A 54,041-nucleotide genomic window follows, 5' to 3' on the forward strand; every position below is an offset into this window, starting at 1 on the left:
GGCGGCGGGCGTACCGTCCGGCGGCTGCCCGGGTTCGGTGAGCCGGACCGGTCGGGCGGCCGGCGTACCGTCCGGCGGCTGCCCGGGTTCGGGAACGTCGGGGATGTGGGACGTCGTGGTGGTCATGCGTGCCTGCCTCCAGCCTCCGCGCCAGATGCGTCACCTTCGTGGACCGGAGGCCGGGCAGTGCCCGGCCTCCGGAGGAACCGCGTACCGCCGGACACGCCGTCAGGAGAGGAACCGGCGCCGGGTCTCCGGGCCCGGGAAGCCGCCCGCCGCGCCGCCGCGCCGGCCCTGCGCCCGCAGGGCCGCCTCCTCACCGCCGCGGCCCACCTCGCCCCGGCGCGCCCCGGGCCAGCCGGTGCCGTACCGGCCGAAGCCCTTCGCCGCCCGCCGCCCGCCCCGCCGGGTGACACGGACGTTCTCCGCGCCGGGACGGAACGCCGCACGGTCCGGACGGCCCGGCACGACGGGCGACCGCGCCCCGCCCTCGGCGGAAGCGGAACCTCCGGTCCGGACGTCACCGCCCTCGCCGGACATCCGCGACCCGCGGACCGACGGCCCCGGCAGCCCGTCCGTGGAAGCACCCCGGCCACCCCGCACCGCGCGGAACGCCCGGGTCTCCCCGCGATCCCCCGCCTCCCGGAACACCCCGGTCGCCGCGCGCTCCCGCGCCGTCCGGCCGGGCCCCGGCGGCGCGGCGCGGAACGGCCCGGCACCACGGCGGACGCGCATGCGGCCGAGTTCCGTGCGGTGAGCGGCATCGGCCCGGGGGCTGAAACCGGCCACTGCGGGGAACGCCGGCCGCCCGGACAGCGGGCCGAGCGGCCGGAGTTCGCTCCCTCCGGTCTCCCGCGGGCGTGTTCCCGGAAGCCCGGCCGCCGCGGTCCGGGGCGGCTCCGCCCTCGTGGGTACCTCACCCGGACGGTCCCGCCCGCATCCGCCGGGCCCGTTGGGGGACACGCCGTGGGGGACCTTCCGTGCGGCCGGCTCGCGGGCCCGCCCGAGGAGGACCACGCGGGTGGCCGCGGGCGCCCGCCCGCCCTGTCCGCCCCGCTCACCTGCGGCGACGTCCGGCCGGGCGGTCCGCCGCGCCGCCGGACGGCCCGGGGAACGGCCGGACCGGGAATGCGGCGGCAGGCGCCGCCGGTGCGCGCGGCCGGGACGGTCACGGCCACGGCCACGGTCACCGGCCGGATCGAATCCCGCGGACACCGGAGACTCCATGCGATTCCCCTCACACTCCCGGCCGGTTCCTCCACGCCTGTGTACGACGGCCAGTCTCGCAACCGGCCACCGCACGCGCATGTTGACGGTCCGAACGATGTACGGGCCCGGGTGACCCGGCGGGCCGCGGGCACCCCGCGGACCGGACGGTCCGGGGCAGCCCCCGGGGTCCTGTAGAGTTACGCCGTCAGCGCGCGCCGCTAGCTCAGTTGGTTAGAGCAGCTGACTCTTAATCAGCGGGTCCGGGGTTCGAGTCCCTGGCGGCGCACCGACATGACGGGCTCCTCGTACACACGGGGGGCCCGTCGGTTTTGGCCGGTTCTCCCCTCGCGCCCGTTGAGCGGAACCCTCTCGCCCCACGTATGGAGCAGTGGGCCCGCCGCTCGCCCAGGAGCGTCACAATGGTCGCGTATGCCCGGTGAACACCGTGTTTCGCACCTTGCGATCATGATGAACACCGGGGACCCTGGTCTCTTCGACGAGCCGCGCAACCGCGGCTGTCGAGGGGGCAGGGAACCGGTTGCCGACGGAGCGGGGCGAGGGGACCCGTTCGGTGGGCGATGCCGAGGGGGGCATCGTGCAACCGGAAGAGCGCTGTGCCGTGTCTATAAGGTGTGGATGACGTGGCGACAGCGGTCAACCACTGACACGTACGTGAAGGTCGAGGGGGACCGGCACGGACGTAAGAAAGCGACGAAACACGCGCGGAGCGCGTGTGGGGGGATGACTCATGACGTCGACGCCGACGGGCGCCCGGAAGGACGACGACCCGTCCGAGACCACCCAGCTCAGGGTGCCTGCGCACAGGACAGGAAACACGGGCGCGTTCCGCCGGATCAAGAAGACGCTGCCGAGATACGACTACGAGCACTACAGCCGGCTCGCGGGTCCCCTCACCCAGCCCGATCCGAACAAGCCCTACAAGGTCCAGTACCGCTCGCTGATCGGCCAGGAGCCGCACCGCATCCGCATCGCGCTGATGCTCATCGCGGCCCCGGTGCTGTCGCTGGTGCTGCTGGTGTGGCTGCTCCAGCCCGCGCACTGGACCGAGCGGGACTACGTGGAGTTCGCGTGGCTGCCGGCCCTCGACATCGTCATGCTCGTCTCGATCGGCCTGATCGAGTTCTTCCGCTGCATGAACGTGCTGTCGAACGCGCACGCCACCCTGGTCGCCCGCGACCCGGTCCCGGTGGTGCCCGAGACCGGCACCCGCGTGGCCTTCCTCACCTCGTTCGTGCCCGGCAAGGAACCGATCGAGATGGTGACGAAGACCCTGGAGGCGGCCGTCAGGATCCGCCACCGGGGCACCATGCACGTCTGGCTGCTCGACGAGGGCGACGACCCCGAGGTGAAGGAGGTCTGCGCCCGGCTCGGCGTGCGCCACTTCTCCCGCAAGGGCGTCGCGAAGTGGAACCAGAAGAAGGGCGCCCACCGCGCCAAGACCAAGCACGGCAACTACAACGCCTGGCTGGACGCGCACGGCGACGACTACGAGTACTTCGCCTCGGTCGACACCGACCACGTCCCGCTGCCGAACTACCTGGAGCGGATGCTCGGCTTCTTCCGCGACCCGGACGTCGGCTTCGTCATCGGCCCGCAGGTCTACGGCAACTACGACAACTTCGTCACCAAGGCCGCCGAGTCCCAGCAGTTCCTCTTCCACGCGCTGATCCAGCGGGCGGGCAACCGCTACGGCTCGCCGATGTTCGTGGGCACCTCCAACGCGGTGCGCATCAAAGCGCTGAAGCAGATCGGCGGTCTGTACGACTCGATCACCGAGGACATGGCGACCGGCTTCGAGATGCACCGCCACAAGAACCCGGCGACGGGGAGGAAGTGGCGCTCGGTCTACACCCCGGACGTGCTCGCCGTCGGTGAGGGCCCCAACGCCTGGACCGACTTCTTCACCCAGCAGATGCGCTGGTCGCGCGGTACGTACGAGACGATCATCGGGCAGTACTGGAAGGGCTTCTACTCGCTCCCGCCGAGCAAGCTCTTCAACTACACGATGATGATCATCTTCTACCCGATGTCGGCCCTCAACTGGATCCTCGCCGCGATCAGCTGCGCGCTGTTCCTGGGCCTGGGCGCCTCGGGTGTGAACATCGACCCCACCATCTGGCTGATGCTCTACGGCAACGCCTCGGCGCTGCAGATCGGCCTCTACATCTGGAACCGCCGCCACAACGTCTCGCCGCACGAGCCGGAGGGCTCCGGCGGTGTGGCCGGCATGGTGATGTCCGCGCTGTCGGCACCGCTCTACGCGAAGGCGCTGATCGACTCCGTCCTGCGCAAGAAGAGCAAGTTCGTGGTCACCCCCAAGGGCGACTCGGCCAGCCCGGACACCTGGTTCGGAACCTTCCGGTACCACTGGTACTTCATTTTGATCTTCGCCGGCTCCATCGCCGCGGGCTTCGTCTACGGACACTCGCACCCGGCGATGGTCATCTGGGCGACCTTCGCCCTGCTCATCACCGCCGCGCCGATGTTCGCCTGGCGCCACGGCATGCGGCAGGACCGGAAGAAGCCCGGTGCCCACGCGGGCGGACGGCAGCCGGACGCCGCCGAGGCGCCCCGGACGCAGGAGCTGCCGCAGGCGCAGCAGCCGTACGCCCCGCACCAGCCGCACGCCCGGCCCAGCTGGGCCGGCTCCCACGGCGCACCGGGCGGATCAGGCGGCCCCGAAGGGCCGCAAGGACCCGGGGGCGCCGCCCCCGGAGACGACCAGACCATGCAAATCGCCCTGGGTGGACTTGGGGGACGTAAGGAATGACTGACCGTGCAGGCCGCCGTCGCGCCCGTCGTCTCGCGATAGGCACGGCGGTGGTACTGGCGCTGGCCGGGATGAACGGGCCGTGGCTGTACCGCGTCGGCACCGAGAAATACCACCAGTACAAGATCAACCAGCCCGAGTACAAGGCCGCGAACGGCAAGTGGGAGATCGTCGAGTTTCCCGAGGAGTACCGGCAGAACACGATCCACGCGGCGCTGCTGCGCACCGGCAAGGTGCTGCTCGTCGCGGGCTCGGGCAACAACCAGGACAACTTCGACGCGAAGCGGTACGACACCCGGATCTGGGACCCGGTCAAGGGGACCATCAAGAAGGTGCCGACGCCCGCCGACCTGTTCTGCACCGGCCACACCCAGCTGGCCAACGGCAACCTGCTCATCGCGGGCGGCACGAAGCGGTACGAGAAGCTCAAGGGTGACGTGAAGAAGGCGGGCGGCCTGATGGTCGTCCACAACGAGAACCCGGACAAGCCGATCACCCTGCCCGCGGGCACCAGGTTCACCGGCAAGGAGAACGGCAAGACCTTCGTCTCGAAGGACCCCGTCCTCGTCCCGCGCGCGACGAAGAACTTCGACGAGGAGACCGGCGCGTTCCTGGGCACCACCCCGGGCTACGGCCGTACCTACGTCGAGGCGGAGAAGAACGGCAACAAGTACGCCACCGGCACGCAGGACAACTACACCGTGAAGGGGCTCTCCGGCGAGGACGCGCAGAACACGTACGGCATCGCCGAGAAGCTCGCCCTGGACAAGAAGGACTTCCAGGGCATCGACGACGCCTTCGAGTTCGACCCGATCGCCGAGAAGTACATCAAGGTCGACCCGATGAAGGAGTCGCGCTGGTACCCGACGCTCACCACCCTGAGCGACGGCAGGATCCTCAGCGTCTCCGGCCTCGACGACATCGGCCAGCTGGTCCCGGGCAAGAACGAGGTCTACGACCCCGAGACCAGGAAGTGGACCTACACCGACGAGGTGCGCCAGTTCCCGACGTACCCGGCGCTGTTCCTGATGCAGAACGGCAAGGTCTTCTACTCGGGTTCGAACGCGGGCTACGGGCCGGACGACGTGGGCCGCGACCCGGGCGTCTGGGACGTGGAGACCAACAAGTTCGAGAAGGTCCCCGGGCTGAGCGACCCGAACATGCTGGAGACCTCCGGCACCGTGCTGCTGCCGCCCGCGCAGGACGAGAAGTACATGGTGATCGGCGGCGGCGGGGTCGGCGAGTCCCGGCTGGCCAGTGAGAAGACGAGGATCGTCGACCTGTTGGCCGACGAGCCGAAGTTCGTCGACGGTCCCTCCCTGGACAAGGGCACCCGTTACCCGCAGGCCTCGATCCTGCCCAACGACGACGTGCTGATCTCCGGCGGCTCGGAGGACTACCGCGGCCGCAGCGACTCGAACATCCTCGAGGCGCGGATCTACGACACGGAGAAGAACGAGATGAAGCGGGTCGCCGACCCGCTGGTGGGCCGCAACTACCACTCGGGGTCCATCCTGCTGCCCGACGGCCGCCTGATGTTCTTCGGCTCCGACTCGCTCTACGCCGACAAGGCCAACACCAAACCGGGCGAGTTCGAGCAGCGCGTCGAGATCTACACCCCGCCGTACCTGTACGGCGAGGAGGCCCAGCCCGAGCTGAAGGACGGTCCAGAGACCATCAAGCGGGGCGGGTCCGGGACGTTCACCTCGAAGGACGCCGCGTCGGTCAAGAGCGTCCGGCTGATCCGGCCGAGCGCCTCGACCCACGTGACCGACGTGGACCAGCGGTCCATCGAGCTGGACTTCACCACCGACGGCGACAAGATCACCGTGACGGTCCCGAAGAACCGGAACCTGGTCCACGCGGGCTGGTACATGCTCTTCGTCAACACCGGCGACGGCACACCCAGCAAGGCCCAGTGGGTGCGGGTCCCCTAGGGTCCGAGAGCCGCCCCGCACCCCCGAGGGGGTGCGGGGCCCTTCTCGTCGTTCAGGAGCCCTTGGCCAGTTCCAGGGCGTAGTCCGCCCACCACTGGCCGGCCTTCGGACCGCCCTTGCACTCGCCGTCCGACTCGCCGGGCCGCTTGACCCACAGGTAGGCGTCGACCAGCGGGTCCGCCGTGTCGACCGTCGGGGTCTCGCCCAGGGCGCGGCCGGGCGGGTTGCACCAGCGTTCCTTCGGGTCGCCCTCGGTGTAGGGGCCGTTGCCGTTGCGGCTGGTGTCGATGACGAACGGCTTGCCGCCCACCTTGGCGGAGAGCCGCTTGCCGTAGGCGATGGAGTCCTCGGTGGTGTAGAAGTTCGACACGTTCACCGAGAAGCCGTCGGCCCGGTCGATGCCGGCCCGCTTGAGCGGGTCGAAGATCTGGTCCGGGTTGCCCCAGCCGGCGTTGCCCGCGTCGAGGTACACCTTGGTGTTCTTCAGGTCCTTGAGCTTGTCGACGGCGCCGCCGAGCAGGTCGTAGCGCTCCTCGTGGTACTGCTGCGGGGTGCAGCCGTCCACCAGGTGCAGCACCGCGTCGGGCTCGAGTATCACCGTCGCCGGACGGTCCCCGATGCCGCGGGCCACGGCGTCGACGAAGTCCCGGTAGGCGTTGCCGTCGGCGGCTCCGCCCCGTGAGTACTGGTCGCAGTCGCGGTGCGGGATGTTGTAGAGGACCAGCAGCGCGGTGCGGTCGGCCTTCTCGGCGCCCTCGGTGTAACCGCGGGCCTGCTCCTCGGGGTTCTCCGGGCTGATCCACTCGCCGACGGGCTGCTCGGCGATCTTTCGGATCTGCTCGGCCTCCGACTTCTTGCCGTCGCCCTGGAGTTCGGCGACCTTGCGGACCGACAGGCCGTCAGGATTGACCCAGTAGGGGTCGGTCTCCTTCGGCTGCTGCGTGACGACCGCGCCGGCCGCCCCGCCTCGGTCGTCCCCGTCGCCGGAGGAACACCCTGTGACCAGCAGCGCCGCCCCCAGCACCGCTGCCGGCGCCCGCCTCCCGGCGAACGCCCCGACCCCCCTGCTGCCGTACATCCAACCCCCTTTGGCTGCACTTGTTCCACGGATTGCGAGCCCCAATCCTGACATACGCCCCGCAGCGCCCACGAGGCCGCGCTCGCCATGTCCGTGAGCTGTGACAACCGGGCGTCCAGGCAGGCAGCCCCCCGCCCCGACGACCGGCCCGCACCTGCGACGATCACGCAACGCGACCGGGAACCCGGCGTCGACCGGCCGTGGTGCTCACGGGCCGGCCGCGGAGGCGAGGACGACGACGGGGCTCGCGCAGCCGCCGGACGTCGGGCCGCCGGCGTTCCCCTCGCAGACGATCAGCCGCAGCCCGTCGCGTCGCGCTCCGGACGGCTGCCGGGCGTCGGTCCCGCTCCGCACTTCCCGGACGGTGAACGCGTCGACGCCGCCGTCCGCGCGGACCACCCGTACGTCCTGCCCGACGGTGATCCGGTCCCCGACACCGGCCGCGCCCGCCAGGAGGGCGAGGCCGTCCGTCCCCGGGGCCACCGCCCCCGGGGTCGCATCGGCCGCGTACCAGGTGACCGCGCCCGCCCGGCCGGCCGGCTCCGGGACGCCCCGTGGGTCCGGCTCTCCGGCGACCACGGGCGCCCGGAGGCCGAGGCCGGGGAGGTCCAGCCGTCGCGGCACCCCGGTGTCCGGCCGCCCCGCCGCCGCCATGTCTCCGGTGGCGGGCCCCGCCGTGCTCCCGGCGGGCACGCCGTCCGCTCCCCCGCCGCCCCACAGCCACATCCCGAGCAGCAGCGCCAGCCAGGCCGCTCCGGCGAACAGCCGCCCCGTACCGGAGGGGAGCCGGTCCCGGCACTCCTCGTCCGCACGGAGCGTGTCACGCACCGAACCCATCGTGAACCTCCAGACACCTGGAGGTTCCCCCGGCGGGCCCGGCCCCGCATTCCCGGGTGCGCACCGCCTGCTCCGAACGGGTGAACGCCGTCAGATCAGGTCGACGAGGTCCGCGATGGAGTCGACGACCTTCGACGGCCGGTACGGGAAGTTCTCCACGTGCTCCGGCCGGGTCAGGCCGGTGAGCACCAGGAACGTCTGCATCCCGGCCTCCATGCCGGCCAGGACGTCGGTGTCCATGCGGTCGCCGATCATCGCGCTGCTCTCGGAGTGGGCCCCTATGGTGTTCAGCCCGGTGCGCATCATCAGCGGGTTCGGCTTGCCCGCGAAGTACGGCTGCTTGCCGGTGGCCTTGGTGATGAGCGCGGCCACCGCGCCGGTCGCCGGGAGGGGGCCCTCGGCGGACGGGCCGGTCTCGTCGGGGTTGGTGCAGATGAAGCGGGCGCCGTCGTTGATGAGCCGGACCGCCTTCGTCATCGCCTCGAACGAGTACGTCCGCGTCTCCCCCAGCACCACGTAGTCGGGCTCGTGGTCGGTGAGGACGTAGCCGATGTCGTGCAGCGCGGTGGTGAGCCCGGCCTCGCCGATGACGTACGCCGACCCGCCCGGACGCTGGTCGTCCAGGAACTGGGCGGTGGCCAGCGCGGACGTCCAGATGTTCTCGATCGGGACGTCAAGACCCATGCGGCGCAGCCGGGCGTGCAGGTCACGCCCGGTGTAGATCGAGTTGTTGGTGAGGACCAGGAAGGGCCGGCCGGACTCGCGCAGCTTCTTGATGAACGCGTCGGCGCCCGGGATCGGTACACCCTCGTGGATCAGCACCCCGTCCATGTCGGTGAGCCACGATTCGATCGGCTTGCGGTCTGCCATCTGCGGGATCTCCTGACGTACGCGGTCCTGCCGTGCGCCCCAGCCTAAACAGACCGAGATCACGGGGGAATGGCCGCCGTGCGTCCCCGCCCCGACGCGCACACCACGAGCACCCTCCCGCTCCCGTCCGCCGCACCCGCCGGCGCCGGGCCGCGCGCCTGCCCCGTCCCCCGCCGGCGCCGGCCGCCCCACGGACCCGGGCCTGCCCCTACTCGGCCCGCAGGGCCGCCACCGTCCGCCCTCCGGCGGCCCGGCCGGCGGGCGACGACGCCCCCAGCACGGCGATGACCGGACCGCCCAGTCCCAGCGCGAGCACCAGCGGCCCGCCGTACACGGCGACGACGGACCCGGGCAGCCGCAGCCCCACGCTCTCCCCCATCGCGGGGACGACGACGCCGTGCAGGGCCACCCCGAGCGGCACCCCCAGCGCACCCGCGACCAGCCCGGTCACGACGACCGGGGTGAGGACCATCGCGACGGTCTGCCGGGGCGTCATGCCGAGCGCCTTGTGGACGCCCATCTCCCGCACCCGCTCCCGGGTGTCGAGGAGCACACCGCCCAGCACCCCGAGCGCGGCGACGGCGACGAGCAGCAGCGTCAGGGTCGCGGACAGCGCGTTGAGGGTGACGGCCATGTCGCCGCCGTTGCCGATCCCGCCGGTCCGTGCGGTGGCTCCCAGCGGGGCCAGTTCCTCGTTCAGCGCGTCGACGTAGCGGGAGACGTCGGTTCCGGGCGTGACGGCGATGTGGTGGCTCGTCTCGGTGGGGTCGGGCCGCGCGGCACCGAGGGTGGCGGCGTCCGTGAAGACCTGCATGCCGTCGTCGCGGGGGTCCAGGACCTCGCCGACGATCCGGACCGCGACCGGTTCGGCCAGTCCGTCCAGGGTGACGGTGTCGCCGACGCGGGTGCCGGTGGCCGTCAGGAAGGGGGTGGGGACCACGGCCTCGCCGGGCTCGTGCACCCACCGTCCGGAGACCATGGTGTAGCCGCCCCAGGAGGCGTCACCGGTGAAGGCGACGACGCCGACGGAGCCGGTCGAGCCGGACACGGTCGCCCGTACCCTCGTGGCGCTGTAGTGCTTCTCCGTCCCGGCGGCGGCGTCGATGGCGGCGGCGACCGCGGCGGGGTCGGCCCCAAGAGGCTTCTCGGACCGCTGCGGGGAGGCAGGATCACGAGGCGCCTTCTCGGCCCGCTGCGGGGAGGCAGGGGCGTGAGGGGCGAAGTCGGGTGGCGGCGGGGGCACCACGACATCGGCGACGTCGTGGGCCCTGGCCTTGGTGACCTCGCCCAGCGAGGCGCCCATCCCCACGGAGAACGTGACGGCGGCGGCGCCGAACAGGACGGCCGCGCCCATGGCGAGTGCGCGGGCGGGCCGCGCGAAGGGCCGGGCCAGCCCCAGGGCGACCGCCCGGGGCAGCGGCAGCCGTCCGGCCAGGCGGGCCGCCCGCCGTCCGCGCCCCGCCGCGGCGGTCCGCCCGACGGCGAGCGCGTCGACCGTACGCAGCCGGCCGGCCCGCCGGGCACCGGCCCACGCGGTCGCCGCCACCAGGCCGAGCATCCCGGTGACGACCGTCAGGTCGACCCACGGGTCGACGGCCAGGGACGAGGTGCCGTACACCTCCGCGGCCTCGGCCAGTACGGGAAGGGCGAGCAGGTGGCCGGCGAGGACACCGAGGGCGGTGCCGGCGCAGGCCGGGACGAGCGCCTGCACCACGTAGGCCCGCACGACCTGCGCGGGAGTGAAACCGACGGCTTTCAGGATGCCGATCCTGCGCGTCCCGGCACCCACGGCGGAGGCGACGACGCTGCTGACGACGATCACCGACATCACCAGTCCGAGCGTGCCGAAGGCGGCGAGGAACGGCACGTAGAGGGCGGTGTCGCGCTCGGCGCCCTCCCGGACGGTGAGCCACGACTGTTCGCCGGCGGCCGCTCCCGGCGGCAGGGACGCCGTCACGGCCTCGCTGCCCGCGGTGATCTGCGCCGGGGTGCGCGCCTCGGTGAAGCGGTAGAGCATCTGGTACCCGCCGCCACCGGGCGCGGTGAGGGCGGGCATCTGGGCCGGCACCACCCAGGCGTCGGCGGTCCGCGTGACCGAGCGGGCCACGCCGACCACCGTCAGTGCCGGACCGCCGGGCAGGCCGTCGAAGGTGATCGTCGTACCGATCACCGGGACGAGTGAGGAGTCGGCGGACAGCACGATCTCGCCCGGGCGCGCGGCCCACCGCCCGTCCAGCACGGCCACCTCGTCGACGTCCCGGCCGGCGTCGCCCCGGCCGGCCACGGTCACCGGCCAGCCGGGGTTGGGCCCGTCCGGGCGCGGGGTGACGGTCGCCGTGCGGAAGGACCCGGCCGCACCGCTCACCCCCGCGGTCTCCCTGGACCTCGACAGGTGACCGGCGTCGACGGCGTCCGCGTCGAACCGCACGGACAGGTGCGCGCCGTGCTGCCGGGTGAAGGCGTCGTCGAAGGGGGCGCCGGACACGGCGAGCAGGGAGGCGCCGAGGACGGAGGCGGCCACCGCCATCATCGTGGCGAGCCCGATCACCAGCGTCTGCACCCGGCGTCGCCCCACTCCCGAGCGCACCACCGTGCCGAGCGTGCTCATCGGACGGCCTCCGGGGCGGCGGCGTCCGGGGCAGCGGCGTCCGAGGGCGCGTCCTCGGTGATCCGGCCGTCGGCGATGCGGACCGTGCGGTGGGTGCAGGACCGGGCCAGAGCCATGTCGTGGGTGACCACGACGACGGTCTGGCCCTCGGCGTTGAGGTCGGCGAGCAGTCTGCCGACGTCCCCTCCGGCGGCCGTGTCCAGGGCCCCGGTCGGCTCGTCGGCCAGGAGCAGCGCGGGCCGGTTCATCAACGCCCGGGCCACCGCGACGCGTTGCCGTTCGCCGCCGGAGAGCCGTGCCGGATGGGCTCGGACGTGACGGGCGATGCCCAGCAGTTCCAGCAGGTGCGCCGCACGGCGGTCCGCCTCGCGGCGGGACACTCCCGCTAGGCGTGCGGGCAGGGCGACGTTGTCGCCGACGGTGAGGTCGTCGAGCAGGTTGAAGAACTGGAAGACCATGCCGATCCTCGACCGCCGGTAGAGCGCGGAGCGCGCTTCGCCCAGCCGGTCCACCCGCACCCCGTCCACGGTGACGGTCCCCGCGTCGGGCCGGTCCAGGCCGGCGATCAGGTTGAGCAGGGTGGACTTGCCGCTGCCCGAGGGGCCCACGATCGCGACGGCCTCACCGGGCCGCACGGTCAGCGACACCTCGTGCAGGGCGGGCGGGCCGTCGTCGTAGCGGCGGCTCACCCCGCTCAGTTCGATCACGGGCGTGGGCATCACGGGCTCCTCGGGCCGGGGGCGGTCGACCCCGGGAACGCTAGGGACGGGGCCCGGCCGCGCGCGTCGGCCGCCCGGACGCTTCGCGCTACCGCGCCGGGAGGAGCACCGGAATCGTCATCCCTGCGATGTAGGCGGATGGTGTAGGCGGGACGGCGGGAACGACCGCCGGGACGGATCCGGCGGCGCCGCGCGGCGTCGACAATGAACGGGTGACGGACGGACGTACGACGCCGGAGCGGTTGGGGGAAGCCGCCCGCCGGGCGGTCCGCGACTTCGGGCGGCCGAGTGGCCCCCCGCCGCGGCCCGGCCGGCGCGCGCGGCTGTTCGACGCGACGGTGGCGCTGGCCCTGGGCACCGCCACCGTCTACTACGGCATCGACAACGTCGACAACGTGGTGGTGCGGGTGGTCGCCCCCGGTGTGGAGGTCCTCGTACCGCGCCCGTCCGGGCCGGCCGGCCTGGCGCTCATGGTGACGCTCGCGTCGATCGCCTCGGCCGCCCTGGTGCTGCGCAGGCGCTACCCGCTCGCCGTGCTCTGCGTCGTGACGGCCGCGACCCTGGCGACCCCGCAGAGTGTGCTGCGGCTGACCTTCTACGCGTTCGTCATCGCCGTCTACAGCGCCGCCGTGTACAGCCCGTACCGGGTGGCGACCCTGGCGGCGCTGCCGGTGTCGGTCCTCCTGGTCGGCACCGCGGGGAACTCGTTGACACCGATCGTCCCCAACCAGTACATCGCCCTGTTGATCCTGGCCCCGATGGCCGTGGCCGCCGTCGGCCTGCGGACGTGGAAGCTCCGCAGCGACGAGGGCCGCGCCCGGCTCTCGGCGCTGGAACGCGAACAGGCCGAGGCGCTGCGCCGGGCCGTCGAGCACGAGCGGGCCAGGATCGCCCGCGAACTGCACGACGTGGTCACGCACAACGTCAGCGTGATGATCATCCAGGCGGGTGCGGCCCGCAAGATCATGGAGACCTCCCCCGCGCTGGCCGGTGAGGCGCTGCTCGCGGTCGAGGCGGGCGGACGGGCCGCCATGACCGAGCTGCGCCACGTCATGGGCCTGCTCACCATGGCCGACGAGGGGGAGGAGTCGGGCCGGGGCGCGGACGGTCTGTCCCCCGCGGCGGCGGACCTCGCCCCGCAGCCCGGCCTGGACCAGTTGGAAACGCTGGTGGGACGGGTCCGGGCCGCCGGGCTGCCCGTCGGCCTGACGGTGGCCGGACCGCCCCGCCCGCTCCCGCCGGGCCTCGAACTCGCCGCCTACCGCGTGGTGCAGGAGGCGCTGACCAACACGGTGAAGCACGCGTCCGGCGCCACCGCCGCCGTGACCGTCGAGTACGGCCCTGAGCAGCTGCGCGTGGAGGTCACCGACACCGGCGGGCGGCCGGGCGCCGGCCCGGGAAGCGGCAGGGGGCTGATCGGCCTGCGCGAACGCCTCGCCGTCTACGACGGAACCCTGACCGCCTGCCCGCGCCTGACCGGCGGCTACCGTGTGGAGGCCCTGATCCCCTTAGAGACACCGTGACCGAGCCGCTGCGGGTGCTCCTCGCCGACGACCAGACCCTGGTCCGTACCGGATTCCGGCTGATCCTCGGCGCCGACGGCATCGAGGTCGTCGCGGAGGCGACCAACGGGGCCGAGGCGGTCGACGCGGTCCGCCGCACGCGTCCCGACGTGGTCCTGATGGACGTGCGGATGCCCGAGATGGACGGCCTGGAGGCCACCCGCCGCATCCTCACCGACGCCACCGACCCGCCCCGCGTCGTCATCCTGACCACCTTCGACCTCGATCAGTACGTCTACGCGGCGCTGTCCGCCGGTGCCAGCGGCTTCCTCCTGAAGGACGTCACCCCCGAGCACCTGACCGCGGCCGTCCGCACGGTGCGCACCGGCGACGCCCTCCTCGCGCCCGCCATCACCCGCCGCCTCGTGCAGCGGTTCACCCGGCGCGGGAGCGACACCGGCTCCCTCCACCGCGACCTCGCCTCCCTGACCCCGCGCGAGGCGGAGGTCCTCGGCCTGCTGGCACGGGGGCTGAGCAACGCCGAACTGGCCGCCCGCCTCCACCTCGCCGAGACGACCGTCAAGACGCACGTCGCCCGCATCCTGTCCAAGCTCGGCCTCCGCGACCGCGTCCAGGCCGTCATCGTCGCCTACGAGACGGGCCTGATCAGCGTCGGCGACCACACCCCGACCTGACCCGCCCGCACGGGACGGGACGGGACCGCGGTACCCACCGGATCAGGGCTGGGCCGCGGCTGACGCATGTGACAACGTCGCCGTGGTGACCGGCAACGAGGCCGACGCCGGGAGCGCCACCCGCTGAGCCGACGGCCTGAACGCGAACAGGAGAACACATGTCCGAGATCCCCGGTATCGAAGTGGTCGTCCTCGACGTCCTCGGCACACTGGTCGACGAACCCGGCGGCTTACGGGCGGCGATCCGCGACGCGGTGTCCGCGTCCGACGACGCGTCCGTCGACGACCTGCTCGACGTGTGGCAGCGGCACGTCGAAACCGAGCAGCAACGCATCGGGCGGGGGCAGCGCGCGTACGCCAGTACCGAGGTCATCGACGCGGAGGCTGCCCGACGGGTGGCCGACCGGGCCGGACTCGCCGATCCGGCGGCCATCGCGCGGCTGGCCACGGCGGGTCAGCGGCTGCCTCCCTGGCACGACTCCGTCGCCGGTCTCGCGCGGCTCGCGGAGCGGTTCCCCGTGTTCGGGCTCTCCAACGCCGGCCGTACCGCTCTGCCGCGACTCAACGCACATGCCGGGCTGCGCTGGCACCAGGCCCTGTCCGCCGAGACGGTCCGGGCCTACAAACCGGCACCGGAGGTCTACCGGCTCGCCGTCGACACCGCCGGGTGCCCGCCGGAACGCGTGCTCATGGTGGCCGCCCACGCCTGGGACCTGCGCGGAGCGCGGGCGACGGGCATGCGGGCCGCCCACGTCCGGCGGCCGGTCGGGGATCCGCCGCTCGTCTCCGACGACTTCGACGGGCGGTTCGGCGGACTGGACGCACTGGTCACCGCGCTGACCGCGAAGTAGCCCGGTGCGGTCCGTTCCTCACTCCTCGTCGCGGTGGGTGAGGCGGCCGTCGGTGAGCCGCCAGTAGTGCTGGTGGTCGGTCAACCGCCAGGTCTCGTCGGCGGCGATCGCCCGCGTGAACCAAGCGTGGAGTTGCGGGAGGGCCCGGTCCCGGAGCACGGCGCGGGTGGGGCACGGCCGGTGGCGTCGACCGGGTGGACGTCGATGCGGAAGCCGACCATGTCGGGGTGGACGCCACGGCCGTAGTTGCGGGGGTTCGGGGCGACCCATGCCGCTCCCAGGACGAGGGTCCCGCTGTCGTGCCCCGTGAGGAACCGCAGGTCCGTGACGCGGCTCATGTGCGGGCCGAGACACTCGGTGATGTCGGTGGTGGTCAGGGGCCATGCACGGTGCCGGGGCAGTCTTCGTCTTCGTGCGGACATGGCAAGGAGGATGACAGGAGGTCACCGTCGGCTCGCGGGTCCGTGTCCGTTCGGCGGCCTGCCGCGGCAGCGTCCGTGCGCGGTGCGTGGCGGAGCCGCTGCGCGCCCCCGCCCGCGGGGTTCCTCACGCGTCCCCCCGCCCGAACACCGGCGCCAGCACCAGCTGCGCCGCCCCCTCCGCCACCCCGAACGTGCCCCCGCCCGCGAGCCGCACCGGCACCGCCGTGTCGCCCGTCCGCTGCGCGCGAGCGTCCAGCACGGCCCGCACGCCCCGCACGAACGCCTCCCCGTCCGCCTCCAGGGTGCGCCCGCCCAGCAGGACCCGGTCGATGTCCAGCAGCCCCACGAGGTTCGCCGCCCCGGCGCCCAGCACGCGCGCCGCCTCCCCCACCTCACCGCGCGCCACCGCGCCCAGGCAGAGCGCCTCCACGCACCCCCGGTCGCCGCAGCCGCACGGCGGCCCGTCGAGCTGCACCACCTGGTGCCCGAACTCCCCCGCCGCCGTGCGCGGCCCCCGGTGCACGCTCCCCCCGATGACGAGGCCCGCCCCCAGCCCCGTCCCGAGGTGCAGGTAGGCGAAGGAGCCGCCCTCGCCGGCCACCGCCAGGCCCAGCGCCGCCGCGTTGGTGTCCTTGTCGACGACCACCGGCACCCCCAGCCGTTCCGCCAGCGCGTCCCGCAGCGGGAAGCCGTCCCACTCGGGGAAGCCCGTCACCCGGTGCAGCACACCCCGCCGGTGGTCCAGCGGCCCGGGCAGCGCGACCCCGGCCCCCAGCAGCGACCGTCCCCCGGCTCCCTCCGCGCTCAGCGCCTCCACCACGCCGGCCACTCCGGCCAGGACGGCCTCCGCCCCCGCGCCCAGATCCAGCGGCGCCCTCCGCCGGGCCACCACCGCCCCGTCGAGGTCGACCAGCACCGCCCGCGTCTCGTCCCGGTCCAGGTGTACGCCCACCGCGTGTCCCGCCTCCGGCACCAGGCGCAGCACGGTGCGCGGCTTGCCGCCCGTGGACGCCCGGCGCCCCGCGTCCGCCACGAGGCCCTCCTCCCGCAGCCGGGCCGTGATCTTGCTGACGGCCTGCGGGGTGAGCCCCGTCCGCTCGGCGAGCTCCAGCCGGCTGATGCCGGCCGCTCCGGCGGTCCGCAGCAGGTCCAGCACGAGTGCGGTGTTGTGGCTGCGCAGGGCGAGCAGGTTCGCCCCCAGCTGCCCCCCGCCGCTGTCCTCGTTCGTCCTCTTCACCGCCCCATTCTCCCCACCGCTTGCACTTTGGCAACAGCGTTGCGAAAGTAGCGTCCATGACTGGCACTCCCCTCCGCGTCGGCCTCGTCGGCTACGGCCTCGCGGGCTCCGTGTTCCACGCCCCGCTGATCGCCGCGACCGAGGGCCTCGCGCTCGACACGGTCGTCACCTCGAACCCCGGGCGGCAGCAGCAGGCACGCGCCGCCTTCCCTGACGCACGCGTCGCCGCGACCCCGGACGAGCTGTTCGCCCGCGCCGCCGAACTGGACCTGATCGTCGTCGCGTCCCCGAACAGGACGCACGTCCCGCTCGCCCGGACCGCTCTGGAGGCGGGCCTGCCGGTCGTCGTCGACAAGCCGATCGCCGGCACGGCGGCCGAGGCGCGCGAGCTGGCGGCGCTCGCCGAGGAGCGCGGCCTGCTCCTCTCCGTCTTCCAGAACCGCCGCTGGGACAACGACTTCCTCACTCTGCGCCGGCTGATCGACGAGGGCGAACTCGGCGACGTGTACCGCTTCGAGTCCCGCTTCGAGCGCTGGCGCCCGCAGCTCAAGGGCGGCTGGCGGGAGTCCGGCGACCCCGCAGAGATCGGAGGTCTGCTCTACGACCTCGGCAGTCACGTCGTCGACCAGGCGCTGGTCCTCTTCGGCCCGGTGACCTCCGTGTACGCCGAGACGGACATCCGCCGCGACGGGGCGCTCACCGACGACGACACCTTCATCGCGCTCACGCACGCGAGCGGCGTCCGCTCCCACCTGTACGTCTCCGCGACGACGGCGCAGCTCGGCCCGCGCTTCCGCGTCCTCGGCTCGAAGTCCGGCTACGTCAAGCACGGTCTCGACCCGCAGGAGGCAGCCTTGCGCGACGGCCTGCGCCCCGGCACCGGCTGGGGCCTGGAGCCGGAGGAGCTGTGGGGCCGCATCGGCGCCGGCGAGTCCCCGGTGACCGGCGGCGGGCACCCCGTGCCGACCCTCCCGGGCGACTACCCCGCCTACTACGCGGCCGTGGCGGGGGCCCTGCGGTCCGGCGGCCCCAACCCGGTGACCGCGCTGGAGGCGGCGGCCGCCCTGGACGTACTGGAAGCGGCCCGCCGCTCCGCGAACGAGAAGGTGACGGTGACCCTGTGACGACCCCGGACGCGACCCCGACCGTGGAGGAGCTGGAGGCGCAGGAACGCCGCCTGGTCTTCGCGCACTTCACCCACGACGACGCCTGGGCCCTCGGTTCCCTGCTGGTGGAGATGGCACGCGGGCGCCGGGCCCCCGTCGCCATCGACATCCACCGCGCCGGCCAGCAGCTCTTCCACGCCGCTCTGCCGGGTTCCGCCCCCGACAACGACGCCTGGATCGCCCGCAAGCGCCGGGTCGTCGAGCGCTACGGCTCCGCCTCCTACCTGGTCGGCGCCCGCCACCGCGCCAAGGGCACGACCTTCGAGGCCTCCTCCCGCCTCGACCCCGACACGTACGCGGCCCACGGGGGTTCCTTCCCCATCACCGTCCAGGGCGCAGGCGTCATCGGCGCGGTGACGGTCTCCGGCCTCCCCCAACTGGAGGACCACAACCTGGTGGTGGAGGCCCTGGGCCACTTCCTGACCAACGCTCAGGCCACGTAGGGGCGCGGGGAACTGCGCGAAGGGGCGGCGGGGGCGAAACCCAAACCCCCGCCCACCCCCTACGCGTCCGCGAGCACCTGCCGCTGCCGCCCCAGCCCCCCGATCTCCAGCTCCACCACGTCCCCCGCCCGCAGATACGGCTTCGGCTCCGGCCGCCCCATCGCCACCCCCGCCGGCGTCCCGGTGTTGATGACGTCACCGGGATACAGCGTCATGAACCGGCTGACGTACCGCACGACCTCCCCCACCGGGAAGATCTGCTCGGCCGTCGTCCCGTCCTGCTTCAACTCCCCGTTCACCCACAGCCGCAGCGGCAGGTCCTGCGGGTCGGCCACCTCGTCCGCCGTCACCAGCCACGGCCCCAGCGGATTGAACGTCTCGCAGTTCTTCCCCTTGTCCCAGGTCCCGCCCCGCTCGATCTGGAACTCCCGCTCGGACACGTCGTGCGCGACGGCGTACCCGGCGACGTGCGCGAGCCCTTCCTCCGCCGACTCCAGGTACCGCGCCGTACGCCCGATGACGACGGCGAGTTCGACCTCCCAGTCGGTCTTGACCGACCCGCGCGGCACCAGCACCGTGTCCTCGGGCCCGACGACCGTGTCCGCCGCCTTGAAGAAGATCACCGGCTCGGAGGGCGGCTCGGCGCCCGTCTCGCGGGCGTGGTCGTGGTAGTTCAGCCCGATGCACACGATCTTCCCGATCCGTGCCACCGGCGGCCCGGTCCGCAGCCCCGCCCCGTCCAGTGCGGGCAGTTCACCGCTGTCGGCGGCGGCCCTGATCCGGCCGAGCGCCGCCTCGTCGGCGAGCAGCGCCCCGTCGATGTCGGCGACGAGGCCCGACAGGTCGCGCAGGGTGCCCTCGGCGTCGAGCAGCGCGGGCCGTTCGTCTCCCGCCGGCCCGACTCGCAGCAACTTCATGATCATGTCTCCCTCGATGGCGGGCCCGCCGATGGGCACGGCCCGGACGCGGTGGAGCGCAGCCATCGGAGGACTGGTCGATCCTCCGAGTCGGCGCTCCACTCCGCAAGACCCCGTTCACGTACTGGACCGCGGCGGACCGCCGGCCGCGCATCCGCCGCCCCCACGCTCACCGGTACAGCACGGACCGCTCCACCACGCTCCACGTCGTGCTCGTCACCATGTACAGGGCGGCCGCCAGCGGCATGACGGCGACGGTGACGAGGGTGAAGAAGGACATGAACGGCATGACCTTGGTGACGGCGGCCAGTCCCGGCACCTGCTGTGCGTCACCGGCACCGGAGGCCAGGGCGGTCTGCGCCTCCGTCATCCGCCGGGACAGCCGGTAGCCGAACCAGGCGACCACCGTGACGACCGCGAACAGCCCCACGTACACGAGCCCGGCCCCGCCGAACATCCCGCCGTCGCCGAGCGCGTCCGCCCACCGTCCGCCGAGCGGCGCGTCGAACAGCCGGTGGCCGAGGAGTTCGTTGGCCCGCCCGCCGATCGTCTCGCTGGAGAACAGGTGGTACAGCAGGAAGAACGCGGGCAGCTGGAACAGGCTCGGCAGGCATCCGGACAGCGGCGACACCTTCTCCTGGCTGTGCAGCTCCAGCACGGCCCGCTGGAGCTTCTCGGGGTTGCGCGCGTGCTTGCGGCGCAGTTCGGCGATGCGCGGCTGGAGCGCGGCCCGGGCCTTCTGACCGCGTGCGGCGGCCCGGGACAGGGGGTGGACGAGGAGGCGTACGAGCGCGGTGAACAGGACGATCGCGGCGGCCGCGGCGAAGGCGCCGAACAGCGGCTGGAGCAGGTCGGCCAGGTGCTCGACCAGGCTGGCGAAGACGGACATGGGTGAGCCCTCCGAGGGGTCTCGTCGTGCCGGGAACGGGGAAACGGCGGCATGACGACCCGCGGCAGGGCGCGGTGCAGGAAGTACCGGGGAGAAAGTGCCCTACGCGGCGGTCGCCAGGAGGGCCCCTCCGGGCGCCCGGGGCCGGGTGCGCCCCCGGGCGTCGGGGTCGCGCTGGGGCAGGAAGGCGGTACGCCGGTCACGGTCGCGCAGTGCCGTACGGACCCGGGTGGGCGGCACGGCGGGCGCGCAGCGCGCGGCGATGACGGAGCAGACGGTGAGGGCGGCGCCGGCCGCGGCGGTCGCGGCGAACGCGACGTCGACGACGGAGAGGCCACCGGCGGCGGGCAGCAGGACGAGGAAGAGCGGGAGCAGCGCAAGGAGCACGGTGAAGGCGGAACGCACGGTCACCCGATGCCGTCTCACGCGCCGTCCTCCTTCCCTCGTCCCGTCACAACGGGCTGTCCCGCGCCGTAGCGGTCCACCGGCTCGTACCGTCCCGCCGGTCGCACCGGGTCGAGCCCCGGTCCCCGCACCTGCCACAACGCCCGGGACGGCCTCCACGGTTCCACCTCACCGGAAATCGCCCTCACGCCCCCGGCACCCCGGCACCCCGGCCACCGGCCCCGGCCACCCGGAACGGCGCTCCACCCCCTGCGCCCTCACCTTCTGTCACCCGTCGGCAGTACGGTGTCCCCCATGCGCCCCGACACGCCTGCCGAAAACGTCGACCACACCGCTGAAGCCGCCCGCCTGGAGCGGACCGCCGACCTCTACCCCGAGGACGCCGAGGCCCTGCTGCTGCGGGCCGCCGCCCACCGTGAACTCTCCGGCGACCGCCCCGCCGCGACCACCCTCTACGACCGCCTCCTCGCGTCGGACGCGGCCCTGGACCAGCCGTTCCTGGTCCGCGCCCTGAAGGCCTCGAACCTCTGGGAGTACGGCCACGAGGCCGAGGCCCGCGCGATCATCACCGGCATCCGTGCGGCCGCCCCGCGCGACCCCGCCCCCTGGGTGATCGTCGCGGAGTCCCTGGAGGCGCACGACGAGCTGGAGCAGGCTCACGAGACGTACACGCAGGCGGTACTCCTCCTGCTGACCGGAGTGTCACAGCCCCCGCGGGCCGCCCATCCCCTCCTCTTCGGCCGCCACCGGGTGCGCAGGATGCTCGGCGCGGCGCACGACGACTGGGACGCCCTGGCGGACACCGTCCACACCCTCCCGGTCACCCTGGACGAGCTCCACGACCCCAAGCGCGTGTGGTCCCTGGGGTCGGAGAACCCGGCGGAGCTGGAGGCGGAGATCCTGCGCCTGCGCGCGGAGGTGGGCGCGTTCCGCGAGGCGATGTCCCGCCCGTTCCCGGTCGCGGTCCTGCACTGGCCGGCGGCGGAACTGACGGAGCTGACGGAGGCGTACCCGGCCCTGACCGAGGAGTACCCCTCCTACGAGGCCCACCTGGCGTCGATAGAGGCGGACCTGCGCGAACTCGCCGCCTCCGGCACCGGCAACCTCGGCATCGTGACGGGCACCGTCCCGTCGTACGAGGCCTTCGCGGCCTCCGAGCTCACCTCCCCCGACGACCCGGCCCTCCTCCCCCAGTACGCGACCACGCTGGCGGCCCGGGGCCGGGCGACGGCCTGGCCGCCGGAGCGGGCGGCGGCGTGCTGGTGCGGCTCGGGCCGGACCTACGGCGACTGCCACGGCGCCGCCTGAGCACCCGGCGGACGGTGCGCCCGCCCGCCGGCACCGGCGAACGGGCGCACCCCCTGCCCCTGACCCGGTCGGCTACGGCTGCTTGGCCAGGAAGGCGAGCAGGGCGTCGGTGACCTCCTGGGCGTGGGTCCACAGCAGGCCGTGCGGCGCACCGTCGACGACGACGTACTCGGCCCCCGGCAGCGCCTGGTGGAACGGCTCACCGGTGGCCTCGATCGGCAGGATCCGGTCGGCGGTGCCGTGCAGGATCAGCGCCGGCACGTCGATCTTGCCGAGGTCGCCGCGGAAGTCGGTGGTCCAGGTCGCCACGCAGGCCCGCGAGGCGTACCAGGAGGATCCGGCGGCGACGTTCCAGCTGTTGCGCAGGGCGTCCTCGCTGATGCGGGTGCCGAGGTTCTCGTCCAGGTTGTAGAAGTCCTGGAAGAAGGCGCTGAAGTAGGCGTAGCGGTCCTCGGTGACGGCCTGCTCGATGCCCTCGAAGACGCTCCCGTCGACACCGGTGGGGTTGTCGTCGGTCTTGAGCAGGAAGGGTTCCAGGGAGGCGAGGAACGCGGCCTTCGCGACCCGCCCGGACCCGTACGTGCCCAGGTACCGGCCGACTTCACCGGTCCCCATGGAGAACCCGACGAGGACGGCGTCCCGCAGGTCGAGCGTCTCCAGGACCGTGTTCAGGTCGGCGGCGAAGGTGTCGTAGTCGTAGCCGGTGGTCGGCTGACCGGACCGGCCGAACCCGCGCCGGTCGTAGGTGATGACCCGGTACCCGGACTCCAGCAGGGCCGCGGCCTGCTTCTCCCAGGAGTGCCCGTCGAGCGGGTACCCGTGGATCAGCACGACCGGCTGCCCACTGCCGTGGTCCTCGTAGTAGAGGTCGATGGGGGCCGAGTTCTCCTGGCCGACGGTGATGAACGGCATGGTGGTTGCTGCCTTCCGCAAGGGGTCGGTGTCGAGCACTGGATAGAACCTAACGCGCAATCAAGTTGCGCACAACTAGATTGTCCACAACAGAAATCGGGAGCCGGCACCTCCCCGTCCCAGGGAGCGCAGCCGGATCACCCCTGCCGCACCCCCCATCCCACCCGCCGCGACCGGCCCCCACCTCCGCCAACGGGCCGAGATCACCTCTCTATCGGTGGTTGGAGGAACCCCCCGGCATCCCCCTCCAAGAGGGCCTACACCCTCTCGACACCGCCATCACCTGCACCAATTACCTGCAGCCCTGCCCTCACCCCGCCCCCCTCAGGCAGAATCCCGACGCCGCGACAGCCGCTGACTCCGCGCGATGCAGAACAGCCCTGCCAGCAGGAGCGCGGTGCCACCGACATGGCGGGCCTCCCACATGACGCTCGGCAGAACGCGGGAGAGGAAGAGGCTCTGGAGAAGAACGGACCCGCCGACGAACAGCGCCCCGATGCCGTAGAGCTTCGGCCTGACGACATGACGGCGCGCCGAGGGCAGAACCCACCCCGTCCGCAGCGTGCCGACCCCCGACGCGATCATCAGCAACCCCACGAGCACGCCGACGCCCACCACCCACACCATGGGGCCACTCCCTCCCGCAGACGAGACCCGGAACGAGAGCGACGCCCGGCTCGAAGATCCCCCATGCTCGCCGCACCGGACACCGCCCGACCAGGGCAGGACCAGGCAATCTCCACCACCCCCCGACTGCCGTCAGCGCCCGCGCACCAGAGACTCGTCGGGGACCTCGGCAATGTAGGAGTCCACGTCGTGAGTTGCGCTGTGAGGCATATGAGGAGTACATGCCGAGCGGGTAGCGTCGCTCGCCTAAAGCATGACTTACTGTGCCCGACCAGCGCCCTTGCCCTCCCAGTACCTCCGGTGGTACTCGAGGTAATCCGGATGAATACGGTGACCATCCTCGACCGAGAGCCTGGGAAGAAGTCTCACCCCTGACACATCAGCCCGCACGATGACCGACCCGTCTTCATCCATCACCACCGCACCGATGTCGACCCGCACATGGCAGTTGGGACACAGGCACAAGATGTTGGGTTCGACGTCGGGCCCGTGGTGCGGCCTCCCCAAGGGCCGTATGTGCGCGCCCTCGCAGTAGGGGATGCCTTCCGGCCCCAGGAGCCGAAGGCCACACAGTTGACACCGCCCGCCATAGAGCTGCTTGATCCGCTGCACCGCAGCGGTGTCCCGGATCAGGCGGCGCACCCGCATGCTGCGCGAACGCGGGAACCTCTCTTCGTTCTGGGGCTCGTCGTTGAGTTCTTCGAGTACTCCCATGACGTGTCGCTCGACTGAGGTCTGCACCTGTTCCCGATCAGGCAGCCTTCGCAGATCAAACTGACAGATATCGATGCGGGTCCCATCGGGAGCGGGCTGCTTAGAAGGCGTCGTGCGCACGTCCGTGATCTCGTACAGGCCGTCGTACCTGTAGGAGTTGGAGGGCGAGTACCGAGGGTCTCCCTCATACCCACGGATTACGCGGATGGGGTGCTTGCGCTCGTAGCTCAGGAGGAGTGCGGCGTTATCACGGTAGCTCCAGGACTGGCTGCGAAGGAGTCTCCCGGTGGAGGGGTCCTTATCCCTCCCCTCCGACGCCCCCGTGTACTTGATCAGCTCCCAGTCGTCCTCATCGTCCACGTAGCCACCGTGCAGGACGATGGCGTCACCGACCCTGCTGCCGTCTTCGTCCACCAGCCAGGAGATGCCCCGCTGGTTCGTCTGGTGCAGCAGCGCGCGCTGGACGTCCAAGCGCCGATGGAAGACTGCGCCAACAGGCACGCCCTCTATATGTCCGATGGTACGTTCGAGTCCCATCTCTCTATGTTCGGACGACGTTGATCGTCTTCTTGTACCTTCTGCTCACTGCCGCCAAGTTGAGACCAGACAGCGAACCATTCCGGCCAAGGTCGCCCCGCACTGCCAGAGCTTGCTGTTACACATAAGCCAAGTTTTCCGGGGTGTTGCAGAGGAGCCCACATCTCTTAGCTGGGAGACCTGTTCCAACCGGCCGCGGGACTGAACGAACAACTGATCACGCTCCGTTTTGAAGAGCAGTTGAAGCAGCTCCCCAAACTTGGCTGACATTCGATCAGTGAGGCGGTGGGCCCTGAGTCCGTCCCGCACGTACTTTCCGGCCGTGTCTCGCGCACTGTGCACCAGGTCCTCCAGACCTCACCGCTGGGGAGCGCGTCCACGCAGTTCGACTACAGGACGACGCTCTCGCTGGTGTCGGTGCGTCGCTCGTAGTCAGGGACCAGGCGCCGGCTGCGCAAGAGCCAGGCGAAGGATTTCTCGACGACCCAACGGCGGGTCAGGAGCTTGAAACCCTGGACGCCGTCGCTGCGGCGCACAATGTCGAGGACGAGTCCGAGCCGCGGTCCAGTCGGTGAGGTGGCCGGTGCAACTACCGTAGACACAGACCCGCGCCAGCCGTCGGAAGTGCTTCTTTACTGCTGGCAGCACGATGCTGGCCGCGTCCCGGTCGGTCATGGAGGCCGGTGTGACAGCCACGGCCAGCAGAGTCCGAGGGTGTCGGTGAGCAGGTGGCGCTTGCGCCCGCTGCTCTTTTCCCCGCGTCGTATCCCCGTGAAGCAAGGGTGACCGCCGCGTCCGCCTTCACCGACAACGAGTCCATGACGGCTGCGCTCGGCCCCCGGCTCCCGCCTCGGCCCGGCGGAGGGCCTCGCGCAGCAGGATGCGAAGCACGAAGGCAGCAGGTCCATGGCCATCACCTGGACGTTGTAGCACCCGCTTCCGGCTGACGTGCTCACGTACGCCAAGGCGGTGGCCGCGGGCTAACCCTCAGCTAGAGATGCGGGCTGCGTCCAACTCTGCCTCGAAATAGGCCTGAGCATGATTGAGGACCTCGTCCGCATCATGTCCGTGCTCGTGAAGCCAGTGCAGCAGGTCAGAGATGACGTCAATGACCGTTGCTTCTGCCGCTAGGACGCCGACCCGGCTCCGTCGCGACGGATTGGAAAGCGTGCGTTGACCGTAAGAGTCGAGCACCCTGGCTGCTCGCTGCACTCGCTCCGCGCTTGAGCGCCGCTCTTGCACCACCGGCGTGGTGACGAGCTCGCACCACGTCACCTTGCGGTCTGCGCGGAGTTGGACGCCCCAGCGGTCGGTGAGAGCCTCGACGAGGGCCATTCCTCGCCCGCCCTCGGCGTCGGCCTCCGCCGCGACGAGGGTGGGCAGGGCTCGCGTGTCCGGGTCCTGGACCTCGATGCGCAGATGCGTGCCGGTCAGCGAGAGCGAGAGCGCGCCCGGGGTGCCGGGTCCGACGTGGGTGACGACGTTCGACACGATTTCACTGACACACAGTTGGGCGGTGTCGACGATCTCGTCCAGGCCCCAGTCGCCGAGACGTTGCTGCACCAGGTGTCTCAGGGTGCCTACTTCTTCGGGATGGGCAGTGAACTCCACGTCCCACGCCTTTCGCGCCATGTGCGCCGACTGACTCACGTGCCTCTCCCCATGGTGTCCGCCTGCTCCGGACCCCGTGCCGCGGAGCGTCACGACCGTTCACTCTGCGTCGCGACGGGAGTAAGCATGGAGCCGGCGCATCCCGTCGTGCAATGTGCACGGCGGGATTCCCACTTCCGTGTGATTGGCAAGCAGCACCCTTGGCACGAGACTGAACCTTCGTTACATGGCGGGTGGTTGAGGAGAGCGACATGGCCGGTTCACCGACGGCACGCCGTCGGCGTCTGTCGATCGAGCTGAAGAAGCTCCGGGAACAGAGCGCACTGACCTGCGCCCAAGTGGGACAGGCGCTCGACTGGAGCGGCTCCAAGGTCAACCGCATGGAGACGGGCAGTGGCCGGGTCCAACCGTCGGACATCGACGCGCTCTGCCGGTTCTACGTCACGAGCGACGAGCTGCGCGAGTTCCTGAAGTCACTCGCCCGACAAGCCAAGACGCGCGGTTGGTGGCAGGTGCACGGCGCGGGCGTGCCCGAGTGGTTCAACATCTACATCGGCCTGGAACAGGACGCCTCCACACTCCGCCAGTACCAGTGCGAGGTACTGCCGGGCCTCATGCAGACCACGTCGTACGCACGGGAGTTGCACACGACGGGTGCCCACATGTCGGCCGAGGACATCGACAGGGCCGTGCGTGTGCGGTTGGAGCGTCAGGCGATGCTGACACGGCCCGACGCTCCCGAAGCCTGGTTCGTCGTGAACGAGGCCGCCGTGCGCAATGTCATCGGCGATCGGGAGGTGATGCGCGAGCAACTCGAGCGGGTCCTCGACTCGGCCGCCTTGCCCGGTGTCACGTTGCAAGTACTGCCCTTCGACTCGGGCACCTACCCGGTCACGGGTTCCTTCACCATGCTCGGGTTCCCGGCACCGGAGGACCCGGACCTGGTGTACCGGGACGGCATCACGGATGCCGTCTACCTGGAGGGCGAGCACCATGTCAGGGAATACACGAGGGCGTTCGACGGGCTGCGCGCAGCGGCGCTCAGTCCTCAGCGCTCCGCCCAGCTCATCAAGTCCGTCGTGAAGGAGTACTCGCAGTGAGCACCACGGCACCGACCGGACGTCCTCCGGCTTGGTTCAGGTCGTCGTACAGCAACGGCGCCGGAGGCGAGTGCGTGGAGTGCGCGTTTGGCGACGACGGGATCCGGATCCGCGACTCCAAGGATGTGGAGGGTGCTGTGATCACGGTGGGCCAGGAGGCCTGGGCTCCCTTCGTGGGGACGCTCCACCTCGGGTGACCGGAGTGCGCATGTCGGAGACCAGGTGGATGGTGGTGGGGAAGGAGACGCCGACGCCGGTCGAGCGGATGGCGGAGTTCTGACGCCGGTCGTGGGCATCTGGCGGTTGCCGAGCAGGCGACGGCGAGAGCTACCCGCGTCAGCGGATGTCGTGCCCCGGGTGGGCTTGGTCGTAGGCGTGGCGGGCCTCGGCGATGGTGGTGCGGTGGGCGAGGGACCAGTCGGCGAGGGACTTGACCAGGTGGGTCAGGTCGGTGCCGGTGTCGGTGAGGCGGTAGTCGACCTGGGCGGGGACGGTCGGGTACACGGTGCGCAGGACGAGGCCGTCGCGTTCGAGTCTGCGGACGGTGAGGGTGAGCATCCGCTGGGAGATGCCGTCGATGGCGCGCTGGAGTTCCCGGAAGCGGCGTGGCCCGCCGGCCAGTTCGACGATCACGAGCACCGACCACTTGTCGCCGATGCGGTCGAGGACGTCGCGGATTCCGCAGTCGGGGTGGTCCTGGCGGCCGCACGGGTCGAGTTCGGCGGGGTCGGTGGTTACCGCGGTGTGCGTGGGTGACATCGGACTGCCTTCTTGTGGCCGGTGGGCGTGCGGTCGACGATCAAGCGTAGGTACTGACGGGAACCACGACGGAAGACTGCGACTGATCATGATTCTGGTGACCGGAGCGAACGGAAACCTCGGCTCGGCCGTTCTCGCGGCGCTGCGCGCCCGCGGTGCCGTCGCGGTGGGCGGCAGCCGCACGCCAGGTGAGGGGGTGCGGCGTCTGGACTTCGACGACCGCGCGGGCCTCGACCTGACCGGTGTGTCGACTCTGGTGCTCGTCTCGGCCGGTTATGCCGAGGACGACGTGGTCGTCGCCCGGCACGCGGCGGTCCTGGACGCCGCCGTCCGAGACGGCGTCGGCCACGTCGTCTACACGAGTCTGACCACGGCCGGCGACCACCTCGGGTTCGCTCTGGCCCACCGGGCGACCGAGCGTCTGGTGCGGGCGGGCGGGATGTCGTGGACGATCCTGCGCAACGGCCTGTACGCCGAACTGTTCGGCGGCCTGTTGATGTGGGCCGGTGACGGTGTGGAGTCCGCGTTCGGGGACGGTGCGCTGGCCGCGGTCCGCCGAGGGGACCTGGCCGAGGCCGCTGCGGTGGTGGCGTCGGATCCCGGGCCGCATGACGGGCGGGTGTACGACCTCGTCGGGCCTCCGGTCACGGCCGGTCAGGTGGCCGGCGAACTCGGTGTGCCGCATCGGCCCATCGGCCTGGGAGAGTACCGGCGCAGGCTCCTCGGGACGCCGGGGCTGCTGCCGTTCCAGCCGCCGATGCTCACCTCGATCGCCACGGGCGTCCGGCACGGATTCCTGGACGGCACCGGGCCCGACCTCGCCGGCCTCCTCGGCCGCGCGGCTCGCGATCCGCTGGTGACGGCCGCCGCGGTCGCGGCCGCCGCCCGGCCGTGACGCGAGCACCGGACCCCGGTCCCGCCGTCGATGTCAGTGGCCGCCGCTAACGTGTTCGCTGTTGGGCCGGACGGAGATCGTGAGGGACTCGCGGCCACGGGGGGCGGGCCGGACAGGCCCCGGCATCCAGCTCGGGCCTGGAGTCGGCTTTGCCGCGTCCCTGCCCCCCGCCTCCGCTCATCCCATGCTCTTCGCGCCGTCCAGGGACTCCCGGATGATGTCGGCGTGGCCGGCGTGCTGGGCGGTCTCGGCGACGATGTGCATCAGGACCCTGCGGGCCGACCAGCGGGCGCCGGGCTCGAACCAGGGGGCCTTCGGCAGGGGCCAGGCAGCGTCGAGGTCGGGCAGGGTGGCGACCAGGTCGTCGGTGCGGCGGGCCACCTCGGCGTAGTCGGCCAGGACGCCGGCCAGCGTCTCGCCCGGCAGCATGCGGAAGGCGTCGGCCCAGCGCGCCTGGTCGGCCTCGGTCTTGTCCGCGAAGTCGCCCATCGCCGAGGGGCCCTCCACGATGAAGTCCGCCCAGCCCCGCTCCACGGCGGTGACGTGCTTGATCAGGCCGCCCAGGCACAGCGCGCTCGCGGTGGTCCGCAGGCCGGCCTGCTCGTCGGTCAGGTCGCGGGTGGTGAAGCGCAGGAAGTGCCGGTGCTTCGCCAGTACCTCCAGGAGGTCGGCGCGCTCGCCGGTCACGGTGGGGGTCTCGGCCGATCCGGGGGTGGTCAGTTCGTCGACGTTCATGGTTATTGCCTTCCGGTAGTACTGCTCCGTCGGTGAACACCACGCTAGAAGGGAAAGAGGACGGATTCTGTCCTAGTGGGCGGCGGTCGAAGGAGAACTACTGCGCACGCCGGGGAGTGTTGGGGGCCCAGCGCCCCCGTGGCGGTGGCCGGGTGCGCCGTCACCCGCGAGCAAGGCGGATACAACCCTCGCGGCCGGTCGGGGGTCGTAGGAGGTGCGACGGGATGAGGGCCCTCGCATCCCCTCGTACCCCTCGCGCCGGCGGGTCACCGGGATGGCATACGATGCGCGCGCCTTTATAAAGATCACATAAGAGGATGTACGCGCCATGGCTATCGTCGGCCCGCCCCGTTCCCTTCGTGGGATATCCGCTGTTGTCGCCCTGCTCGCGATCGGCGCGGTGGGATGCTCCGACCTCACGGAGAGCGCCAAGGACGGCGCGAAGAAGGTGGCCCGCCAGCGCTCGGTGTACTCGCTGGACATCGGCGACTGCTACAACCCGAACGGCAAGGCCGAGGGGACGGCGTACACCGTCGAGGTCGTGCCGTGCGACGAGGCGCACAAGGGCCAGGTCGTCGGCGAGTTCGCGATCGACGAGGGCAAGGAGTACCCCGGCGAGGACGGGATCTCGGCGATCGCGGACACCCGCTGCATGGTCGAGGCGCAGAAGTACGCCCCGGACACCTGGGCGCTCCCCAAGGGCGTCGCCCTCTTCTACTACACCCCCACGGCGGAGAGCTGGGCGACCGGGGACCGTGCGGTGAGCTGCACGTACACGGCGGAGACCAGCACCGTCAGCGGCTCGCTGGAGTCCGCGAAGTCCCTCAAGCCCGAGCAGGCCACGTACCTCAAGGGTTCGAACGCCCTGTACGAGGCCCTGTGGGCGAACCAGCCCGAGAAGGAGACCGTCGAGGAGGACCTGGCCGGCTACAAGGCGCAGGCCAAGGCCGTCGCGGCCGCCCTCGACGCGCACGTGAAGGGCCTGGGCGGCATCGACGGCGCCGAGGTCGGCAAGCTCCGCTCGACGCTGGCGAAGGCGGCCGGGGACTGGAAGAAGGCCGCTGAGGCGGCCGACGCCGACGCGTTCTACACCGCCTACGACCCGGCGTTCACCGGCATCGACCCGAACGCGTCGGTCGCCGCTCGCAAGGAACTGGGTCTCGCCACGACCGTCCCGGCCGACGAGGCCGAGGTCTGGGCGGGCTGACGCTCCCTCGGGTCAGGTGCCGGACCGCCGGCCGCCGTGCCGGGCGGTGGTCCGGCATCCGCCCGCCGGGCTACGGGGCCGCGGTGATGCGCCGGACCGCCTCCCGGGTCAGGTCCCGGCCGGGTGGCGCGTCGTCCAGGGCGCGGTGCAGGGTCAGGCCCTCGATGAGCGCGTCGAGTTGACGGGCGGTGGGGGGCGGGAAGTGGTGTTCCAGGAGGTCGCGGCTGCGCCGCATCCAGCGCCTGCAGAGGGCGCGGTAGGGGTCGTGGCGGGCCGCCAGGGTGTAGAGCTCCTGGGTGAGGATCAGGTCGCGGCGGGCGTTCTCCGACAGGGTGTGGATGAGGTCGGTGACGGCCTCGCGGGCTTCGTCTGGGGTGGTGGCGGCGGAGAGGTGCCGCTCGAAGAGGGTCACCACGTGGTCCGAATAGCGGGTGAACGCCTCCAGCAGTACGTCGTCGATGCCGGCGAAGTGGTACGTCATCGAGCCCAGGGGGACCTGGGCGCGGGCGGCGATCTTGCGGTGGGAGACGCCGGCGACGCCTTCCTCGGCGATCAGGTCGAGGGTGGCGGCGAGGATGCGGTCGCGGCGCCGGGGATCGGTGTGTCCGGTGGCCATGGGTGCGGTCGCCGCGCCGTCAGAGGGTGCGGACCGGGCGGGCGGGGTTGCCCACGGCCACGACACCGGCGGGAATGTCCCTGGTGACGACCGCGCCGGCGCCGATGACGGAGTCGTCGCCGATGCTCACGCCGGGGCAGACGATGACTCCGCCGCCGAGCCAGACGTTGTCCCCGAGGGTGATGGGCCGGGCCGCCTCCAGTTTGGCGCGGCGGGGCTCCGGCTCCACGGGGTGGGTGGGGGTGAGGAGTTGGACGTTCGGGCCGATCTGGCAGTCCTCGCCGATGGTGATCCGTGCGACGTCCAGCGCGGTGAGGTTGTAGTTGACGAAGGTACGGGCGCCGATGCTGATGTTGCTGCCGTAGTCGACGTGGAGCGGCGGGCGGACGTCGATGTCCTCACCGGCGGAGGCGAGCAGCTCGACGAGGATCGCCCGGGCATCGGCGGGGTCCTCCAGGTACGCGGCCTGGTAGCGGGCCGTGAGCCGCATGGCCTGCCGCAGCCGGCGGGCGATCTCGGGGTCGTCGGCGATGTAGAGGTCGCCTGCGAGCATCCGTTCGAGGTGGGTGCGGGGGTCGTCCGCGAAGTGGTCCGTCGCCATGTGTACGAGCGTACGCTCCCGGGCGGCGGTCCCGCAGGTGTCAGTGCAGCTCGCCCCGCTCGATGCAGAACTCGTTGCCCTCGGGGTCGGCCAGGGTGACCCAGCCCGTGCCGTCGGGACGGGTGTGGTCGGCGATTTGCCGGGCGCCGAGTTCGAGGGCGCGGGCGACCTCCTGGGCGCGGGTACGGCCCGTCGGCCACAGGTCGAGGTGGAGGCGGTTCTTGGCGGCCTTGCCCTCGCCGACCCGGACGAACAGCAGGGCGGGGCCTCCCTGGGGGTCCGCGATCAGGGCCTCCGGGTCGCCCGGCTTGTCGTCGTCGGCCGGCGGCCTGCCGAGCAGCGCGCTCCAGAACAGGGCGAGGTCGTACGGGTCGCCGGTGCAGTCGATGGTGATGTGGCGGATGGTGGGGTTCAATGGTCCTCCGTGCGGGCCGGGTTGGAGGCGTGCGGGCTCACAGGATCGCGCACGGAGTGGTGGGCGGTCGAACGATTTGCGGTCCGCGGGGGAGGTCTTGTGACCCGGCCGTTGCCGGAACTGTGGCTTCCGCCACAGTCGGGCGTGGATGGGGCTGGTGAACTGTGCGGATTCGATCTCCGTGCCCGGGAGGCCCGTCGTGTGGTTTCTGGCTCCGCTGTTCCTGCTGGTTCTGGTCGGGGCCTTCTTCCGACTGGTGGGGTACGGCGTCGGGGCCGTGGCCGACGGGCTGTCGGGGCTGAAGGAGCGTCATGCCGCGCTCCGGGGGCTCGCGGCGCTGTCCGCCGCCGGCGCGGCGGCCCTCTACGCCTGTGGGCTGCTGGCCGTCTTCGGCGCGGTGGTGGAGGCGGAGGACGGGGGGACGGACTCGTCTCCGGTCCGGTCCTGCCGTACGGCGGGGTGGGAGGAGCGGGCCGCCGCCGGGGTGGAGATCACCGACTACCGGGTGGGCTTCGTACCGCTCGGATTCGTGTGCGAGACGAGCGACGGCGGGAGCTACGACAACGGTGACGTGCCCGGATACGTCAACCCGGGCCTGGCGGGCTTCGCCCTCGCCGCCGTGGCGTCGGCCGTCTCGGCGGGCTGGATCTCGGAGCGGCGGGCGCGGGCCGCGGCGGGCGGGGGCGAAGCGGCGGACACGGACACCGGCGCCGAGGCCGAAGCAGCGGACACGGACACCGGCGCCGAGGCCGAGGCAGCGGACACGGACACGGACACCGGCGCCGAGGCCGAGGCAGCGGACACGAGTACCGGGGATGGGGCCCGGCGGGAGCCCCGAGGTCGGGCGCCGGAGCCGGGGCCCTGAAGGCGGTGGTCAGCCCACCGGGGTGAGTTCCGCCCGGCCGAAGAGGAGGGCGTAACCCGGGGGCAGTTGGGCCAGGACGGGCGGGAGTCCCGAAGCGGGCCATGAGGCCGGGGCCCGAGGCCGGGCCCGAGGGCGGTGGTCAGCCCACCGGGGTGAGTTCCGCCCGGCCGAAGAGGAGGGCGTAGCCCGGGGGCAGTTGGGCCAGGACGCGGGTCACCAGGGCGTCGCCGACGAGGGCGGGCAGGACGCTCAGGACGGAGCTGACGTCCCAGCGGGCCGTGGCCGGGGACGCGCCCTCGACGCGGCGCGCCACCGAGTCGACGAATTCCGCCGCCGTCAGTGCGCGGGTCGCCGGGACCTGCGCCGCGATCACGCGCGCCGCCTCCTCGGGCAGGGCGCGGGCCAGGTCGACGCGTTCGTCGCCGACCACGTGGCCGCCGAGGGCGGACAGGACGACGCGGGTGACGCTCTCGGCCTCCGCCCTCGTCGGGTACTGGCCGGACTCCCGGACCGCGTCGACCAGTTCACGCCAGCCGTCGTAACGGCCCCGGCCGGCGGGGTCCGTGACGGGCCGCGGCGGCGGGAGCGTCGAGTCCGGTCCGGTGACGGCGGGGCGGTCCGGGGTCAGGGTGGTCATGTGCGGGCTCCTCTCCTTCTGCGGGGCCTGGTCGCCCACCCGGGGACGGACGGGCACGGGGGTGCGTCCCGCGGGTGACCGGCGACGCTCTTGCCGCCGGGTCGCCCGCGGGACGCCTCGGGTGCTGTGTCAGCCGCTGATCTGCTTGCGGCTGTCGCCGCCGGTGATGTGGATGCGGCGCGGCTTGGCCTGCTCGGCCACCGGGATGCGCAGGGTCAGGACGCCGGCCTCGTAGGAGGCGTCGATGCGCTCGGTGTCCAGGGTCTCGCCGAGGAAGAGCTGGCGGGTGAAGGTGCCAGTGGGGCGCTCGGCGACCACCGGTTCCGCGCCCTCGGGGGCCGGCGAGCGGCGCTCCGCCCGGACGTTGAGGACGTTGCGCTCGACGTCGAGCTCGATCGACTCGGGATCGATGCCGGGGAGGTCGAAGTGGACGACGAAGTCGTCCCCTGCCCGGTAGGCGTCCATCGGCATCGCCGACGGGCGGGCGGCGGACGCCGGACCGAAGACCTGCTGCGCGAAACGGTCGAGTTCGCGGAAGGGGTCGGTACGCATGAGCATCACAGGGCGCTCCTTTCAGCGGTGTCATCTGCGCGATGCCCTTACGGGGTCACTTATGTATATAGCTCACGGGGAGGAAAGTTGACAACACCTGACTCACCCTGGGTGGGGTGGGCGTGTTCCGGGCCTGGTCGCGGGGGGTTCCGGCCCCCGCGTTAGCCTCGGAGTCCGGCAGACGCCGGCGCCGATCGGCGTCGGCGCAGTGGCAGGAGGCGGACGGCATGGCGAAGGTTCCCGGTGCGGTGATGGCGGCCGGAGGGCTCGTCGGCGGGTACGGCGCGGCCCGGTGGACGCGGAAGCGGGAGCTGGGCGGGGTGGTTCTCGCCGTCGCCGGGGTCGCTGCCGCGCGGGAGTGGCGGGAGCGGGCCGGCGGGGTGACCGCGGGCGTGCTGTCGGCCGCGTACGTCGCCGCGTTCGCGGGGTCGCACCCGCTGGCGAAGAAGGTCGGCGCGTGGCCGGCGGTGTTCGGGGTGGCGGGCGCCGTGGCGCTCACGTCATGGGCGGTGGCCGACCGGCGGGGGTGAGGGCGGAGCGGGCCGGGGCCCTGAGAGCCCCAGCCCGCTCTGACGTCCCGTCGGAGCCGGGACGTCAGAGCCGGGACGCAACGGCCGTGCCGCGGCACGGCATGACGCCCGGCGACCACACTCGGACGCCCCTGACGACGCGACGTGCTTGCGCGGGTCCGGCAGCGCCTTCCCGCGGGCCCCTCACTTCTCCGCCGGCTCCTTCCGCACCTCGGCCGCCGACAGCGGGGTCGCGATGTGCTCCAGGGAACGGCGTTCCGCGTTCACGGCGAGGAACGCGGCCACGACGCCCGCCGCGCACATCAGACCCGCGCCGATCTGGAAGGCGAGGACCGCGTCGGGCACCTTGCCGGAGCCGGTGAGCTCGGCGAAGATCAGCGGGCCGCTGATGCCGCCCGCGGCGGTGCCGATGGCGTAGAAGAAGGCGATGGACATGGCCCGGGTCTCCATCGGGAAGATCTCCGAGACCGTGAGGTAGGCGCTGGACGCGCCGGCCGACGCGAAGAACAGGACCGCGCACCAGCAGGCCGTCATCGTGGTCGCGCTCAGCGAACCCTGGTCGAACAGCCAGGCCGTGGCGAACAGCAGCACACCCGAGACCAGATACGTCCCGGAGATCATGATCCGCCGCCCCACCGTGTCGAACAGGCGGCCGAGCAGCAGCGGGCCGAGGAAGTTGCCGATCGCGATGACGGCGAAGTAGTAGCCGGTGTTCCCGGACGGGACGTCGAAGAACTGGGTGAGGATCGCGCCGTAGCCGAAGGTGATGGCGTTGTAGAGGAACGCCTGTCCGATGAAGAGGGAGAAGCCGAGGACCGACCGCTTGCGGTACTTGGCGAAGACCGTGTGGGCGATCTCGGTGAACGTGGTCCGCTCGCGCTGGCGGATGACCATCTCGCCCTCGGCGGGAGGCAGCGGCTCGCCCCTCTCCGCCTCGATCATCTTCTCGGCGTCGCGGACGATCGCTTCGGCCTCGTCCTCCCGGCCGTGGATCAGCAGCCACCGCGGACTCTCCGGGACGTGCCGCCGCACCAGGAGGATCACCAGGGCGAGGACGGCGCCCAGGGCGAAGGTCAGCCGCCAGCCGACGTCCGCCGGGAAGACCGACGTGTTCAGCGCGACGATCGACAGCAGCGCGCCGCCGACGGCGCCCAGCCAGTAGCTCCCGTTGATGATCAGGTCGACGCGTCCCCGGTACTTCGCCGGGATCAGCTCGTCGATGGCGGAGTTGATGGCCGCGTACTCACCGCCGATGCCGAAGCCGGTGAGGAAGCGGAAGAGGAAGAACCACCAGGTGTCGAAGGAGATCGCGGTCAGCGCGGTGGCGCCGAGATAGACGGCGAGGGTGATCAGGAAGAGCTTCTTGCGGCCGTAGATGTCGGTCAGCCGCCCCCAGAACAGGGCGCCCGCACAGGCGCCGGTCACATAGAGGGCGGCGGCGATGCCGGTGATCTGACCGGAGCTGATGTCCAGACCGCTGCCGGGTTCCGCCAGCCTGCCGGCGATGTTGCCGACGATCGTGACTTCCATCCCGTCGAGGATCCAGACGGTGCCCAGACCGATGACGATGGACCAGTGCCAGCGCGACCACGGCAGCCGGTCCAGACGGGCTGAGATGTCCGTGGTGATCGTGCGACCCGACGCGGACTGCGCTGCGGCCATGGACGTCCTCCTCCGGGAAAGTGAACGTCCCTCGTGTGCCCCCTCACCGGCGGTGTTACGCCCCCCGGCCCTCCTGCCGGTCCTACGCTCCCAGCGCCCGTGACACCGTGTAGATCACCAGGCCGGCCAGCGAACCGACCACCGTGCCGTTGATCCGGATGAACTGCAGGTCGCGGCCGATGTTGGCCTCGATCTTCTTCGTGGTGTGCTCGGCGTCCCATCCCGCCACCGTGTCCGTGATCAGCGAGGTGATCTCCTTGCGGTAGGTGGTCACCACGTACACCGCCGCGCTCTCCAGCCAGCCGTCGACCTTGCCCTGGATCTTCGGGTCGAGCGCCAGGCGGGCGCCCAGGGAGAGCAGCGAGGCCCGCACCCGCAGCCGCAGTTCGCTGCGCTCGTCCTCCGCCGCCGACACGATCATGGCGCGGACGGCGGTCCAGGCGGAGGCGATCAGGTCCTGCACCTCGCCGCGGCCGAGGATCTCGCTCTTGAGTCGCTCGACCCGGGCCCGGGTGTCGGTGTCGGCCTGCAGGTCGGAGGCGAAGTCGGTGAGGAAACGGTCGAGGGCGCCGCGCGCGGGGTGCGAGGGCATGTCGCGCATCTCGGTGACGAAGCGCAGCAGCTCCTTGTAGACCCGCTCACCGACCTTGCGGTCGACGAATCTGGGTGTCCAGCCGGGGGCTCCGCCGTGGACGGCGTCCATCACCGTGTCGCTGTGCAGCACCAGCCAGTCGTGTCCGCGGGTGACGATCACGTCGACGGCCCGCTTGTGCCCGCCGTCGGCGACGATCCGCTCCAGCATCTTGCCCATGCCGGGCGCGATCTCCTGGGCGTCGGCGCGGCGGGTGATGGCCTCGCCGACCACCGCCTGGACGTCGGAGTCGCGCAGCACGGTCAGCGCGCCGCGCAGGGCCGCCGACAGCTCGGCCGTCACCCGGTCGGCGTGCTCGGGCACGGCCAGCCAGGTCCCGAGCCGGCTGCCGATGCCGACCGCGCGCAGCCGCCCGCGCACCACGTCCTCGGAGAGGAAGTTCTCCCCGACGAACTCCCCGAGGGACACGCCGAGCTGGTCCTTCTTCCTGGGGATGATCGCCGTGTGCGGGATCGGCAGGCCGAGGGGGTGGCGGAAGAGGGCGGTGACGGCGAACCAGTCGGCGAGCGCGCCGACCATGCCGGCCTCGGCCGCGGCGGCGACATAGCCCGCCCAGGGGCCGGCGCCCTGGTGGGAGGCCCACTTGGCCAGCACGTAGACCACGGCGACGAACACCAGCAGGCCGGTGGCGGTGAGCTTCATCCGGCGCACTCCGCGCCGCTTCTCCTCGTCCGCGGGGCTGAACGTGTTCATCGCGCGGTTGGTGAAGGCGGCGGGGCGGGCATGCTGGGCTTGGCCTCCGCCTTCGTCCTGGCCTCCGGCTTCGGCTCGGCCTTCGGCGTCCCGCTGCGCGGGGCCCGCCGGCTGCGATGCGTCCGGCGTGCGCGTCGATCCAGTCCGTTCCATCCGCTCCACCCGTTCAGTGATCCCTCACACAGTGTCCCTTCCTGACCGACTCCTGGAACGGAACAGGAGTTCCCGGCGTCTGTCCGGAGGGGGTTTGTCCAGGGGGATCACCTAAGGGTCCCTCGCCTCAGCCTGCCCAGCCCGTGACACATCATGGGTTCATCAGATCGGAGCATTCGGCTCCCGTCTCCCGAGGAGAACCGCACAGCATGACCCGGGGTCGTGACGGGGGCACGGGGGCCCCTCCCGCCAGGCAGCGCGCCCTGCTCGCCGCCGTCGTCGCCGCGATCGTGGCGGTCTCCGCCACCATCTACGTCGGTGTCGCCGCCGACGACGGCACCAAGCACCGTGACACCGTCGCCGGCGGTGGCGGTGGCGGTGGCGGTGGCGCCCTGAACAACCCCGCCGCCCCCGTCTCCACCGGCACCTGGGTCTCCTCCTGGGCGGCCGCCCCGGTCGGCGGCGAACCCGGCACCGAACTGACCGGCCTCGCCGGCCGCTCCGTGCGCAACGTCGTGCACACCAGCGCCGGCGGCAGCGGCGCCCGCGTCACCCTCTCCAACCTCTACGGACAGTCACCGCTCACCGTCACCCACGCCTCCGTCGCCGTCTCCGCCGACCCCGACACGGCGGCGGCCCTCGCCTCCACCATGCGGCCGCTCACCTTCGCCGGACACCCTTCGGTCGTCATCCCGCCCGGCGGTGAGGCGACGAGCGACGCGGTCCGCATCGCCGTGCCGCACGACGGGGACGTGCTCATCACGACGTACTCCCCCGTCGAGTCCGGACCCGTGACCTACCACCGGCACGCCCGCCAGATCTCCTACGTCGCCGCGGGCGAGCACACCCGGGACACCACCGGCGCGGCCTACACCGGGCGCAGCAAGGTCTGGCGGTACGCGACCGCGCTGGACGTGCTGAGCAACGAGGCGGACGGGACCGTCGTCGTCCTCGGGGACTCACTGACCGACGGGGTCACCTCCACGACCGGGGCGAACACACGCTGGCCGGACGTGCTGTCCGACCGGCTGCGCGCCGCGGTCGCCGCCGGGCGGGACGTGCCGCGCCACAGCGTCGTCAACGCGGGCATCAGCGGGAACCGGGTGCTCGCCGACGGGCTGGGCAGGCCGGCCGAGAACCCCAGCGGGCTGCGCCGGTTCGAACGGGACGTGCTGGGGCGGGCGAACGTCCGCGCCGTGGTGGTCGTGCTCGGGATCAACGACATCCTGCGGACGCCGGGAGCCGCCGATCCGGAGCCGATCGTGGCGGGCCTGGAGACGCTGGTGCGGCGGGCCCACGCACGGGGGGTGAGGGTGGTCGGGGCGACGCTGATGCCGTTCCGGGGGCACCGGGGGTACACGGAGGCGCGGGAGGCCGTGCGGCAGCGGATCAACGCGGAGATCCGGTCGGGGGGTGTGTTCGACGCGGTCGTGGACTTCGACGGGGCGGTGCGGGATCCGTACGATCCGGGGCGGCTGCGGGGGGTCTACGACTCCGGTGATCATCTGCACCCCAGTGACCGGGGGTTCGTGCGGATGGCGAAGGAGTTCGATCTGGATGTGCTGGAGGGTGGGGTGCCGGCGGAGCTGTGAGCAGCCCGGCCACCCGGGGGGGGAGGTTGTTTCGCCCCCGCCGCCCCTTCCCGTCCCGTCCCGGGGGCGCTGCCCCCGGACCCCCGCTCCTCAAACGCCGGAGGGGCTGAAGGGAGCGGAGGGGCTGAAAGGAGCGGAGGGGCTGAAGGGAGCGGAGGGGCTGAAAGGAGCGGAGGGGCTGAAGGGAGCGGAGGGGCTGAACTGCTCAGTGGTCCTCGTGGTGGTGCGGGTGGCGCTTCCTGATCAGGTCGTTGTACCGGTCCATGTGGTCCTGCACGGAGGACTCCACCTCCCGGCGGCGTTCCTGCTTGCGCTCCAGTCTCTCCCGGCGGCGCTCCTCGCGCAGACGCTGCTTCTCCGAGCGGAGGAGCTTGCGCTGGACGCCCACGCCGCCCCAGAAGGCCAGGCCCGTGACGATCACCCTCGGCGCGCCCGGCTCGCCCGGTACGCCCTCCTCACGGTGGTCGAAGCCGCCCATGATGCCGACACCGCGCACCACGACCTCGACACCGGGCGGCACGATGACGTCCACCCCGCCCATGATCGCCACCGCGTTGATCACGATCTCGCGGTCCTCGAAGTACGCCTCCCGCAGATCGATCTCCCCGCCGCCCCAGAAGGCGAAGCAGTTGAAGCGCCGCGGGGCCGTCCAGCGGCCCTTGCGCTGGAAGCCCGACATCACGGCCACCGCCCACGACGACGACGTCCCCGCGTCACTCGCGCCGACGATCCGCCCGCCCCAGCCGCCGCCCGGCTCCGCGTCCTTCGTCAGGGACACCGCGGGCACCGGCGTCGTGCCGTGGCCCGGCAGATCACGGGTGATCGGCGCCAGTTCCCCGTAGGTGCGCGCCTGGTACGTCGCGTCCAGCCGCTCCCCGAACTCCTCCATGTCGAGACGGCCCTCCGCGAGGGCGTCCCGCAGGATGTCGGCGACCCGTTCACGGTCGGCGTCGGAGGCGCGGAGGTCCGGTGCGGCTGCGTCGTCGGTCATACACAGCAGCCTACGAGTTGTCTCCGTCACACGGCTACGAGGACCGCGAGGACGGTCACGGAACGGCCCGGTCCGTCCGGTCGGCGTACATCTTCGCGATCACCGCCTCGATGTCGGGCTCCCGCACCGACAGGTCCACCACCGGATACTCCGCCACGATCCGCGCCACCAGTCCCGCCGCCGGCTCCGACGCCGGGAACGCCAGCCACTGACGCGGCCCTTCCACCCGCACCACCCGCGCGGGCGCCGGCGCCTCGACCGGCGGCAGTTCCCGCTCCATGTCCACCACCAGCGTCCGCTCGCTCTCCCCCGCCTCGTGCAGCCCGGCGAGCGCACCGTCGTACACCATCCGGCCGTGGTCGATGACCATCACCCGCGAACACAACTGCTCGATGTCCTGCAGATCGTGCGTGGTCAGCAGCACCGTCGTGGCCCGCTCGGCGTTCAACCGCCGCAGGAAGTCCCGCACCTTCGTCTTGGAGACCACGTCCAGACCGATGGTCGGCTCGTCCAGGTACAGCACCTCCGGATCGTGCAGCAGCGCCGCCGCGATGTCGCCGCGCATCCGCTGACCGAGCGAAAGCTGCCGCACCGGCACCTCCAACAACTCGGCCAGGTCCAGGAGTTCCACCAGCCGGTCCAGGTTCTCCCGGTAACGGGCGTCCGGGATCCGGTACATGCGGTGCATCAGCTTGTACGAATCGATCAACGGCAGGTCCCACCACAGCGTCGTACGCTGCCCGAACACCACCCCCATGCGGTGAGCGAGCCGCGTCCGCTCCCGCGACGGATCGATCCCCGCCACCCGCAGCCGCCCCCCGCTGGGCGTCAGGATCCCCGTCAGCATCTTGATCGTCGTCGACTTGCCCGCACCGTTCGGCCCGATGTAGCCGACCATCTCCCCCCGCGCCACCGTGAACGACAACGCGTCCACGGCCCGCACCTGCCGGCGCTCCCGCTTCCACAACCCGGCCTTCCTGCGCACCTCGAAAACCTTCTCGACCCGCTCCAGTTCGATGAACGCCTCCACCACGACCCGCCCTAACTCCCCGTGCTCCGATACGACCTCAGACCCAGCCGCCACACCGCCGCCGCCGGCAGGGCGCACACCACCGCCACCAGCGGCCCCGCGAACGCCGCCCCGTCCGGCAGCCCCAGCGGATACGGACGCCCCAGCAGATACGCGGCGGGAACCCAGTTGACGAAGGCCAGCGGCAGCACGAACGTCACCCCCCGCACCAGGTCCCGGCCGAACACCGTCGGCGGATACTGCAGCAACGTCGTCCCCCCGTACGTGAACGCGTTCTGCACCTCGGCCGCGTCCTGCGCCAGGAACTGGAAGGCACCGCCCGCCACGAACAACGACGAGAAGATCACCGCACCGCACACCACCGTCACCGGCACCAGCAGCACCCTCCCCACCGTCCAGTCGACGTCGACCGCCACCAGCGCCCAGCCCAGCACCACCACACCCTGCAGGGCCCGGCCCACCCGGCGCAGCGCGAAACGGTCCGCGGCGACCTGCGCCAGCACCGGCACCGGCCGCACCAGCAGCGTGTCGAACGAACCGTCCCGCACCCGGCCCCCCAGCGACGCCACCGACCCGAACGCCAGCTGGGCGATCCCGAACGCCGTCACCGACAACCCGTACAACAGCGCCACCTCCGCCAGCGTCCACCCGCCGAGCGCGTCGACCTGCGAGAACATCAGCAGGATCGTCACGAAGTCCAGCCCCGTCAGCAGCAGATTGCCGGCCACCGTCAGGACGAACGAGGCACGGTAGGCCATCGTCGACCGGATCCACATCCCCGCGATCAGCCCGTACGCCCGCACCCCCTCCACCGCACGGGACACCCCCCGCACCCCCGCCTCAGCCACCCTGCACCACCACCCGCCGCGTCGCCGCCGACTGCACCAGCCGGCCCACCGCCAGCAACGCCACCGCCCACGCCGCCTGGAAGACGTACGCGCCCACCGGAGCCGACTCCCCCATCAGCACATCCGCCGGCACCTGCAGCTGCGCCGCCCACGGCAGCACCCGCACCACATCACCCAGCGCACCCGGAAACGCGTTCAACGGCAGCGTCATACCCGAGCAGAACACCCCCGTCACCATCAGCGCCTGCGCCACCCCCTGCCCGTCCAGCAGCCAGAACGCACTCATCGCGAACAGATAGCGGATCGCGAAACTCACCACCAGCGCCAGCACCAGCGCCACCAGGAACGCCCCCCACACCGCGACCTCCCCCGGCAACGCCGTGGGGAAGAACAGCGCCCCGAAGACGAACGGCACCACCCCCCTGCCCAGGAGCTGGAACACCGCCCGCCCCACGTCGTTCGCCAGCCACCACCACTGGAGATCGACCGGCCGGTACAGATCCACCGCGATCTCACCCGTACGGATGCGTTCCATCAGTTCGACCTCGAACCCGCCGCCCTGGAACGCCAGCATCGCGAACAGCGCCTGCCCCAGCCACACATACGTGACCGCCTGCGCCTGGTCGTACCCGCCCAGACCCGGCCGGGCCTCCCACAGCGCCAGGTACGTGTACACCAGGATCAGCCCGAACACCGTGTTCGTGAACACCCCCGCCGCGGTCGCCACCCGATACGTCGCGTACCGCCGGAAACCCCCCACCGCCACAGCCACGTACACCCGCCACGAACCCACCCCGCCCCTCCTCCCGCGCCCCGCGCCCCGCACCGAAGCGCAGGAGCCTAGTGCGCGCCCCGGCCCCCCGGCCACGCCATTTCCCGCACACCCGCAGGTGTGACAACACGCCAGAGGGCCATGCGTGTGAGAAGCCGCAAGTGTGCACGACGCGCGCCGCGGCCACAGGACGCGCCACCGGATGCGACAGTCTTGAATAAGGGGGACGCATCAGGCGTACAGGAACGAACGAGGCGAAACAGGAGTCCGTGCACGACATGAGCGACGAGCCGCAGCCGCGACAGCCCGAAAAGGGCTGGGCACCGAAAGAGCCCCAGGCGGCCGACGCCCCCGAAGGCACGAAGGGAAACAGACCCCCACGCACCGGATGGCGCCGCTACGTCCCCACCTGGCGCACGGTCCTCGCCGCCACACTCGTCACCGCCGTCCTCGTCATCGGCGGCTTCTTCCTCGGCTACCACCTCGTACAGATCCCCGCCGCCAACGCCCTCGCCACCCAGCAGGCCAACGTCTACCTCTACGCCGACGGCTCCGTCATCGCCCGCGACGGCGACGTCAACCGGGAGAACGTCACCCTCGGCCAGATCTCCGAGGACGCCCAGCACGCCATCCTCGCCGCCGAGGACCGCGACTTCTACAGCGAGTCCGCCGTCGACCCCCAGGCCATGATCCGCGCCGCCTGGAACACCGCCACCGGCAAGGGCAAACAGTCCGGCTCCACCATCACCCAGCAGTACGTGAAGAACTACTACCTGCGGCAGGAACAGACCGTCACCCGCAAGGTCAAGGAGTTCTTCATCGCCATCAAACTCGACCGCAACCAGACCAAGGACGACATCCTCGAGGGCTACCTCAACACCAGCTTCTTCGGCCGCGGCGCCTACGGCATCCAGGCCGCCGCCCACGCCTACTACGACATGGACGCCTCCGAACTCGACGCCGGCCGCGCCGCCTACCTCGCCTCCCTCCTCAACGCCCCCAGCCAGTACGACGTCATCACCCACCCCGAGAACCGGCAGGCCGTCGAGAACCGCTGGAACTACGTCCTGGACGGCATGGTCGACGAAGGCTGGCTCACCGAGACCGAACGCGCCGGCATGAAGTTCCCCACCCCCAAGGAGACCACCCACTCCACCGGCATGTCCGGCCAGCGCGGCTACATCGTCGACGTCGTCGAGAAGTACCTCACCGACAACGACATCGTCGACGAGGACACCCTCGACACCGGCGGCTACCGCATCACCACCACCCTCCACAAGGACAAGCAGGACGCCTTCGTCGACGCCGTCAACGACAAACTCATGAACCGCCTCGACCAGGAGAACCGCAAGGTCGACACCTACGTCCGCGCCGGCGGAGCCTCCGTCGAACCCAAGACCGGCAAGGTCGTCGCCCTGTACAACGGCATCGACTACGTCAAGCAGTACACCCCCAACGCCACCCGGCGGGACTTCCAGACCGGCTCCTCCTTCAAACCGTTCGTCCTCACCGCCGCCGTCGAGAACAAGTCCCGCACCCAGGACGGCCGCCGCATCACCCCCACCACCGTCTACGACGGCACCAGCGAACGCCCCGTCCAGGGCTGGCCCGGCGACCGCTACGCCCCCGAGAACGAGGACCACCGCGACTACGGCGACATCACCGTCCGCGAAGCCACCGACAAATCCGTCAACGCCGTCTACGCCCAGATGGCCGTCGACGTCGGCCCCGACAAGGTCCGCGACACCGCCATCGCCCTCGGACTGTCCGAGGACACCCCCAGCCTCGACGACGCCGGACCCTCCATCGCCCTCGGCGTCGCCACCGCCAGCGTCCTCGACATGGCCGAGGCCTACGCCACCCTCGCCAACCACGGCAAGAACAGCGGCTACACCCTCCTCGAAAAGGTCACCCGCGGCGGCAAGACCGTCGACCTGCCCGAACGCCGCACCCGCCAGGCCGTCAGCCGCCAGGCCGCCGACACCACCACCGCCGTCCTGCGCGGAGTCGTCCAGAACGGCACCGCCACCGCCGCCCAGACCGCCGGCCGCCCCGCCGCCGGCAAGACCGGCACCGCCGAGGAGGACACCGCCGCCTGGTTCGCCGGCTACACCCCCGACCTCGCCACCGTCGTCGCCGTCATGGGCCAGGACCCCGTCACCGCCGGCCACAAATCCCTCTACGGCGCCATGGGCCTGCCCCGCATCAACGGAGGCGGCGCACCCGCCGAGATCTGGGGCCAGTACACCCGCGACGCCCTCGAAGGCCGGCCCGTCCAGGCCTTCAACCTCCGCATGCAGCCCGGCGCCTTCGAGAGCCAGCCGCCCCCCTCCGACTCCAGCGACGGCCCCACCTCCTCCGACCGCCCCACCGACCGCGACAGCGGCACACCCGACGACGAGGACACCGCCGGCACCCCGGACGACACCGGTACGCCCACCCGGGAGACACCCGGCGACGGCCGGAGCGACAGCGGCACCACCGGCGGCGACGGCGCAACCACCGACGGCGGCACGGACACCGGCAGCGACACCGGCCCCAGCGACAGCAACGGCGACGACCAGCGCACCGGGCCCGCCGGCCTCACCGGCGCACTCACCCAGCACACCCGCCGGGACGAATGACCCCGACGCCTCCCGGCCAGTGCCCGGAGGCCAGCGCCCGAAGGTCAGCGCCCCCGAGGTCAGTGCCCGGACGTCGCCTTCAACCCCACCACGGCGACCACCAGCAGACTGATGAAGAAGACCCGGGCAGCGGTCACCGGCTCCCCCAGCACCACCATCCCCATCACCGCGGCCCCCGCCGCACCGATCCCCACCCACACGCCGTACGCCGTACCGATCGGCAGCGTACGCGCCGCATACGACAGCAACACCATGCTCGCGACGATCCCCGCACCGGTCAGCACACTCGGCACCAGCCGGGTGAACCCCTCCGTGTACTTCAGACCGATCGCCCAGCCGACCTCCAGCAGACCGGCCACCACCAGCAGAACCCACGCCACGACCCACACCTCCGGAACACGAACCACAACGGAAGTGCGTCGTCTTTGCCTTCACCCCGGTACGGCGCGTCTCGTCGGGGCCCACACGGGTCCACCCACCGTAGCCCAGAACGTGGCGTAGGGGCCGGTGACCGTGGTCACCAGCCCCTACGCCCCGCAGAACTACAGGTACAGGCCCGTCGAATCCTCGGAACCCTCGAAACGGTCCGCGGCCACCGCGTGCAGATCACGCTCCCGCATCAGCACGTACGCCGTCCCGCGCACCTCGACCTCCGCCCGGTCCTCCGGATCGAACAGCACCCGGTCACCCGGCTCCACCGTCCGCACGTTCTGCCCCACCGCGACCACCTCGGCCCAGGCCAGCCGACGCCCCACCGCCGCCGTCGCGGGAATCAGAATGCCGCCCCCCGAACGCCGCTCACCCTCACTCGTGTCCTGCCGCACCAGCACGCGATCGTGCAGCATCCGAATGGGCAGCTTGTCGTCCTGGGAACCCTGCTCGTGTCTCTTGGCGCTCACGTCCTGAAACCTACCTGCCTCAGCCGCCGACCTGCCCGGGAGGGGTCACCGCCGCCGACGCCGGGCAGGCGCACCCCGCCGACGCGACCCCACGGCCAACAGCCCCACGACCCCCACCAGCAGCACCGCCACCGGCACGACCCGCTCCAGCCGCGGCGAACCCTCCGCGTCCACGAACTGGCCCTTCACCTCACTCACCACACCATTGACCCGCACATACGCCCGGCCCAGCGTGTGGTCCACGTTGGACACGACCCTCGCCTTCGCGTCCCCCATGATCGTCTTCGGGTGCACCCGCACCCCGATCTCGTCCAGGGTCTCGGCCAGCACCGCACGACGGCGCTCGATGTCCGCCTCGATCTGCGCCGGGGTTCTGGTGTCCGCCGTGTCCGCCACCGTGTCGCCTCCGAAATCCACTGATACCTGTGCCGGACAGTCTGTCAGCTCCACGCCGCCCCGCACTGTCAGGACCCCCGGTTACCCTCGATCCCGGCACCCGATCCACCCAGCGCGCACGTACGAGGAGACCCAGACCTATGAGCGAACGCCTCCAGCCCGGGGACGAAGCCCCCGCCTTCACCCTGCCCGACGCCGACGGCAACGAGGTGTCCCTGGCCGACCACAAGGGCCGCAAGGTCATCGTCTACTTCTACCCGTCCGCCCTCACCCCCGGCTGCACCAAGCAGGCCTGCGACTTCACCGACAACCTCGAGCTGCTCGCCGGCGCCGGCTACGACGTCATCGGCATCTCCCCCGACAAGCCGGAGAAGCTCGCGAAGTTCCGCGAGAAGGAGTCCCTCAAGGTCACCCTCCTCTCCGACCCCGACAAGCAGGCCCTCGACGCCTACGCCGTCTACGGCGAGAAGAAGAACTACGGCAAGACCTACATGGGCGTCATCCGCTCCACGATCGTCGTCGACGAACAGGGCAAGGTCGAACACGCCTTCTACAACGTCCGCGCGGCCGGCCACGTAGCCAAGATCATCAAGGACCTCGGCATCTGACCCGCCCTCCCCCTGCAGCGGCCCGCACCACGCCCTCACCGGTACGGGCCGCTCCGCTTTCCGCACGTAACCGTCCGATATCCGGTTCGTTACTCCGTACGACGCCACGAACGGGTGGGCGGGAGACGGAGGGGATCCGATGGTGACCAGCGCTTACACCAAGGAGCGACTGGAAGAGGCGGCCCGGGGGGCACGGACACTGACGGAGGCGTTGGTGCGGATGGGGGTGGATCCGAGGAGTTCGACACGGTCCTACATCAGGGAGCGGATGAAGAAGCTTGGTGTCGACACCTCTCACTTCGAGCGCGACGGCACTAAGTGGACGAGGGCATCCCTCCAAGCCGCTGTGTCGGCTTCGTCGAACATGTACGAGGTGCTGCGCCATCTCGGGCTCGACCTGGTCGGCGGGCACCACACGCACATCAGCCGCAGGATCAAGGCTCACGGCATCGACACGTCACACTTCCAGGCGCCCGGCCGACGCGGCAGGCCACAAGAGCTGCTCAGCGCGCAGGAAGACCCCGCCACCGCCCGGCGTGTTGCCAGCGGCCGCCTCAAACGAGCCATGCTCAAGCACGGAGTGCTGGAGCGCTGCGCCCAGTGCCACACCGAAGCGGTGTGGCAGGGACAACCGCTCCCGCTGGAGGTCGATCACATCGATGGCGACTGGCGCAACAATCGGACCAGAAACCTGCGCCTCCTCTGCCCCAACTGCCATTTCACAACCGACAGTTACCGGGGTCGCCGTAAGGGGCGCCTCTCGTGACCAGCGGCATGCGGTACACCCGCGAGCGACTGGCCGACGCAGCCGAGAAGTGCTGCGACATCAAGGAGGTCATCACCTTCCTCGGCACTCAGCCCTATCCACAGCTCGATCACTACCTCGTCAGACGCTTCGCCCATTTCGGGATCGATATTTCCCATTTCGACCTCCGGAGGCGGCTGCCACGGCCCACGAGCGATGTGCTGCGCACAGCGGTCGCGGAGTCCGCATCGGTGGCGGGACTGCTTCGCCGCTTGGGCCGGCCCGACAACGGCGGACAGCGCGCCATGGTGCGACGATGGGTCGCCGAGGAAGGTCTATCGGTGGCCCACTTCCTGGGCCAGGCTCACCAGCGCGGAAAGGCGAGCCCGAACCCGGCCAAGTCCGCCGACGACATCCTCGTCCGACACGGCGGCCATCGACGCACGAGGACTCACCAGCTACGTCGAGCGCTCCAGGAGATCGGCGTACCAGAACGGTGCGCCAAGTGCGGGACCGCCCCGAACTGGCTCGGCAGGCCCATGACGTTGGAAGTCGACCACATTAACGGAGACTGGAGCGACGACCGGCGCGAGAATCTGCGATTGCTGTGTCCCAACTGCCACGCGATTACGAGCACGTGGTGCAGGGGAGGCCCTCGGGAGCGCGCGGCCCCCGGTACCATGACAGACGCTGGCGGCGGTGGCGCAGTGGCGACGCAGCAGACTTAGGATCTGTGGCCCTTGATCGGGCTTGAGGGTTCGAATCCCTTCCGCCGCACCTTGACCGCCTGCGTATCGAAGGATGGTGCGCAGGCGGTCTTCTGTGAGAGCTCAGCCCAGCAGCTCACGCACCACCGGTACCAGGGCGCGGAAGGCCTTGCCCCGGTGGCTGATGGCGTTTTTTTCGTCGGCGGTGAGTTCCGCGCAGGTGCGGGTTTCGCCGTGCGGCTGGAGGATCGGGTCGTAGCCGAAGCCGCCGGTGCCGGCGGGGGTGTGGCGGAGGGTGCCGGTCAGGTGGCCCTCGACCACGCGCTCGGTGCCGTCGGGGAGGGCGAGGGCTGCCGCGCAGGCGAAGTGGGCGCCGCGGTGTTCGTCGGCGATGTCGGAGAGCTGGGCGAGGAGCAGGTCGAGGTTGGCCCGGTCGTCGCCGTGGGTGCCGGACCAGCGGGCGGAGAAGATGCCGGGGGCGCCGTTCAGGACGTCGACGCAGAGGCCGGAGTCGTCGGCGACGGCGGGCAGGCCGGTGGCGCGGGCGAGGGCGTGGGCCTTGAGGAGGGCGTTCTCGGCGAAGGTGACGCCGGTTTCCTTGACGTCGGGGATGTCGGGGTAGGCGTCGGCGCCGACGAGGTCGTGGGGCAGGCCCGCGTCGGCGAGGATCGCGTGGAGTTCGGTGATCTTTCCGGCGTTGCGGGTGGCGAGGATCAGGCGGGTCATGGGCCCAGTATGTCTGGGCCCATGGGCGGCTCGTCCGTTACGGGGTGCAGACCTTGGTGAGTTCGCCGGCGGCGTCGGTGATGGGGCTGATGTCGGGGGTGGCGTCGCCGTTCTCGACGGAGGTGCGGACGTTGTCGACGGCCTTGTCGAGGTTGTCGACGGCTTTGGAGACGTCGGCGTTGTCGGTCTTCTCGCCGATGTCGGTGAGGTTCTTGTCGATGGAGTCGAGGGACTCTTCGAGCTGGGTGACGTCGTTGCCGGCGTTCTCGACGGCCTGCTGCATGTCGGTGACGCTGTCGGCGATGGCGTCGGCGGTCTGGACGCAGTCCAGTGCCTTGTCGACGGCGGCGCAGCCGGTGGTGAGTCCGGCGGTCAGCGCGACGGCCGCCAGGGTGGCGGCGACGGCTGTGGTGCGGCGTCGGCGGCTCGCGGCCATGGATCGGTCCCTCCCTCGTCGGGCCGGTGCGGCCCGTGTGCGTCGGCGGGGCGGTCGGCTGGTGGGGCCGGGTGCCCGTATGGGATCAGACGCGGGGGTGGCCGGCGCGGTTGCTCCGCGTCGGCCACGTCCTTGGTGCGTCTTTTACTTGTGCGGGTCGGTGTCGAGGGCGGTGCGCTGGGCGGTGGCGAGTTCGGTGCAGCCGGTGACGGCGAGGTCGAGGAGGGCGCTCAGTTCGTCGCGTGCGAAGGGTTCGGCTTCGGCGGTGCCCTGGACTTCGACGAAGCGGCCGTCGCCGGTGCAGACGACGTTCATGTCGGTGTCGGCCTTGACGTCTTCTTCGTAGCGGAGGTCGAGGAGGGGGGTGCCGGCGACGATGCCGACGGAGACGGCGCTGACGGTGCCGGTGAGGGGTTTGCGGCCGGGTTTGATGAGTTTCTTGCTCTGGGCCCAGGTGATGGCGTCGGCGAGGGCGACGTAGGAGCCGGTGATGGCGGCGGTGCGGGTGCCGCCGTCGGCTTGGAGGACGTCGCAGTCGAGGACGATGGTGTTCTCGCCGAGGGCTTTGTAGTCGATGACGGCGCGCAGGGAGCGGCCGATGAGGCGGCTGATCTCGTGGGTGCGTCCGCCGATGCGGCCGCGGACGGATTCGCGGTCGCCGCGGGTGTTGGTGGCGCGGGGGAGCATCGAGTATTCGGCGGTGACCCAGCCTTCGCCGCTGCCTTTGCGCCAGCGGGGGACGCCTTCGGTGACGGAGGCGGTGCAGAGGACTTTGGTGTCGCCGAAGGAGATGAGGACGGAGCCTTCGGCGTGCTTGCTCCAGCCGCGTTCGATGGTGACCGGGCGGAGTTGGTCGGGGGTGCGGCCGTCGATTCGAGACATGGCGGTGAGCCTAGCCGTAGGCGGCGGAAGGGCCCCTTCCGCGGTGGGTGGGGGCCCTTGGGGTGCGCCTTCGCCGTGGTTCAGGTGCGGTGGTTCACATCATGTCTTCGATTTCGGCGGCGAGGGGGTCGGCGTCGGTGCCGATGACGACCTGGATGGCGGTGCCCATCTTGACGACGCCGTGGGCGCCGGCGGCCTTGAGGGCGGCTTCGTCGACCTTGGCGGGGTCCACGACTTCGGTGCGGAGGCGGGTGATGCAGCCTTCGATCTCGTCGATGTTGTCGATGCCGCCGAGTCCGGCGACGATCTTCTCAGCCTTGGTGGCCATGTTCGTTCTCCCTGATGCGAACCGCTTTGTCGCAGTAACCCACAGTTGGCCCAGCTTTGCGAGCGGCTTGGTCGTGGGTGCCGAAGGATGGCGTCACGACGTGGGGTCCGCCCTGCACGACTGGTCTACACCACCGGGTGGACTGCCGCCAAACCCGTCGTGTCCGTGGTGACCGCGTTCCAGAGAAGGGGGCCGGATGAGCGCCGCCGACAGTGGTGCCGGTGCCGGGCCCGCGGCCGGTGGGGCGCGGGAGCGGTGGAGCGGGTTGTTCCAGGGTCTGCAGAAGATGGGGCGGAGTCTGCAGTTGCCGATCGCGGTGCTGCCGGCGGCGGGCATCCTGAACCGGCTGGGGCAGCCGGATGTGTTCGGGGACGACGGCCTGGGGTGGACGGACGTCTCGAAGGTGATGGTGGGGGCGGGTGGTGCGCTGCTGGACGGTTCGCTGGGGCTGCCGCTGTTGTTCTGTGTGGGTGTGGCGATCGGGATGGCGCGGAAGGCGGACGGGTCGACGGCGTTGGCGGCGGTGGCGGGGTTCCTCGTCTACTTCAATGTGCTGCGGCAGTTCCCGGAGGACTGTCCGGGGGGTTCTCAGGCGGTGCCGCGGGTCGGGTGTCGGGTGGCCGACGGGACGGTGACGGCGTTCACGTTCCAGAATCCGGGGGTGTTCGGCGGCATCGTGATCGGGTTGATGGCGGCGTATCTGTGGCAGCGGTTCCACCGGACGAGGCTGGTGGACTGGCTGGGTTTCTTCAACGGGCGGCGTCTGGTGCCGATCATCATGGCGTTCGCGGCGATCGTGTTCGCGGCGTTGTGTCTGTGGGTGTGGCCGCCGGTGGGTGACGCGTTGGAGGGTTTCAGTGACTGGATGAGTGGTCTGGGCGCGTGGGGCGCGGGTGTGTTCGGTGTGGCGAACCGGGCGTTGCTGGTGGTGGGGCTGCACCAGTTCCTGAACGTGCCGATCTGGTTCCAGTTCGGTTCGTACACGAAGCCGGACGGGTCGGTGGTGCACGGTGACGTCAACATGTTCCTGGCGGGTGATCCGGAGGCGGGGCAGTTCCTGTCCGGGTTCTTCCCGATCATGATGTTCGCGTTGCCGGCGGCGGCGCTGGCGATCACGCACTGTGCGAGGCCGGCGCGGCGCAAGGAGGTCGGCGGGCTGATGCTGTCGGTGGCGTTGACGTCGTTCGTCACGGGGATCACGGAGCCGATCGAGTACTCGTTCTTGTTCGTGGCGCCGTTGCTGTACGGGGTGCACGTGGTGCTGACGGGTGTGTCGATGGCGGTGACGTGGGGGTTGGGGGTGCATGACGGGTTCAGTTTTTCGGCGGGGCTGATCGACTACGTCATCAACTGGAATCTGGCGACGAGGCCGTGGTTGATCATTCCGATCGGTCTGGGGTTCGCGGCGCTGTATTACGTGATCTTCCGTTTCGCGATCACGAGGTTCGATCTGAAGACGCCGGGGCGGGAGGCGGAGGAGGAGGTGGAGGACGCGACGAAGGCGTGACCTCCTAGGCTTCAGGTGGCTGTCCGAGCCCTCGGTTCCTCGGGTCCGGGGGCTTTCCGGTGCGCCCTCGCGGGTTGCGCATCGGGGTCCGGTGCGCCCTCGGCGGGTTCCGATTCGGGGTCCGTGGCGGGCACGGTGCGTAGTCCGGCGGTCGCGTTTTCGCGGGTTCCTTACGCGGGCTTCATCGTGCTACAACAGGTCTACACCAGTAGTGGTGTAGACCACCACCGATGGAGGAAGTATGAGCACCGCCACCGACTCGGCGGCCCCCGCGAAGAAGCGGGGATCCGGCCTGTTCCAGGGTCTGCAGAAGATCGGCCGCAGCCTACAGCTCCCGATCGCCGTCCTGCCGGCGGCGGGCATCCTGCTCCGGCTCGGCCAGCCCGATGTGTTCGGAGCGGACGGTCTGGGCTGGGACAAGGTCGCGGCCGTCTTCGCCACCGCGGGCGGCGCCATCTTCGACAACCTGCCGCTGCTGTTCTGCATCGGCGTGGCCATCGGCTTCGCCAAGAAGTCCGACGGTTCCACCGCCCTCGCCGCGCTCGTCGGCTTCCTGGTCTACAGCAACGTCCTGAAGGCGTTCCCGGTCACCG

At 71.4% G+C, this 54,041-nt stretch carries 57 protein-coding genes, 2 tRNA genes and 1 riboswitch (2 of these 60 running past the window's edge); of the genes, 23 read left to right on the forward strand and 36 right to left on the reverse strand.

Annotation, left to right across the window (positions count from 1 at the left end; translation table 11 throughout):
• Positions 1 to 126: the beginning of an SPFH domain-containing protein gene (locus tag ACZ6A9_RS21145; protein ID WP_468987601.1), read on the reverse strand. Its footprint begins 1,071 nt before the window's first position; only the first 126 of its 1,197 coding nucleotides appear in the window; the start codon lies at positions 124 to 126; its stop codon lies off the left edge, out of view.
• Between the two features lie 102 nt (positions 127 to 228).
• Positions 229 to 735 (reverse strand): hypothetical protein, encoded by a 507-nt coding sequence (locus ACZ6A9_RS21150; RefSeq protein ID WP_468987603.1) that lies wholly within the window; start codon positions 733 to 735, stop codon positions 229 to 231.
• 686 nt (positions 736 to 1,421) lie between these two features.
• On the opposite strand from ACZ6A9_RS21150, the gene ACZ6A9_RS21155 reads away from it, so the two are divergent.
• The 3 genes from ACZ6A9_RS21155 to glxA all read left to right on the forward strand — a co-directional run bounded on the left by ACZ6A9_RS21155 (position 1,422) and on the right by glxA (position 5,937).
• Positions 1,422 to 1,495 (forward strand) — tRNA-Lys (locus tag ACZ6A9_RS21155).
• A gap of 462 nt (positions 1,496 to 1,957) precedes the next feature.
• Entirely contained in the window at positions 1,958 to 4,000 is a 2,043-nt protein-coding gene (locus ACZ6A9_RS21160) for a glycosyltransferase family 2 protein (protein ID WP_468987605.1), read from the forward strand.
• Positions 3,997 to 5,937: a radical copper oxidase GlxA gene (gene glxA, locus ACZ6A9_RS21165; protein ID WP_468987607.1), complete on the forward strand. Its 1,941-nt coding sequence runs from the start codon at positions 3,997 to 3,999 to the stop codon at positions 5,935 to 5,937. Before ACZ6A9_RS21160 ends, glxA begins: the two co-directional genes overlap by 4 nt.
• 52 nt (positions 5,938 to 5,989) lie before the next feature.
• On the opposite strand, the gene ACZ6A9_RS21170 is transcribed toward glxA, so the two are convergent.
• From ACZ6A9_RS21170 to ACZ6A9_RS21190, 5 genes are all read right to left on the reverse strand, one after another.
• A complete protein-coding gene (locus ACZ6A9_RS21170) occupies positions 5,990 to 7,015 on the reverse strand; it encodes a glycoside hydrolase family 6 protein (RefSeq protein WP_468987608.1) in 1,026 nt (341 codons plus the stop codon).
• 207 nt (positions 7,016 to 7,222) lie between these two features.
• Positions 7,223 to 7,843, reverse strand: a complete 621-nt coding sequence (locus ACZ6A9_RS21175) for a sortase family protein (RefSeq protein WP_468987609.1) — start codon at positions 7,841 to 7,843, stop codon at positions 7,223 to 7,225.
• A 99-nt stretch (positions 7,844 to 7,942) separates the two neighbouring features.
• On the reverse strand, positions 7,943 to 8,722 hold the full coding sequence (locus ACZ6A9_RS21180) for an HAD-IIA family hydrolase (RefSeq protein ID WP_468987610.1): 780 nt from the start codon (positions 8,720 to 8,722) through the stop codon (positions 7,943 to 7,945).
• A 208-nt stretch (positions 8,723 to 8,930) separates the two neighbouring features.
• Positions 8,931 to 11,330 (reverse strand): FtsX-like permease family protein, encoded by a 2,400-nt coding sequence (locus ACZ6A9_RS21185; RefSeq protein ID WP_468987611.1) that lies wholly within the window; start codon positions 11,328 to 11,330, stop codon positions 8,931 to 8,933.
• Positions 11,327 to 12,049, reverse strand: a complete 723-nt coding sequence (locus ACZ6A9_RS21190; RefSeq protein ID WP_468987613.1) for an ABC transporter ATP-binding protein — start codon at positions 12,047 to 12,049, stop codon at positions 11,327 to 11,329. Before ACZ6A9_RS21190 ends, ACZ6A9_RS21185 begins: the two co-directional genes overlap by 4 nt.
• Positions 12,050 to 12,261: 212 nt before the next feature.
• On the opposite strand from ACZ6A9_RS21190, the gene ACZ6A9_RS21195 reads away from it, so the two are divergent.
• The 3 genes from ACZ6A9_RS21195 to ACZ6A9_RS21205 all read left to right on the forward strand — a co-directional run bounded on the left by ACZ6A9_RS21195 (position 12,262) and on the right by ACZ6A9_RS21205 (position 15,097).
• Complete coding sequence (locus ACZ6A9_RS21195; RefSeq protein WP_468987615.1) at positions 12,262 to 13,572, forward strand: sensor histidine kinase; 1,311 nt, start codon at positions 12,262 to 12,264, stop codon at positions 13,570 to 13,572.
• The gene (locus tag ACZ6A9_RS21200) at positions 13,569 to 14,246 is read left to right on the forward strand and encodes a response regulator (RefSeq protein WP_468987616.1); all 678 of its coding nucleotides are present in this window, start codon (positions 13,569 to 13,571) and stop codon (positions 14,244 to 14,246) included. The genes ACZ6A9_RS21195 and ACZ6A9_RS21200 overlap by 4 nt, the downstream gene beginning before the upstream one ends.
• A 158-nt stretch (positions 14,247 to 14,404) precedes the next feature.
• A complete protein-coding gene (locus ACZ6A9_RS21205) occupies positions 14,405 to 15,097 on the forward strand; it encodes a haloacid dehalogenase type II (RefSeq protein ID WP_468987617.1) in 693 nt (230 codons plus the stop codon).
• Positions 15,098 to 15,115: 18 nt separating this feature from the next.
• Here the strand turns inward: ACZ6A9_RS21205 and ACZ6A9_RS21210 are convergent, their stop codons facing one another.
• Positions 15,116 to 15,256, reverse strand: coding sequence for a hypothetical protein (locus ACZ6A9_RS21210; protein ID WP_468987618.1), 141 nt, complete (start codon positions 15,254 to 15,256; stop codon positions 15,116 to 15,118).
• A 387-nt stretch (positions 15,257 to 15,643) separates the two neighbouring features.
• Positions 15,644 to 16,756 carry an ROK family transcriptional regulator gene (locus tag ACZ6A9_RS21215; RefSeq protein ID WP_468987620.1) on the reverse strand — a complete coding sequence of 371 codons (1,113 nt, stop codon included), beginning with the start codon at positions 16,754 to 16,756 and terminating at the stop codon, positions 15,644 to 15,646.
• Between the two features lie 56 nt (positions 16,757 to 16,812).
• On the opposite strand from ACZ6A9_RS21215, the gene ACZ6A9_RS21220 reads away from it, so the two are divergent.
• Positions 16,813 to 17,880: a Gfo/Idh/MocA family protein gene (locus tag ACZ6A9_RS21220; protein ID WP_468987623.1), complete on the forward strand. Its 1,068-nt coding sequence runs from the start codon at positions 16,813 to 16,815 to the stop codon at positions 17,878 to 17,880.
• On the forward strand, positions 17,877 to 18,365 hold the full coding sequence (locus ACZ6A9_RS21225; RefSeq protein WP_468987624.1) for a heme-degrading domain-containing protein: 489 nt from the start codon (positions 17,877 to 17,879) through the stop codon (positions 18,363 to 18,365). Before ACZ6A9_RS21220 ends, ACZ6A9_RS21225 begins: the two co-directional genes overlap by 4 nt.
• Before the next feature lie 59 nt (positions 18,366 to 18,424).
• Here ACZ6A9_RS21225 and ACZ6A9_RS21230 read toward each other — a convergent pair whose 3' ends face one another.
• The 3 genes from ACZ6A9_RS21230 to ACZ6A9_RS21240 form a co-directional block, all read right to left on the reverse strand.
• Positions 18,425 to 19,282: a fumarylacetoacetate hydrolase family protein gene (locus ACZ6A9_RS21230; RefSeq protein ID WP_468987625.1), complete on the reverse strand. Its 858-nt coding sequence runs from the start codon at positions 19,280 to 19,282 to the stop codon at positions 18,425 to 18,427.
• A gap of 169 nt (positions 19,283 to 19,451) precedes the next feature.
• Positions 19,452 to 20,171, reverse strand: a complete 720-nt coding sequence (locus ACZ6A9_RS21235; protein ID WP_468987626.1) for a YidC/Oxa1 family membrane protein insertase — start codon at positions 20,169 to 20,171, stop codon at positions 19,452 to 19,454.
• Positions 20,172 to 20,273: 102 nt separating this feature from the next.
• Entirely contained in the window at positions 20,274 to 20,597 is a 324-nt protein-coding gene (locus ACZ6A9_RS21240; protein ID WP_468987628.1) for a DUF6412 domain-containing protein, read from the reverse strand.
• 273 nt (positions 20,598 to 20,870) lie between these two features.
• On the opposite strand from ACZ6A9_RS21240, the gene ACZ6A9_RS21245 reads away from it, so the two are divergent.
• Positions 20,871 to 21,884, forward strand: coding sequence for an SEC-C metal-binding domain-containing protein (locus ACZ6A9_RS21245; RefSeq protein ID WP_468987629.1), 1,014 nt, complete (start codon positions 20,871 to 20,873; stop codon positions 21,882 to 21,884).
• Between the two features lie 72 nt (positions 21,885 to 21,956).
• Here the strand turns inward: ACZ6A9_RS21245 and ACZ6A9_RS21250 are convergent, their stop codons facing one another.
• The 4 genes from ACZ6A9_RS21250 to ACZ6A9_RS21265 all read right to left on the reverse strand — a co-directional run bounded on the left by ACZ6A9_RS21250 (position 21,957) and on the right by ACZ6A9_RS21265 (position 26,324).
• Positions 21,957 to 22,796 (reverse strand): alpha/beta fold hydrolase, encoded by an 840-nt coding sequence (locus ACZ6A9_RS21250; protein ID WP_468987819.1) that lies wholly within the window; start codon positions 22,794 to 22,796, stop codon positions 21,957 to 21,959.
• A gap of 324 nt (positions 22,797 to 23,120) precedes the next feature.
• Positions 23,121 to 23,423, reverse strand: a complete 303-nt coding sequence (locus ACZ6A9_RS21255; RefSeq protein WP_468987630.1) for a hypothetical protein — start codon at positions 23,421 to 23,423, stop codon at positions 23,121 to 23,123.
• 258 nt (positions 23,424 to 23,681) lie between these two features.
• Positions 23,682 to 24,674, reverse strand: coding sequence for a YDG/SRA domain-containing protein (locus tag ACZ6A9_RS21260; RefSeq protein ID WP_468987632.1), 993 nt, complete (start codon positions 24,672 to 24,674; stop codon positions 23,682 to 23,684).
• A gap of 987 nt (positions 24,675 to 25,661) precedes the next feature.
• Positions 25,662 to 26,324, reverse strand: a complete 663-nt coding sequence (locus tag ACZ6A9_RS21265; RefSeq protein ID WP_468987633.1) for an ATP-binding protein — start codon at positions 26,322 to 26,324, stop codon at positions 25,662 to 25,664.
• 212 nt (positions 26,325 to 26,536) lie between these two features.
• Between ACZ6A9_RS21265 and ACZ6A9_RS21270 the strand changes: the two genes are divergently transcribed.
• Together ACZ6A9_RS21270 and ACZ6A9_RS21275 are read left to right on the forward strand one after the other, a co-directional pair.
• Positions 26,537 to 27,385, forward strand: a complete 849-nt coding sequence (locus ACZ6A9_RS21270) for a helix-turn-helix domain-containing protein (RefSeq protein ID WP_468987634.1) — start codon at positions 26,537 to 26,539, stop codon at positions 27,383 to 27,385.
• On the forward strand, positions 27,382 to 27,582 hold the full coding sequence (locus ACZ6A9_RS21275) for a DUF397 domain-containing protein (protein ID WP_468987635.1): 201 nt from the start codon (positions 27,382 to 27,384) through the stop codon (positions 27,580 to 27,582). Before ACZ6A9_RS21270 ends, ACZ6A9_RS21275 begins: the two co-directional genes overlap by 4 nt.
• Positions 27,583 to 27,721: 139 nt before the next feature.
• Here ACZ6A9_RS21275 and ACZ6A9_RS21280 read toward each other — a convergent pair whose 3' ends face one another.
• Positions 27,722 to 28,144 (reverse strand): winged helix-turn-helix transcriptional regulator, encoded by a 423-nt coding sequence (locus tag ACZ6A9_RS21280; protein WP_468987636.1) that lies wholly within the window; start codon positions 28,142 to 28,144, stop codon positions 27,722 to 27,724.
• An 88-nt stretch (positions 28,145 to 28,232) separates the two neighbouring features.
• On the opposite strand from ACZ6A9_RS21280, the gene ACZ6A9_RS21285 reads away from it, so the two are divergent.
• Positions 28,233 to 29,039, forward strand: a complete 807-nt coding sequence (locus tag ACZ6A9_RS21285; protein ID WP_468987638.1) for a Rossmann-fold NAD(P)-binding domain-containing protein — start codon at positions 28,233 to 28,235, stop codon at positions 29,037 to 29,039.
• Between the two features lie 177 nt (positions 29,040 to 29,216).
• Here ACZ6A9_RS21285 and ACZ6A9_RS21290 read toward each other — a convergent pair whose 3' ends face one another.
• Positions 29,217 to 29,774, reverse strand: coding sequence for a DinB family protein (locus ACZ6A9_RS21290; RefSeq protein WP_468987639.1), 558 nt, complete (start codon positions 29,772 to 29,774; stop codon positions 29,217 to 29,219).
• A gap of 328 nt (positions 29,775 to 30,102) precedes the next feature.
• Between ACZ6A9_RS21290 and ACZ6A9_RS21295 the strand changes: the two genes are divergently transcribed.
• On the forward strand, positions 30,103 to 30,981 hold the full coding sequence (locus tag ACZ6A9_RS21295; protein ID WP_468987640.1) for a septum formation family protein: 879 nt from the start codon (positions 30,103 to 30,105) through the stop codon (positions 30,979 to 30,981).
• Between the two features lie 70 nt (positions 30,982 to 31,051).
• Here ACZ6A9_RS21295 and ACZ6A9_RS21300 read toward each other — a convergent pair whose 3' ends face one another.
• Genes ACZ6A9_RS21300 through ACZ6A9_RS21310 form a run of 3 tightly spaced genes read right to left on the reverse strand, consistent with a single transcriptional unit; the run spans position 31,052 to position 32,613 of the window.
• Positions 31,052 to 31,597, reverse strand: coding sequence for a TetR/AcrR family transcriptional regulator (locus ACZ6A9_RS21300; protein WP_468987642.1), 546 nt, complete (start codon positions 31,595 to 31,597; stop codon positions 31,052 to 31,054).
• Positions 31,598 to 31,616: 19 nt separating this feature from the next.
• Positions 31,617 to 32,198 (reverse strand): sugar O-acetyltransferase, encoded by a 582-nt coding sequence (locus tag ACZ6A9_RS21305; protein WP_468987644.1) that lies wholly within the window; start codon positions 32,196 to 32,198, stop codon positions 31,617 to 31,619.
• A gap of 40 nt (positions 32,199 to 32,238) precedes the next feature.
• Complete coding sequence (locus tag ACZ6A9_RS21310; RefSeq protein WP_468987646.1) at positions 32,239 to 32,613, reverse strand: VOC family protein; 375 nt, start codon at positions 32,611 to 32,613, stop codon at positions 32,239 to 32,241.
• A 199-nt stretch (positions 32,614 to 32,812) separates the two neighbouring features.
• On the opposite strand from ACZ6A9_RS21310, the gene ACZ6A9_RS21315 reads away from it, so the two are divergent.
• Positions 32,813 to 33,478 carry a hypothetical protein gene (locus tag ACZ6A9_RS21315; protein WP_468987648.1) on the forward strand — a complete coding sequence of 222 codons (666 nt, stop codon included), beginning with the start codon at positions 32,813 to 32,815 and terminating at the stop codon, positions 33,476 to 33,478.
• Positions 33,479 to 33,617: 139 nt separating this feature from the next.
• On the opposite strand, the gene ACZ6A9_RS21320 is transcribed toward ACZ6A9_RS21315, so the two are convergent.
• A complete protein-coding gene (locus tag ACZ6A9_RS21320) occupies positions 33,618 to 34,115 on the reverse strand; it encodes a DUF2267 domain-containing protein (RefSeq protein ID WP_468987650.1) in 498 nt (165 codons plus the stop codon).
• A 129-nt stretch (positions 34,116 to 34,244) separates the two neighbouring features.
• Positions 34,245 to 34,673 carry an Hsp20/alpha crystallin family protein gene (locus ACZ6A9_RS21325; protein ID WP_468987651.1) on the reverse strand — a complete coding sequence of 143 codons (429 nt, stop codon included), beginning with the start codon at positions 34,671 to 34,673 and terminating at the stop codon, positions 34,245 to 34,247.
• Positions 34,674 to 34,894: 221 nt separating this feature from the next.
• Between ACZ6A9_RS21325 and ACZ6A9_RS21330 the strand changes: the two genes are divergently transcribed.
• Entirely contained in the window at positions 34,895 to 35,197 is a 303-nt protein-coding gene (locus ACZ6A9_RS21330) for a hypothetical protein (protein ID WP_228966637.1), read from the forward strand.
• Between the two features lie 183 nt (positions 35,198 to 35,380).
• On the opposite strand, the gene ACZ6A9_RS21335 is transcribed toward ACZ6A9_RS21330, so the two are convergent.
• Together ACZ6A9_RS21335 and ACZ6A9_RS21340 are read right to left on the reverse strand one after the other, a co-directional pair.
• Complete coding sequence (locus ACZ6A9_RS21335) at positions 35,381 to 36,859, reverse strand: MFS transporter (RefSeq protein ID WP_468987653.1); 1,479 nt, start codon at positions 36,857 to 36,859, stop codon at positions 35,381 to 35,383.
• Positions 36,860 to 36,941: 82 nt separating this feature from the next.
• Complete coding sequence (locus ACZ6A9_RS21340; RefSeq protein ID WP_468987654.1) at positions 36,942 to 38,357, reverse strand: DUF445 domain-containing protein; 1,416 nt, start codon at positions 38,355 to 38,357, stop codon at positions 36,942 to 36,944.
• 209 nt (positions 38,358 to 38,566) lie between these two features.
• Here ACZ6A9_RS21340 and ACZ6A9_RS21345 point away from each other — a divergent pair, with 209 nt between their 5' ends.
• Positions 38,567 to 39,949 carry an SGNH/GDSL hydrolase family protein gene (locus ACZ6A9_RS21345; RefSeq protein WP_468987656.1) on the forward strand — a complete coding sequence of 461 codons (1,383 nt, stop codon included), beginning with the start codon at positions 38,567 to 38,569 and terminating at the stop codon, positions 39,947 to 39,949.
• A 205-nt stretch (positions 39,950 to 40,154) separates the two neighbouring features.
• Here the strand turns inward: ACZ6A9_RS21345 and ACZ6A9_RS21350 are convergent, their stop codons facing one another.
• The 4 genes from ACZ6A9_RS21350 to ACZ6A9_RS21365 all read right to left on the reverse strand — a co-directional run bounded on the left by ACZ6A9_RS21350 (position 40,155) and on the right by ACZ6A9_RS21365 (position 43,596).
• The gene (locus ACZ6A9_RS21350) at positions 40,155 to 40,940 is read right to left on the reverse strand and encodes a DUF1707 SHOCT-like domain-containing protein (protein WP_468987658.1); all 786 of its coding nucleotides are present in this window, start codon (positions 40,938 to 40,940) and stop codon (positions 40,155 to 40,157) included.
• A gap of 55 nt (positions 40,941 to 40,995) precedes the next feature.
• The gene (locus ACZ6A9_RS21355) at positions 40,996 to 42,024 is read right to left on the reverse strand and encodes an ABC transporter ATP-binding protein (protein WP_468987660.1); all 1,029 of its coding nucleotides are present in this window, start codon (positions 42,022 to 42,024) and stop codon (positions 40,996 to 40,998) included.
• Complete coding sequence (locus ACZ6A9_RS21360; protein WP_468987820.1) at positions 41,982 to 42,746, reverse strand: ABC transporter permease; 765 nt, start codon at positions 42,744 to 42,746, stop codon at positions 41,982 to 41,984. Before ACZ6A9_RS21360 ends, ACZ6A9_RS21355 begins: the two co-directional genes overlap by 43 nt.
• A 64-nt stretch (positions 42,747 to 42,810) precedes the next feature.
• Complete coding sequence (locus ACZ6A9_RS21365) at positions 42,811 to 43,596, reverse strand: ABC transporter permease (RefSeq protein WP_468987822.1); 786 nt, start codon at positions 43,594 to 43,596, stop codon at positions 42,811 to 42,813.
• Positions 43,597 to 43,868: 272 nt separating this feature from the next.
• On the opposite strand from ACZ6A9_RS21365, the gene ACZ6A9_RS21370 reads away from it, so the two are divergent.
• Positions 43,869 to 46,214 carry a transglycosylase domain-containing protein gene (locus ACZ6A9_RS21370; RefSeq protein WP_468987662.1) on the forward strand — a complete coding sequence of 782 codons (2,346 nt, stop codon included), beginning with the start codon at positions 43,869 to 43,871 and terminating at the stop codon, positions 46,212 to 46,214.
• 59 nt (positions 46,215 to 46,273) lie between these two features.
• On the opposite strand, the gene sugE is transcribed toward ACZ6A9_RS21370, so the two are convergent.
• The 3 genes from sugE to ACZ6A9_RS21385 form a co-directional block, all read right to left on the reverse strand.
• On the reverse strand, positions 46,274 to 46,594 hold the full coding sequence (sugE, locus tag ACZ6A9_RS21375) for a quaternary ammonium compound efflux SMR transporter SugE (protein ID WP_468987663.1): 321 nt from the start codon (positions 46,592 to 46,594) through the stop codon (positions 46,274 to 46,276).
• Positions 46,595 to 46,627: 33 nt separating this feature from the next.
• Positions 46,628 to 46,689: riboswitch (guanidine-III (ykkC-III) riboswitch) on the reverse strand.
• A gap of 67 nt (positions 46,690 to 46,756) precedes the next feature.
• Positions 46,757 to 47,059 (reverse strand): GroES family chaperonin, encoded by a 303-nt coding sequence (locus tag ACZ6A9_RS21380; protein ID WP_199293027.1) that lies wholly within the window; start codon positions 47,057 to 47,059, stop codon positions 46,757 to 46,759.
• A 99-nt stretch (positions 47,060 to 47,158) separates the two neighbouring features.
• A complete protein-coding gene (locus tag ACZ6A9_RS21385; protein ID WP_468987665.1) occupies positions 47,159 to 47,509 on the reverse strand; it encodes a DUF3618 domain-containing protein in 351 nt (116 codons plus the stop codon).
• Positions 47,510 to 47,649: 140 nt separating this feature from the next.
• Between ACZ6A9_RS21385 and bcp the strand changes: the two genes are divergently transcribed.
• The 4 genes from bcp (at position 47,650) to ACZ6A9_RS21405 (ending at position 49,639) form a co-directional block, all read left to right on the forward strand.
• Positions 47,650 to 48,117 carry a thioredoxin-dependent thiol peroxidase gene (gene bcp, locus ACZ6A9_RS21390; RefSeq protein ID WP_468987666.1) on the forward strand — a complete coding sequence of 156 codons (468 nt, stop codon included), beginning with the start codon at positions 47,650 to 47,652 and terminating at the stop codon, positions 48,115 to 48,117.
• Between the two features lie 139 nt (positions 48,118 to 48,256).
• Positions 48,257 to 48,883, forward strand: a complete 627-nt coding sequence (locus ACZ6A9_RS21395) for an HNH endonuclease signature motif containing protein (RefSeq protein ID WP_468987667.1) — start codon at positions 48,257 to 48,259, stop codon at positions 48,881 to 48,883.
• A gap of 8 nt (positions 48,884 to 48,891) precedes the next feature.
• Positions 48,892 to 49,590: an HNH endonuclease gene (locus tag ACZ6A9_RS21400; RefSeq protein ID WP_468987824.1), complete on the forward strand. Its 699-nt coding sequence runs from the start codon at positions 48,892 to 48,894 to the stop codon at positions 49,588 to 49,590.
• Positions 49,556 to 49,639 (forward strand) — tRNA-Leu (locus ACZ6A9_RS21405). Before ACZ6A9_RS21400 ends, ACZ6A9_RS21405 begins: the two co-directional genes overlap by 35 nt.
• Positions 49,640 to 49,692: 53 nt before the next feature.
• Here the strand turns inward: ACZ6A9_RS21405 and rdgB are convergent.
• The 4 genes from rdgB to ACZ6A9_RS21425 all read right to left on the reverse strand — a co-directional run bounded on the left by rdgB (position 49,693) and on the right by ACZ6A9_RS21425 (position 51,941).
• Positions 49,693 to 50,295 carry an RdgB/HAM1 family non-canonical purine NTP pyrophosphatase gene (rdgB, locus tag ACZ6A9_RS21410; protein WP_468987669.1) on the reverse strand — a complete coding sequence of 201 codons (603 nt, stop codon included), beginning with the start codon at positions 50,293 to 50,295 and terminating at the stop codon, positions 49,693 to 49,695.
• A 37-nt stretch (positions 50,296 to 50,332) separates the two neighbouring features.
• Entirely contained in the window at positions 50,333 to 50,731 is a 399-nt protein-coding gene (locus tag ACZ6A9_RS21415; RefSeq protein WP_468987671.1) for a hypothetical protein, read from the reverse strand.
• A gap of 144 nt (positions 50,732 to 50,875) precedes the next feature.
• Entirely contained in the window at positions 50,876 to 51,613 is a 738-nt protein-coding gene (gene rph, locus ACZ6A9_RS21420; protein ID WP_468987672.1) for a ribonuclease PH, read from the reverse strand.
• Between the two features lie 94 nt (positions 51,614 to 51,707).
• Positions 51,708 to 51,941, reverse strand: a complete 234-nt coding sequence (locus ACZ6A9_RS21425) for a PTS sugar transporter subunit IIB (RefSeq protein ID WP_468987673.1) — start codon at positions 51,939 to 51,941, stop codon at positions 51,708 to 51,710.
• Between the two features lie 196 nt (positions 51,942 to 52,137).
• On the opposite strand from ACZ6A9_RS21425, the gene ACZ6A9_RS21430 reads away from it, so the two are divergent.
• Together ACZ6A9_RS21430 and ACZ6A9_RS21435 are read left to right on the forward strand one after the other, a co-directional pair.
• Complete coding sequence (locus ACZ6A9_RS21430) at positions 52,138 to 53,448, forward strand: PTS transporter subunit EIIC (protein ID WP_468987675.1); 1,311 nt, start codon at positions 52,138 to 52,140, stop codon at positions 53,446 to 53,448.
• Positions 53,449 to 53,689: 241 nt separating this feature from the next.
• On the forward strand, positions 53,690 to 54,041 hold the beginning of the coding sequence (locus tag ACZ6A9_RS21435) for a PTS transporter subunit EIIC (protein WP_468987676.1). Its footprint extends 899 nt past the window's final position; 352 of the gene's 1,251 nt are visible here — the first part of the coding sequence; its start codon is at positions 53,690 to 53,692; the stop codon falls past the right edge of the window.

This window comes from Streptomyces sp. NPDC041124 (assembly GCF_055592385.1).

Bases quoted from the DNA above. Each gene is read 5' to 3' on its own strand.
- glxA (WP_468987607.1), top strand. From the start codon at position 3,997: ATGACTGACCGTGCAGGCCGCCGTCGCGCCCGTCGTCTCGCGATAGGC.
- ACZ6A9_RS21300 (WP_468987642.1), bottom strand. From the start codon at position 31,597: ATGGCCACCGGACACACCGATCCCCGGCGCCGCGACCGCATCCTCGCC.
- ACZ6A9_RS21255 (WP_468987630.1), bottom strand. From the start codon at position 23,423: ATGGTGTGGGTGGTGGGCGTCGGCGTGCTCGTGGGGTTGCTGATGATC.
- ACZ6A9_RS21250 (WP_468987819.1), bottom strand. From the start codon at position 22,796: ATGCCGTTCATCACCGTCGGCCAGGAGAACTCGGCCCCCATCGACCTC.
- ACZ6A9_RS21430 (WP_468987675.1), top strand. From the start codon at position 52,138: ATGAGCGCCGCCGACAGTGGTGCCGGTGCCGGGCCCGCGGCCGGTGGG.
- ACZ6A9_RS21400 (WP_468987824.1), top strand. From the start codon at position 48,892: ATGCGGTACACCCGCGAGCGACTGGCCGACGCAGCCGAGAAGTGCTGC.
- ACZ6A9_RS21230 (WP_468987625.1), bottom strand. From the start codon at position 19,282: ATGAAGTTGCTGCGAGTCGGGCCGGCGGGAGACGAACGGCCCGCGCTG.
- ACZ6A9_RS21305 (WP_468987644.1), bottom strand. From the start codon at position 32,198: ATGGCGACGGACCACTTCGCGGACGACCCCCGCACCCACCTCGAACGG.
- bcp (WP_468987666.1), top strand. From the start codon at position 47,650: ATGAGCGAACGCCTCCAGCCCGGGGACGAAGCCCCCGCCTTCACCCTG.
- ACZ6A9_RS21330 (WP_228966637.1), top strand. From the start codon at position 34,895: ATGGCGAAGGTTCCCGGTGCGGTGATGGCGGCCGGAGGGCTCGTCGGC.
- ACZ6A9_RS21235 (WP_468987626.1), bottom strand. From the start codon at position 20,171: ATGTCCGTCTTCGCCAGCCTGGTCGAGCACCTGGCCGACCTGCTCCAG.
- ACZ6A9_RS21380 (WP_199293027.1), bottom strand. From the start codon at position 47,059: ATGCTGCACGATCGCGTGCTGGTGCGGCAGGACACGAGTGAGGGTGAG.
- ACZ6A9_RS21395 (WP_468987667.1), top strand. From the start codon at position 48,257: ATGGTGACCAGCGCTTACACCAAGGAGCGACTGGAAGAGGCGGCCCGG.
- ACZ6A9_RS21270 (WP_468987634.1), top strand. From the start codon at position 26,537: ATGGCCGGTTCACCGACGGCACGCCGTCGGCGTCTGTCGATCGAGCTG.
- ACZ6A9_RS21160 (WP_468987605.1), top strand. From the start codon at position 1,958: ATGACGTCGACGCCGACGGGCGCCCGGAAGGACGACGACCCGTCCGAG.
- ACZ6A9_RS21415 (WP_468987671.1), bottom strand. From the start codon at position 50,731: ATGGCCGCGAGCCGCCGACGCCGCACCACAGCCGTCGCCGCCACCCTG.
- ACZ6A9_RS21425 (WP_468987673.1), bottom strand. From the start codon at position 51,941: ATGGCCACCAAGGCTGAGAAGATCGTCGCCGGACTCGGCGGCATCGAC.
- ACZ6A9_RS21345 (WP_468987656.1), top strand. From the start codon at position 38,567: ATGACCCGGGGTCGTGACGGGGGCACGGGGGCCCCTCCCGCCAGGCAG.
- ACZ6A9_RS21245 (WP_468987629.1), top strand. From the start codon at position 20,871: ATGCGCCCCGACACGCCTGCCGAAAACGTCGACCACACCGCTGAAGCC.
- ACZ6A9_RS21335 (WP_468987653.1), bottom strand. From the start codon at position 36,859: ATGGCCGCAGCGCAGTCCGCGTCGGGTCGCACGATCACCACGGACATC.
- ACZ6A9_RS21320 (WP_468987650.1), bottom strand. From the start codon at position 34,115: ATGACCACCCTGACCCCGGACCGCCCCGCCGTCACCGGACCGGACTCG.
- ACZ6A9_RS21290 (WP_468987639.1), bottom strand. From the start codon at position 29,774: ATGAACGTCGACGAACTGACCACCCCCGGATCGGCCGAGACCCCCACC.
- rph (WP_468987672.1), bottom strand. From the start codon at position 51,613: ATGTCTCGAATCGACGGCCGCACCCCCGACCAACTCCGCCCGGTCACC.
- ACZ6A9_RS21220 (WP_468987623.1), top strand. From the start codon at position 16,813: ATGACTGGCACTCCCCTCCGCGTCGGCCTCGTCGGCTACGGCCTCGCG.
- ACZ6A9_RS21280 (WP_468987636.1), bottom strand. From the start codon at position 28,144: ATGTCACCCACGCACACCGCGGTAACCACCGACCCCGCCGAACTCGAC.
- ACZ6A9_RS21295 (WP_468987640.1), top strand. From the start codon at position 30,103: ATGGCTATCGTCGGCCCGCCCCGTTCCCTTCGTGGGATATCCGCTGTT.
- ACZ6A9_RS21180 (WP_468987610.1), bottom strand. From the start codon at position 8,722: ATGGCAGACCGCAAGCCGATCGAATCGTGGCTCACCGACATGGACGGG.
- ACZ6A9_RS21260 (WP_468987632.1), bottom strand. From the start codon at position 24,674: ATGGGACTCGAACGTACCATCGGACATATAGAGGGCGTGCCTGTTGGC.
- ACZ6A9_RS21170 (WP_468987608.1), bottom strand. From the start codon at position 7,015: ATGTACGGCAGCAGGGGGGTCGGGGCGTTCGCCGGGAGGCGGGCGCCG.
- ACZ6A9_RS21285 (WP_468987638.1), top strand. From the start codon at position 28,233: ATGATTCTGGTGACCGGAGCGAACGGAAACCTCGGCTCGGCCGTTCTC.
- ACZ6A9_RS21185 (WP_468987611.1), bottom strand. From the start codon at position 11,330: ATGAGCACGCTCGGCACGGTGGTGCGCTCGGGAGTGGGGCGACGCCGG.
- ACZ6A9_RS21205 (WP_468987617.1), top strand. From the start codon at position 14,405: ATGTCCGAGATCCCCGGTATCGAAGTGGTCGTCCTCGACGTCCTCGGC.
- rdgB (WP_468987669.1), bottom strand. From the start codon at position 50,295: ATGACCCGCCTGATCCTCGCCACCCGCAACGCCGGAAAGATCACCGAA.
- ACZ6A9_RS21340 (WP_468987654.1), bottom strand. From the start codon at position 38,357: ATGGAACGGACTGGATCGACGCGCACGCCGGACGCATCGCAGCCGGCG.
- ACZ6A9_RS21325 (WP_468987651.1), bottom strand. From the start codon at position 34,673: ATGCTCATGCGTACCGACCCCTTCCGCGAACTCGACCGTTTCGCGCAG.
- ACZ6A9_RS21360 (WP_468987820.1), bottom strand. From the start codon at position 42,746: ATGTGGATCCGGTCGACGATGGCCTACCGTGCCTCGTTCGTCCTGACG.
- ACZ6A9_RS21190 (WP_468987613.1), bottom strand. From the start codon at position 12,049: ATGCCCACGCCCGTGATCGAACTGAGCGGGGTGAGCCGCCGCTACGAC.
- ACZ6A9_RS21150 (WP_468987603.1), bottom strand. From the start codon at position 735: ATGCGCGTCCGCCGTGGTGCCGGGCCGTTCCGCGCCGCGCCGCCGGGG.
- ACZ6A9_RS21350 (WP_468987658.1), bottom strand. From the start codon at position 40,940: ATGACCGACGACGCAGCCGCACCGGACCTCCGCGCCTCCGACGCCGAC.
- ACZ6A9_RS21370 (WP_468987662.1), top strand. From the start codon at position 43,869: ATGAGCGACGAGCCGCAGCCGCGACAGCCCGAAAAGGGCTGGGCACCG.